Annotated in this window: 46 protein-coding genes and 2 tRNA genes; 39 read left to right on the top strand and 9 right to left on the bottom strand. The window is 56.9% G+C overall.

What is annotated here, in order from left to right; genetic code table 11:
- The first annotated feature begins 260 nt into the window (after window positions 1–260).
- From NTX71_07130 to NTX71_07085, 10 genes are all read left to right on the top strand, one after another.
- Entirely contained in the window at window positions 261–473 is a 213-nt protein-coding gene (locus NTX71_07130; GenBank protein ID MCX6339676.1) for a twin-arginine translocase TatA/TatE family subunit, read from the top strand.
- Window positions 448–1,278 (top strand): twin-arginine translocase subunit TatC, encoded by an 831-nt coding sequence (tatC, locus tag NTX71_07125; GenBank protein ID MCX6339675.1) that lies wholly within the window; start codon window positions 448–450, stop codon window positions 1,276–1,278. The genes NTX71_07130 and tatC overlap by 26 nt, the downstream gene beginning before the upstream one ends.
- A 139-nt stretch (window positions 1,279–1,417) precedes the next feature.
- Window positions 1,418–1,490 (top strand) — tRNA-Ala (locus NTX71_07120).
- Between the two features lie 181 nt (window positions 1,491–1,671).
- A complete protein-coding gene (locus NTX71_07115; GenBank protein MCX6339674.1) occupies window positions 1,672–2,538 on the top strand; it encodes a decaprenyl-phosphate phosphoribosyltransferase in 867 nt (288 codons plus the stop codon).
- Window positions 2,539–2,566: 28 nt separating this feature from the next.
- On the top strand, window positions 2,567–2,755 hold the full coding sequence (locus NTX71_07110; GenBank protein ID MCX6339673.1) for a hypothetical protein: 189 nt from the start codon (window positions 2,567–2,569) through the stop codon (window positions 2,753–2,755).
- A gap of 192 nt (window positions 2,756–2,947) precedes the next feature.
- Window positions 2,948–3,886, top strand: a complete 939-nt coding sequence (locus NTX71_07105; protein ID MCX6339672.1) for an SDR family oxidoreductase — start codon at window positions 2,948–2,950, stop codon at window positions 3,884–3,886.
- An 83-nt stretch (window positions 3,887–3,969) separates the two neighbouring features.
- A complete protein-coding gene (locus tag NTX71_07100) occupies window positions 3,970–5,658 on the top strand; it encodes a flippase-like domain-containing protein (GenBank protein MCX6339671.1) in 1,689 nt (562 codons plus the stop codon).
- A gap of 2 nt (window positions 5,659–5,660) precedes the next feature.
- Complete coding sequence (locus NTX71_07095) at window positions 5,661–6,635, top strand: lysylphosphatidylglycerol synthase transmembrane domain-containing protein (GenBank protein MCX6339670.1); 975 nt, start codon at window positions 5,661–5,663, stop codon at window positions 6,633–6,635.
- Window positions 6,632–7,921, top strand: coding sequence for an NAD(P)/FAD-dependent oxidoreductase (locus tag NTX71_07090; GenBank protein MCX6339669.1), 1,290 nt, complete (start codon window positions 6,632–6,634; stop codon window positions 7,919–7,921). The genes NTX71_07095 and NTX71_07090 overlap by 4 nt, the downstream gene beginning before the upstream one ends.
- 95 nt (window positions 7,922–8,016) lie before the next feature.
- Window positions 8,017–8,991, top strand: a complete 975-nt coding sequence (locus NTX71_07085) for a tRNA 4-thiouridine(8) synthase ThiI (GenBank protein MCX6339668.1) — start codon at window positions 8,017–8,019, stop codon at window positions 8,989–8,991.
- Window positions 8,992–9,453: 462 nt separating this feature from the next.
- On the opposite strand, the gene NTX71_07080 is transcribed toward NTX71_07085, so the two are convergent.
- Window positions 9,454–9,540: transfer RNA gene (locus tag NTX71_07080), tRNA-Leu, on the bottom strand.
- A 171-nt stretch (window positions 9,541–9,711) separates the two neighbouring features.
- Here NTX71_07080 and NTX71_07075 point away from each other — a divergent pair.
- The 8 genes from NTX71_07075 (at window position 9,712) to NTX71_07040 (ending at window position 23,404) form a co-directional block, all read left to right on the top strand.
- Window positions 9,712–12,453 carry an AsmA family protein gene (locus tag NTX71_07075; GenBank protein MCX6339667.1) on the top strand — a complete coding sequence of 914 codons (2,742 nt, stop codon included), beginning with the start codon at window positions 9,712–9,714 and terminating at the stop codon, window positions 12,451–12,453.
- A gap of 116 nt (window positions 12,454–12,569) precedes the next feature.
- A complete protein-coding gene (locus NTX71_07070) occupies window positions 12,570–14,252 on the top strand; it encodes an alkaline phosphatase family protein (GenBank protein ID MCX6339666.1) in 1,683 nt (560 codons plus the stop codon).
- 341 nt (window positions 14,253–14,593) lie between these two features.
- Window positions 14,594–15,469 (top strand): hypothetical protein, encoded by an 876-nt coding sequence (locus NTX71_07065; GenBank protein MCX6339665.1) that lies wholly within the window; start codon window positions 14,594–14,596, stop codon window positions 15,467–15,469.
- 265 nt (window positions 15,470–15,734) lie between these two features.
- Entirely contained in the window at window positions 15,735–17,318 is a 1,584-nt protein-coding gene (locus NTX71_07060) for a PAS domain S-box protein (protein ID MCX6339664.1), read from the top strand.
- Window positions 17,319–17,342: 24 nt separating this feature from the next.
- A complete protein-coding gene (locus tag NTX71_07055) occupies window positions 17,343–17,993 on the top strand; it encodes a response regulator transcription factor (GenBank protein ID MCX6339663.1) in 651 nt (216 codons plus the stop codon).
- A gap of 240 nt (window positions 17,994–18,233) precedes the next feature.
- Window positions 18,234–18,632: a response regulator transcription factor gene (locus tag NTX71_07050; protein ID MCX6339662.1), complete on the top strand. Its 399-nt coding sequence runs from the start codon at window positions 18,234–18,236 to the stop codon at window positions 18,630–18,632.
- 42 nt (window positions 18,633–18,674) lie between these two features.
- A complete protein-coding gene (locus NTX71_07045) occupies window positions 18,675–21,878 on the top strand; it encodes a VWA domain-containing protein (GenBank protein ID MCX6339661.1) in 3,204 nt (1,067 codons plus the stop codon).
- A gap of 452 nt (window positions 21,879–22,330) precedes the next feature.
- Window positions 22,331–23,404 carry a hypothetical protein gene (locus tag NTX71_07040; protein MCX6339660.1) on the top strand — a complete coding sequence of 358 codons (1,074 nt, stop codon included), beginning with the start codon at window positions 22,331–22,333 and terminating at the stop codon, window positions 23,402–23,404.
- Between the two features lie 111 nt (window positions 23,405–23,515).
- Here the strand turns inward: NTX71_07040 and NTX71_07035 are convergent, their stop codons facing one another.
- The 5 genes from NTX71_07035 to recJ form a co-directional block, all read right to left on the bottom strand.
- Window positions 23,516–23,770: a hypothetical protein gene (locus NTX71_07035; GenBank protein ID MCX6339659.1), complete on the bottom strand. Its 255-nt coding sequence runs from the start codon at window positions 23,768–23,770 to the stop codon at window positions 23,516–23,518.
- Window positions 23,758–24,156 carry a HEAT repeat domain-containing protein gene (locus NTX71_07030; GenBank protein ID MCX6339658.1) on the bottom strand — a complete coding sequence of 133 codons (399 nt, stop codon included), beginning with the start codon at window positions 24,154–24,156 and terminating at the stop codon, window positions 23,758–23,760. The genes NTX71_07035 and NTX71_07030 overlap by 13 nt, the downstream gene beginning before the upstream one ends.
- A 101-nt stretch (window positions 24,157–24,257) precedes the next feature.
- Window positions 24,258–25,436, bottom strand: a complete 1,179-nt coding sequence (locus NTX71_07025) for an MFS transporter (protein MCX6339657.1) — start codon at window positions 25,434–25,436, stop codon at window positions 24,258–24,260.
- A gap of 46 nt (window positions 25,437–25,482) precedes the next feature.
- Window positions 25,483–26,142: a transposase gene (locus tag NTX71_07020; protein ID MCX6339656.1), complete on the bottom strand. Its 660-nt coding sequence runs from the start codon at window positions 26,140–26,142 to the stop codon at window positions 25,483–25,485.
- A 56-nt stretch (window positions 26,143–26,198) separates the two neighbouring features.
- Window positions 26,199–27,908, bottom strand: coding sequence for a single-stranded-DNA-specific exonuclease RecJ (recJ, locus tag NTX71_07015; protein ID MCX6339655.1), 1,710 nt, complete (start codon window positions 27,906–27,908; stop codon window positions 26,199–26,201).
- An 86-nt stretch (window positions 27,909–27,994) separates the two neighbouring features.
- Here recJ and NTX71_07010 point away from each other — a divergent pair, with 86 nt between their 5' ends.
- The 7 genes from NTX71_07010 (at window position 27,995) to budA (ending at window position 34,694) form a co-directional block, all read left to right on the top strand.
- On the top strand, window positions 27,995–30,268 hold the full coding sequence (locus NTX71_07010) for a hypothetical protein (GenBank protein ID MCX6339654.1): 2,274 nt from the start codon (window positions 27,995–27,997) through the stop codon (window positions 30,266–30,268).
- A gap of 53 nt (window positions 30,269–30,321) precedes the next feature.
- Entirely contained in the window at window positions 30,322–30,849 is a 528-nt protein-coding gene (locus tag NTX71_07005) for a methyltransferase domain-containing protein (protein ID MCX6339653.1), read from the top strand.
- Between the two features lie 146 nt (window positions 30,850–30,995).
- Entirely contained in the window at window positions 30,996–31,808 is an 813-nt protein-coding gene (gene murI / locus NTX71_07000) for a glutamate racemase (GenBank protein ID MCX6339652.1), read from the top strand.
- A 20-nt stretch (window positions 31,809–31,828) separates the two neighbouring features.
- Complete coding sequence (locus NTX71_06995; protein ID MCX6339651.1) at window positions 31,829–32,923, top strand: DUF362 domain-containing protein; 1,095 nt, start codon at window positions 31,829–31,831, stop codon at window positions 32,921–32,923.
- Between the two features lie 12 nt (window positions 32,924–32,935).
- Window positions 32,936–33,355, top strand: coding sequence for a secondary thiamine-phosphate synthase enzyme YjbQ (locus NTX71_06990; protein MCX6339650.1), 420 nt, complete (start codon window positions 32,936–32,938; stop codon window positions 33,353–33,355).
- A gap of 13 nt (window positions 33,356–33,368) precedes the next feature.
- On the top strand, window positions 33,369–33,863 hold the full coding sequence (locus NTX71_06985) for an O-acetyl-ADP-ribose deacetylase (protein MCX6339649.1): 495 nt from the start codon (window positions 33,369–33,371) through the stop codon (window positions 33,861–33,863).
- Between the two features lie 33 nt (window positions 33,864–33,896).
- Complete coding sequence (gene budA, locus NTX71_06980; protein ID MCX6339648.1) at window positions 33,897–34,694, top strand: acetolactate decarboxylase; 798 nt, start codon at window positions 33,897–33,899, stop codon at window positions 34,692–34,694.
- Between the two features lie 42 nt (window positions 34,695–34,736).
- On the opposite strand, the gene NTX71_06975 is transcribed toward budA, so the two are convergent.
- On the bottom strand, window positions 34,737–34,913 hold the full coding sequence (locus NTX71_06975) for a hypothetical protein (GenBank protein MCX6339647.1): 177 nt from the start codon (window positions 34,911–34,913) through the stop codon (window positions 34,737–34,739).
- A gap of 258 nt (window positions 34,914–35,171) precedes the next feature.
- Entirely contained in the window at window positions 35,172–35,582 is a 411-nt protein-coding gene (locus NTX71_06970; GenBank protein ID MCX6339646.1) for a PilZ domain-containing protein, read from the bottom strand.
- Between the two features lie 149 nt (window positions 35,583–35,731).
- Between NTX71_06970 and NTX71_06965 the strand changes: the two genes are divergently transcribed.
- From NTX71_06965 to ligA, 6 genes are all read left to right on the top strand, one after another.
- Window positions 35,732–36,478, top strand: coding sequence for a glycosyltransferase family 2 protein (locus tag NTX71_06965; protein ID MCX6339645.1), 747 nt, complete (start codon window positions 35,732–35,734; stop codon window positions 36,476–36,478).
- A gap of 197 nt (window positions 36,479–36,675) precedes the next feature.
- The gene (locus NTX71_06960) at window positions 36,676–37,164 is read left to right on the top strand and encodes a hypothetical protein (protein ID MCX6339644.1); all 489 of its coding nucleotides are present in this window, start codon (window positions 36,676–36,678) and stop codon (window positions 37,162–37,164) included.
- Between the two features lie 20 nt (window positions 37,165–37,184).
- Entirely contained in the window at window positions 37,185–38,273 is a 1,089-nt protein-coding gene (locus NTX71_06955; GenBank protein MCX6339643.1) for a hypothetical protein, read from the top strand.
- Between the two features lie 74 nt (window positions 38,274–38,347).
- The gene (locus NTX71_06950; GenBank protein MCX6339642.1) at window positions 38,348–39,070 is read left to right on the top strand and encodes a metallophosphoesterase family protein; all 723 of its coding nucleotides are present in this window, start codon (window positions 38,348–38,350) and stop codon (window positions 39,068–39,070) included.
- Window position 39,071: 1 nt separating this feature from the next.
- A complete protein-coding gene (locus NTX71_06945) occupies window positions 39,072–39,446 on the top strand; it encodes a VanZ family protein (protein MCX6339641.1) in 375 nt (124 codons plus the stop codon).
- Window positions 39,421–41,439, top strand: a complete 2,019-nt coding sequence (gene ligA, locus NTX71_06940) for an NAD-dependent DNA ligase LigA (protein ID MCX6339640.1) — start codon at window positions 39,421–39,423, stop codon at window positions 41,437–41,439. Before NTX71_06945 ends, ligA begins: the two co-directional genes overlap by 26 nt.
- A 269-nt stretch (window positions 41,440–41,708) precedes the next feature.
- On the opposite strand, the gene NTX71_06935 is transcribed toward ligA, so the two are convergent.
- Window positions 41,709–44,093 carry a YfhO family protein gene (locus tag NTX71_06935; GenBank protein ID MCX6339639.1) on the bottom strand — a complete coding sequence of 795 codons (2,385 nt, stop codon included), beginning with the start codon at window positions 44,091–44,093 and terminating at the stop codon, window positions 41,709–41,711.
- Window positions 44,094–45,448: 1,355 nt separating this feature from the next.
- Here NTX71_06935 and NTX71_06930 point away from each other — a divergent pair.
- From NTX71_06930 to ruvB, 8 genes are all read left to right on the top strand, one after another.
- Entirely contained in the window at window positions 45,449–46,108 is a 660-nt protein-coding gene (locus NTX71_06930) for a hypothetical protein (GenBank protein ID MCX6339638.1), read from the top strand.
- 496 nt (window positions 46,109–46,604) lie between these two features.
- Entirely contained in the window at window positions 46,605–48,638 is a 2,034-nt protein-coding gene (gene fusA, locus NTX71_06925; GenBank protein ID MCX6339637.1) for an elongation factor G, read from the top strand.
- Window positions 48,639–48,729: 91 nt separating this feature from the next.
- The gene (locus NTX71_06920; GenBank protein ID MCX6339636.1) at window positions 48,730–49,695 is read left to right on the top strand and encodes a 4Fe-4S cluster-binding domain-containing protein; all 966 of its coding nucleotides are present in this window, start codon (window positions 48,730–48,732) and stop codon (window positions 49,693–49,695) included.
- 141 nt (window positions 49,696–49,836) lie between these two features.
- Window positions 49,837–50,592: a YebC/PmpR family DNA-binding transcriptional regulator gene (locus NTX71_06915; GenBank protein ID MCX6339635.1), complete on the top strand. Its 756-nt coding sequence runs from the start codon at window positions 49,837–49,839 to the stop codon at window positions 50,590–50,592.
- 22 nt (window positions 50,593–50,614) lie between these two features.
- Window positions 50,615–51,085, top strand: a complete 471-nt coding sequence (gene ruvC / locus NTX71_06910) for a crossover junction endodeoxyribonuclease RuvC (protein ID MCX6339634.1) — start codon at window positions 50,615–50,617, stop codon at window positions 51,083–51,085.
- A gap of 192 nt (window positions 51,086–51,277) precedes the next feature.
- On the top strand, window positions 51,278–51,868 hold the full coding sequence (gene ruvA, locus NTX71_06905; protein MCX6339633.1) for a Holliday junction branch migration protein RuvA: 591 nt from the start codon (window positions 51,278–51,280) through the stop codon (window positions 51,866–51,868).
- 243 nt (window positions 51,869–52,111) lie between these two features.
- Entirely contained in the window at window positions 52,112–52,414 is a 303-nt protein-coding gene (locus NTX71_06900) for a hypothetical protein (protein ID MCX6339632.1), read from the top strand.
- Window positions 52,407–53,429, top strand: coding sequence for a Holliday junction branch migration DNA helicase RuvB (gene ruvB, locus NTX71_06895; GenBank protein MCX6339631.1), 1,023 nt, complete (start codon window positions 52,407–52,409; stop codon window positions 53,427–53,429). Before NTX71_06900 ends, ruvB begins: the two co-directional genes overlap by 8 nt.
- Window positions 53,430–53,624: the final 195 nt, after the last annotated feature.

Genomic DNA, 53,624 nt, shown 5'->3' with positions numbered 1-53,624 from the left:
GGAAACGGGCTCGGGATGGAGCAGCAGGCAAGTCACGAGTGCTGGCGTGAACGGAGCAAGCAGTTGAACCCGCGCATGCGCGAGGGAGGGACCAGATCATGTCTATTGACTCCGCGCCTTTGATGGGTGACCCATTACGATCCTGGGACATCTTCTGTATGGCTTTCTGAGGCGCTGTGGTATTATAGCTGTGGTTGCCGGTTGCGGGTTTCTTGTTTCTCGAATTTTCGGCCGTACCATGGCGAAAGGAGGGATGGTCAATGACGCTCATGCCTCTGGCGTTTTTTCAGAATGTGGGGCTCCCCGAGCTCATCGTCATACTGTTTATCATTCTCCTCTTGTTCGGCGCCAAGCGACTCCCTGAGATGATGAAGAGTCTCGGGAAGGGAGTTAAGGAGTTCAAGAAGGGCATGGAGGAGGGCGAAGGGAAGAAAGAATCCACGCCGGATGAGAAAAAACCACCAACCCCCTGACGCGGCGCTCGCAGGGAAGCGTGATGGAATGCATGCCGCGGCTCAGGCTGAAAAGCCTGAGGAGAAACCTTTCCTCGATCATCTTGAAGACCTGAGGCGTACGATTATCAAGGCGCTGTGCGTATTCGGATGTGCTTTCCTGATAGCCCTCCCGCTTACGCTCAGGGGATATACCCTCGGGCTTTTAAAGCGCCCCCTCATGCTCGTCATCGACCGGGACGGGAGCAGCCCTGCGGCGGCAGCGATACTCCCGACGCTCTCTCCGGCCGGCGGAATCTCAGTCGCGATGAAGGTTTCGGCTGAGGCCGCGCTCGTTATTTCGCTCCCGATCCTCCTCTATCTCGTCGGCATTTTTGTCTTGCCGGCGCTCACGCAGAAGGAACGCCGCTATTTTGGCCCCGTCCTGTGCGGCGGCGCCCTCATGTTTTATGCGGGCATGGCCTTCTGTTACTTCACCACGCTGCCATGGACGATCCAGTTTTTCTGGGGTTTCAACAGGCTCATGGGGATAGGAAATCTGTGGACGATCAACGAGTATGTCACCTTCGTGAGCCGCATGCTGATTGCCTTTGGCCTTGTCTTTGAGTTCCCTCTCGTCATCCTTTTCCTTGTCAGGGCGGGCATCCTCAGCTACAGGGTATTGAGCGAGAAACGCAGATATGCTATAGTTCTCATATTCATTCTGGCGGCGGTTATGACTCCCGGCCCTGACGTGGTTTCGCAGATCGCGATGGCGCTGCCGCTGCTGCTGCTGTATGAGATCTGCGTGTGGGGAGCGAAATTGATAGAAAGACGTGAAGCGTGAAGCGTCGTTCGTGAATCGTCATTCATTGTACGAAATACGCTTCACGAGGCCCGCTTCACGGGAATAGAGATGGGGCAGTAGCTCAGCTGGGAGACCTGCCCGCTCGCCGGGTGAGCAAAGGGTTACATGTGAGCTGTGTGGGGACGTAGCTCAGTTGGGAGAGCGCGGCGTTCGCAACGCCGAGGTCGTGGGTTCAAATCCCATCGTCTCCACAGAGCTCATATGGTGCCATATGATATTTGCTCGCTTGGCAGGCGGGGCATCATCCCGCCGAATGGCGGGACAACGTGGGGGTCGCGGGTTCGAATCCCGTCTGCTCCACCATTACTACAGTGAAGAGTGAAAAGGGATAAGGGAGAAGCATAGGGCATTATCGGGAGAGGGAGGGTTCACATGGTTTTGATCTTGGAGGCGATGAGGCCGCGACAGTGGATGAAGAACCTGATCATCTTCGCCGGCCTCCTCTTTTCCAGAAGATTTTCAAACGTGCAGGACGTGGTGACCGTGTGCATGGCATTCGTGATCTTCTGCGCTCTTTCCGGCTCGATTTATCTCATTAACGATATCGTCGATATCGATGAAGACAGATGCCATGAGCTCAAGCGGGCGCGGCCGATCGCCTCAGGGAGGCTGAGGCCGGCAACCGCTGCCCTCGCGGCGGCGTCCATGACCATCGCGTCTATTATTGCCGCCTTTCTCATCGGGACAGCGCTCGGAGTGGTGTCCCTCGCGTACTTCCTGCTCCTGCTCTCCTATTCGCTTCTGCTGAAGCACGTGGTGATCGTCGATGTCCTCGTGATCGCCGTCGGTTTTGTCCTCAGGGCGGTTGCGGGCGGCGTGGCGATCGGCGTGGAGGTTTCTCCATGGCTCCTCATCTGCACCATCCTCCTCGCGCTCTTTCTCGCACTGAGCAAACGCAGGCACGAACTCGTCCTCCTTGAGGGGGATGCCCCGCAACACAGGCCCATTCTTGAGGAGTACTCAACCTATCTCCTCGACCAGATGATCGCGGTGGTGACCTCATCCACGCTGATGGCCTATGTGCTCTACACACTCTCCCCGCGCACCCTGCATGATGTGAGCGACAAATTGTACTTAACAATCCCTTTCGTGCTCTACGGTATTTTCAGGTACTTGTGGCTGGTGCACCATAAGGAGGGGGGCGGAAGCCCTGAACTCACGCTGCTCTCTGACAGGCCGCTGATGGTTGATCTCATACTCTGGGCGGTATCGGTGGGGTTGATACTCTTGATTAAGTAATGATCGTGAGGGTAGTGTTAAAAGTTCTATGAAAGAGCTGAATGCAACCACAGATTGCACAGATAGTTGTGAAGATTTTTGGGGGGGAGGAAGTCTGCGTCAATCTGTGGTGAATAAATCTGTGGTAGATGGAGAAAGAAAAGAATTTCTATACAGCGGCTTTTATATGGATGTTACCACAAATGAATCACCACTGATTTACTCGGAAAAGGCATAAATAATCAGAGAAATCTGTGGTTGCTTTACAATATCTTTTGACATTACCATCGTGAGACGAAAGAGGGAAGATGAAAGACGGAAGACGAGAGACGAAAGATGAGAGATGGGAGACGGAAGATGGAATAGGGAAAATCGTCTCACCTCTTACGTCTTACCTCTCACGTTTTACGTCTCACCTTACAGGAGCGAGATGGAAAAGACATGTGTGGTGACGGGCGGGGCGGGGTTCCTCGGTTCTCATTTGTGCGACCGTTTACTCGATGAAGGCCACGCCGTCGTGTGCCTCGATAACCTTTTGACGGGGAGCGTCAGGAACATAGAGCATCTCTCCGGAAACGAGAATTTTACCTTCATCAAGCAAAACGTGACGGACTATCTCTACATCGCCGGAGAAATTTTTTATATCTTTCACTTCGCCTCTCCCGCCAGCCCCATCGACTATCTTGAATTCCCGATCCCCACCCTCAAGGTGGGAGCGCTCGGCACGCACAAGACCCTCGGCCTCGCAAAATCGAAAGGGGCGAAGTTTCTCCTCGCGTCCACCTCGGAGGTATACGGCGATCCGCTCATTCACCCGCAACCCGAGAGCTACTGGGGTAACGTCAACCCGATCGGGCCGCGCGGGGTGTATGACGAGGCGAAGAGATTCGCCGAAGCGATGACGATGGCCTATCACCGGTACCACCACCTCGATACCAAGATCGCCCGAATATTCAATACCTATGGCCCGCGAATGAGAGCAAATGACGGGCGGGTGGTCCCCTCCCTTATCTGCCAGGCGCTCAGGGGCGAGCCGCTCACCGTTTTCGGCGACGGCTCGCAGACGCGCAGTTTTTGTTACGTTTCAGACCTGATCGAGGGAATTTATCGGCTTGCGATGTCGGACATGAACGAGCCGGTGAATATCGGCAACCCGCAGGAGATGACCGTTATGGATTTTGCCCGGGAGATCCTGCGCCTCACCGGGAGCAGGAGCGCGATCGTCCACAAACCCCTCCCCGTTGATGATCCCAGGGTGCGCCAGCCTGATATCAGCAAGGCCAGGAAGGAGCTCCGGTGGGAACCGGGGGTGGGCCTGGAGGAAGGGCTGCGGGAAACAATAGAGTATTTCAGGAAAGTTTTAAAATAAAATGAGCACCTGATTACTCTGATTTATCTGAATATCAGGGGAATGCATCAGGTTAATCAGGGAAATCAGGTGCAAGAATATTTATGAAACCATCCATCACCGTTTTCTTCCCATGCTACAATGAGGAGGAAAACGTAGAAAAACAGACCCTCGACGTCAATCGGGTCCTGAGCGAGATCGCCGATGATTATGAGGTCGTCATCGTTGACGATGGATCCACGGACCGCACCGCCGAAATTGCTGACCGCCTCGCTCGTGAGCACAGTCACGTACGGGTGATCCACCATCCGCATAATCTCGGCTACGGCATCGCTCTCAAAACGGGTTTTACGGGCGCACGGAAGGAGCTCGTCCTCTATACCGATGGCGATAACCAGTTTGACATTAACGATATCCGGAAGATGCTCCCCCTCATGAAAGAGGGGGTGGACATGGTGGTGGGCTACCGCGCGGACCGCAAGGACAAGCCGCTCAGGAAATTCGTTTCCCGCGTCTACAATTTTATTATCCGCCTCGTCTTCGGCCTCAGGGTGCGCGACATCGATTGCGCCTTCAAGCTCTTCAGGCGTTCGGTGTTTGATCGTATCGAGATCAAGTCGGAGCGGTTCCTCATCGACACGGAGATCCTCGTCAAGGCCAAGCGGGCCGGGTTGAATATTGTCGAGACCGGCGTGACGCACTTGCCCCGCATGGGGGGAAAATCCTCCGTCGCCCCGAGCGATGTCTTCCGCACCATCCACGAACTCTCTCACCTCTGGGTGCACATCTTCGCAGTCAACTGGAAGAAGCTGATCCTGAGTTCCCTCGTGAGCGCAGCTTTTATCGTGCTCATCGTCAGGAATATCGATTTCCGCAGCTTTGCCGCCGAAATCGGCAAGGCCGACCGGAGCTATATCTGGCTCGGCCTCCTCGCCTACGCCCTCAGCTTCTGGTTCAGGAGCATCCGCTGGCGCATGCTCCTCCTCCCCGAGAGAAAATTCAGGATCAGCGAGCTCTTCTCGGGGATTGTCATAGGATGGATGGCAAATAACGTGCTCCCGGTCCGGATGGGGGAGATAGTCAGGGCGTACGATTTCGGCCGCGTGCACCGCTTCTCAAAAAGCCTTTGCTTCGCCACGATCGTCGTGGAGAGGCTCATTGACGGCCTCACGCTCATCCTGTTCCTCGCCATCGTCCTCATGTTCGTGAGCTTCAAACCGATCATCAACCAGATTTTCGTTCTCGGCATATTCATCTTCTTTTCTCTCTTCATCATCCTCTTCTATCTCGTGGCCGGCAAGGCGCTCGGGAGGCAGATGGGTATATACCGCGTCATTGATAACCTCGGGCAGAAGTACCTCAAGGCGGAGGGGCAGTTCGTCATCAGCAATTTCATCAAGGGGCTTGAGGTGCTGCTCCATGAGAAGCTGATGTGCGTGGTGTTCGGCCTCTCGGTCCTTGTATGGTGTTCCGAAGCGGGCATGTACTCGTGCTTTATCAAGGCGTTTCACCTTGTCCTCCCGGCCTACGCCCCCGTCTTCATCCTCTGCATCGTCAATCTCGGCCTGATTGTCCCCTCAATAGGATACGTGGGAACATTCGAGTGGTTCTGCAAGGTTGCCCTCCTCCAGCTCTCTGCGCTCGACCCCGCCCTCGTCACGGGGTACGCGGTTGCGCTGCACGCGACCCAGTACATCCCCGTGACGATACTGGGAATCATCTTCTTCATCCGGCACAACTTCGATGTAGTGAGAGCGCGTGACGAGATCAAAGTGACCGCACTGGGAGATTGAGCGTGAGCAAGAGTAACTACATCGGCTACGCCGTCAGCATTGTGGTGGTGGTCGTAATTGTCTTCACCTTCGACTGGCGCACGGTCGCCGCCGAGCTCCGGAGCTTCGATTACCTGTACCTGGTGCCCGCGCTCGCCCTCTATCTCTCCGGTTTTGTGTTTCGCGGCTTCCGGTGGCAGTGCATGCTGGCCCCCCTGAAGAGGGTGGGCTTCAAAAACTCATTCAGCGTGGTCATGATCGGGTTCATGGCCAACAATATTCTCCCCCTGCGCATGGGTGAACTCGTGCGCGCATGGGCACTTAAGAGGAAAGAGGGAATAAGCGGCAGCGCGGGATTCGCCACCATCGTTGTTGAGAGGGTCTATGACGGTTTGACACTCGTCGGGCTCTTTGTCTTTGTGCTGCTTTTCAGCGCAACCACGCCGGAGGTGAAACGGTATGCCGCGTTGGGAGCGCCGATATTCTTATGCGCGCTCGGGATGCTGCTGTACGCCGCATTCAGGCAGGAGTCGGCAGGTGCGATGATCAAGCGCATGACCAGGATTCTCCCTCGCACGCTGCACAGCCGCGCAGACAGATTAGTGGACTCGTTTCTGCCGGGGCTCCATTTTCTCTCATCGGGGAAGCGGCAGGCGGTGGTGATTTTCTACTCGGTGCTCATATGGTGTATCGAGGGGTGCGTGTTCTGGTGCATCATGAGGGGCTTCCACTTCCATGCTCCCGCATACGCCGCGTTTTTCACACTCGTGATCGTCAACATCGCCATCATGGTTCCGGCGATGCCCGGGTACGTCGGCACATTTGATCTGCCTGCCGTCGTCGCCCTCGCGCCCTTCGGCGTGGGGAAGAACGCGGCAATCGGCTACATTATCGTCGTACATGCGCTCCAGTACATTTCCGTGACCGCCCTCGGCCTCTTTTTCATGAACGCGAGCGGCTGGAGCCTGAGGGAGATTGAAGAGGTCAAGGGGACATGAAAGCGGCTATTATTGGGGGGGGTATTACCGGTCTGAGCGTCGGCTACGAGCTTGCCAAGAAAGGCTACCGTGTAACGATTTTTGAGAAGGAAGCCCGGATAGGGGGTCTCGCGGGTTCATTCCGCGTCGGCGACGCCTGGCTGGAGCGATTCTACCACCACATCTTCAAGACCGACACGGCGATTCTTGGCTGGATTGACGAGCTGGGACTCAGCAGCAGGCTTATCTGGCGGCCTTCTTCTATCGGTTTTTTTCACAAGGGCGCGATACATCGCTTTGGCACTCCCCTTGAACTCCTCAGGTTCTCTCCGCTCTGTTTCACGGACAGGGTAAAGCTCGGCCTCTCCGTGCTCCATTTCCAACGCATGAAAGATTGGGAGGAATTGGATTCCGTCACCTGCAAGGACTGGTTCTCTGAACACGTGAGCCGCGCGGCCTACGAGACAGTATGGGAGCCCCTCCTTCGCCTCAAGTTCGGCGGCGCGCACGACCGCATCCCCGCATCGTGGATCTGGGGGCGGATCCATCCCCGCGCGCGTTCCAGGAGCAAGGGCGGCATGAGAGAGGAGCTCGGCTATCTGGAGGGCGGATTTGAGCTCATGCTCGAGAAGATGCGGGAGGAGATTGCGTCGCTCGGGGGCGAGGTGGTGGAGGGGGCTCCGGTTGAATACATCATACAGGAACGGAATACGGCAAAGGGAGTTATCGTGAGCGGTCACGAGCAATTTTCAGGCCTCGTCGTGTCCACCGTTTCGATTCCGGCGCTCCTCAAGATTGTCCCGCCACTGCCGGATGATTACCGCGCTCGACTCGAGGGGATCCGCTATCAGGCAGTGGTGTGCCTCGTGATGGAGTGCGGGGAGTCCATAAGCCCGATCTATTGGCTCAACATCAGTGATCCGGCGGTGACATTCGGCGGACTTATCGAGCACACAAACTTCATTGCCCCCGAACAGTATGGGGGCAGGAGGATAGTGTACGTGTTCAATTACGTGAGCGAGGATGACCCGTACTATCGTATGGGCGCTGAAGAATATTTCGCCGCGCATCAGGCGTCCCTGAGACTCGTCAATCCGGGATTCCGCAGGGAGTGGGTCAAGGAGATGCACCTCTTCCGCGCGAGCCACGCCACGGTGGTCTATACCCTCGGCTACCGCGCGAAAATGCCCCCCTTCGCGTCGCCCCTGAACCGGCTCTATGTGGTGAATACGAGCCAGATCTATCCGTATGACCGGAACATGAATAACTGCGCCGCGCTCGGGCAGAAATTCGTCCAAACCCTTTAACCAATTATCTTCACCGCGCGGCCGTTGGCCGCAACCAAATTTTACAACTGAACCTGCCTGCCGGCGGGCAGGGACACTGAATTCAAGGTTCCATTATGGTAAAAGCTCTTGGTTTGTTGTCAGGCGGGTTGGATAGTATTCTGGCTGCGTGCGTGCTCAAGGAGCAGGGGATTTATGTGAGCGGCATTGTCTTCGAGTCCCCGTTTTTTGGTTCGGAGAGGGCGAAGCGAGCCGCAGAAGCGCTCCATATTCCGCTGGCGGTACACGATATTACCGTCCCCCACCTTGCGATGCTGAAGAAGCCGAAACACGGATTTGGATCGAACATGAATCCGTGCATAGATTGCCACACGCTCATGGTACAGACCGCCGGCGCGGTAATGAGAGGGGAGGGATTCGACTTCTTATTCACCGGTGAGGTGCTCAACGAGAGGCCGATGTCGCAAAACAAGCGCGCCCTCAAAGTGGTCGAGAAAGGATCCGGTTGCGAGGGCTATCTGCTCAGGCCGTTGAGCGCGAAACTGCTCGAGGAAACAGTGCCCGAGCGGGAGGGGAAGGTAATGCGGGATAAGCTGCTTGATTTATGCGGCCGTTCTCGCAAGCCGCAGATGGCTCTGGCCAAGACGTACGGGATCACGGAATATCCCTCGCCCGCGGGGGGATGCCTTCTGACCGACCCCGCTTTTTCAAGGCGGCTTCGCGACCTGCGCGATCACGAGGGGCTTGGCGAGATAAGGAATATCCATTTCCTGAAGGTCGGCCGTCATTTCCGCCTCCCCAGCGGGCGCAAGGTCATCGTCGGCAGAAATGAAATGGAAAATAAAAAGTTGGAAGAGCTGGCAGGAAAGGGAGACGCACTCCTGGATCCACGCGGCATACCCGGGCCAACGGTCATTATCCCGGGCGGAGGGAGCGACACCGAACTCATGGAGGCGTCCCGGCTATGCGCCCGCTACAGCGACGCGAAGCCGGAGGACATGGTCGTCGTGGAGTACGAGCAGAGAGGGGAGAGGAAGATAGTTCGTGTCCCGTGCCCCTCACCTGATGAATTGAAGGTAGGGGGTATTTGATCAATAGGCGTTGTAGGGGCAGGTTTAAAACCTGCCCCTACGTGATAAATACATTCTCCATATGAAAGGCGTGGCAATCCGCTACAACCGCAGAAGCATCCGATTGCGGAATTACAACTATTCAAAGGCAGGAGCCTATTGTATCACTATTTGCACGCATGACCGCGAGTGTGTGCGGGGAGCAGTTGAAGGGAAGGGGGTGAATCTAAATAGGTATGGTGAGGTTGTTAAAGACTGCTGGTGTGATCTGCCCGCCCCTACAGGATGATATCGAACGCCGCCGGGGTCATCGAGAATAGGCCTATAGGATTATCGCACACGCGATTATCAGCAGCACGCCGTTTAGCATTATCCCCGCCGCGCACAACAGCAGGGGCAGTGCATAAAGGCAGTTTCTTAAGATTTGCTTTATGGAAACCGTTGTTCTTTGAACTTTCACCTTTACACTTTCGACCGTAGTTATGGTGCCGCGGGAGAGAATCGAACTCTCATGACCTCACGGTCACACGATTTTGAGTCGTGCGCGTCTGCCTGTTCCGCCACCGCGGCGTGATCGACCCTCTGATTGCGCATTCGTTCGATTGAGCGCCGTGCATCTGCGGGCGGGTGACACCACTCATGAGATAACACGACCTCTCGCATCCACGCCCTTCTCATCAGCGCTTCTTTTGTGCTATGATGTGCGTCCTCTATTATACCTTTTTCATGCGGGGGTTCAAGGTGAGACTACCACCAAAACGGGTTTTACTGAGGATTGTCGTCTGGCTCTTCGCCCTCTGTATCGTCGCGGTGATCGCACTGCACCTTATTGTCCGGTCTGAATGGTTTTTGCGGCAGGCGAGGATGGAGCTTGAGCGCGGGCTGAACCGGAAGGTGACATTCTCATCGCTGTCTCCATCGCTCCTGTACGGCGCCGGCATCTGCGTCCGCGATTTAGTCCTCTTCGAGAAGGATGGCCATACCCCATGCCTCCAAGCAGAGACCATCCTGATCAAGGTGCGGATTCTCCCGCTCTTGTGGAGGTCTTTGAGCCTGAGCTCGATCTCGATGGCGCGGCCCAGGCTCAGCCTCGTGCGCGGCAAAGACGGCACGTGGAATGTGGAAGGACTGCTGCAAAAAGAAAAGCCAGCCGCTGGGGAGACCCCTGCTGGAAGAGCCGGCGCCGCAAAGAAAAGGGCAACGGGACGTTTCTTTCTCTCTCGCCTTCGCATCAGCAACGGTGCAGTCACTATCTCTGATCCCGCGTGGAGCCGGCCCGTGGTTATGAAAGACGTGGATCTGAGAGCGGCCGACATGGCACAGGGGGCGCTCCCCTACATCGACGGGAGGGGGAGGATTGAGGGGATCCCGCTCGCCGATCTGGCGCGTGTAGTGAAAGAGCTCAGGTGCATGAATCTGAAGGGCGGTTCGGTATCCGGCCCCGTGGCGGTCACGGGGTGGCTTGGGGAAAAGGTGCAGTTCCAGTCAACGCTCGCCGCCGAGGGTGTTCGCCTTGAATATAGCGGGCGCTACAAGACACCCGAATCGGGACTGACGATGAATCTCGAAGTTCAGGGAGACGGCTCGTGCGCGGAAAAGGTATGGGACATCAGGAAAATCAGCGCCGGATTTTTCGGCGGGCGCCTCAGGGCGAGCGGATCGCTCCTCGGGCTCGGGAGGAATCCGGAGGCGCGGCTGGAAATTTCCGCTCGGAATCTGCCATGGGAGAGCATCGGAACGCTGAGCATACCCAACCTCTCGCTCGACGGCAGCTCGGCGTTCAGCGCTGCGATAGAGGGGACAAAAGAAGATATGAGTATGAAACTCGACCTTGACCTGCGTGGGAGCAGTCTGGCGTATGGCACGCATATCAGGAAGCCCGCGGGCGGCATGGCAGAATTGAAAATCCCTCTCCGCCGTGAGGGCACGAGCATCCGATGGGCGGATGCGGTCGTGCGGCTTGGCGGTCTGAAGCTGACATCGGAGGGTTCTCTTGAAACGGCGGGGGGGCGCGCGCTCAAAGCCCGTTTCAAGGCGGATGGATGTGATTTGAAGAGCCTGGGCGGTATGCTCAAACCAGGGGTGGCGGCTGCCGGGAGAGGAGCTGCGGACATCTCCCTGGAGCGATCGCTCGCGCAGCCGCTCACTTCCACGATCATCTCGGGGAGCGCAAAGGTAGCGGGCGGTGAGTTTCGCTTCGCCGGTCTCAGGCAGCCGGTCATGTATGATGCCGCATGCACGTGCGCCGCGGGGAACGTGCGGCTCGGATTGAGCACGGTGCGCGTGGGTTCGAGCTGCGGCGAGGGGTATCTGAGCTTCGATCTGAAGAGGTGGCCCGCGTTCGACTGTGAATTCAATTTCCCCATCATGGACACCGCTGACTTTGCCGCTGCCTCCCGGGCGCAGGGAGAGGCATCGCTGCCCCGTGGCGCCCTTTTTATCGCCGGGGCGGAAGCGGCGCCCGCGGAATCCCGCGAGGAAGGACCTTTTCTCCCGCCCCTCATCATGGGACTGGAGGGGAGGGGGAGAGTGGCGATTGGCGAATTGCGGATGGGGAAGCTGAAGGCACGCGATGGGCGTGGGAAGATCGTGTTGTCGAAAGGCGTCTTGAGTGTGGAAGAGTTTTCGCTGCCTCTCTACGGGGGGGAGAGCGGGTGCAAGCTGGCCGCCGCCATGAGCGGGCCTGAGCCGCGCTACGCCCTCGAGGGCACGGCTGCCCGGGTAGATCTCGCGGCGCTGCTCTCCGACCTCTACGGCTATTCAGATGCGCTCTCGGGATGGCTTTCGCTGGAGTGCGCCGCCTCGGGGGAGGGGAAGAGATGGTCTTCGATACAGAAGGCTCTCCGCGCGAAGGGCCGTTTCTCTGTCCACGAGGGCAGGCTGCGCACCGTCGGTCTCCTCAAAGAGATTGCGCCACTTTTTCTCGTCCTCGGCCAGGAAGCTAAATGCAAGGAGTTCCTCGCGCTGGGAGAGCTTTTGAAAAAGGCTCCGTCGGAAACGCGCTTCTCCCGGTGCGAGGGTGATTTCATCTTCGAGGGGGAACGCTGGGGCACGGGGAATATGCTGCTGGAGATCGCTGAAAAGCCCAACCCCATGCGGCTTCTGCTCAAGGGGGAAATGGGACTTTCCGGGACACTCAATCTCAGCGGCCGGGCGTCGTTCGCACGGGGCACTGAATGCTACCAGCAACTCGAGCCTTATTTCCCGGATGATGTTGGATGGATAACCGTGCCATTCCCGATACCGATCGGAGGGACATTGAACCACCCACGGGTGGATCTGGAAGCGGCCCGCACGGGCATCCTGAGCTTTGCCGCCGAGATCGGCGCATTGCGCCTCCGGAAGGAGATCGAGAAGAAAATTGAGCGGACCCTCGAACCCAAACCGAAGAAGAAAGGCGAAAGTCCTGCAGCGGATGATGTTGGCCGCGAGATGCTTAAAGGAGCGTCAAAAGAGCTGCTCAAACAGATGATGAAACAATAAAAGGGAAGGTCGTTCAAGTCGTTGGAATCGTTCAAATCGCGGTACGTTTAAGAACACCTAGCGACTTAAACGACTTCAACTATTTTGCCGATTTGAACAAGTCGGGCATGAGGAATTTGAGATTTAAACAGTTGGCTGACATCCTCTGGCTCGCCGGTCTTGCAATGGTGATAACCGGCTGCGGCATGGGGTCCGGCCGCGTGCGGTCGAGCGACTACCCGTTTGATTTCCGGGTCAACTGCCTCGTGGATGGAGGGCACGTTGTCCTTGTGCTCATTGACGGGTGCAGGGCCGACCTGTTCGACGAGATGGTCCGCGCCGGTGACCTGCCCGCGATCAAGAAATATTTTGTCGACCGCGGCAGCTCCGCGGCATGCGCCCTCAGCACTGTCCCATCGATCACCACCGCATCGGTTGCCGCGATTATCTGCGGCGCCTACCCTGGGCATGTCGATGTCATAGGAAACCGCTGGTTCGACCAGGCGGGCCTGCGGCGGAACGAGGTCTTTTCCGTCAGCGATTTTTACACCCCGAATGAGTACATGCGGCGAAAGACGATCTTTGAAATTCTCGGGGACGAAATGACCGTCAGCGTGTGCAACCGATCGAGCAGGGGGAGCACGTATAATATCTCCATGTACTATAACCTGGTCGCCATGCGCAACTACCTCTTCGGGGACTGGGGGAAGGTTGACGAGAGTTTTTTGGAGCAGTTCGGCGATGTCGTGGAGTGCGCGAACAGGGAGGGGGTTTTCCCGCGCCTGACGTTTATTCACCTGCCTGGTCTCGATCATGTCTCTCACTGCCATGGCTCGTTCTCCAGAGAGGCGAGGGCGCATTTGAAGAAGATAGACAAAGCCATTGGTGAGCTGATGGAAGCGCTTGATCGAAACGGCATTCTGGACAGCGTATGCCGAATTATCGTCGCTGACCACGGGCACATGCTTCTTAAGAAAGAGAATTATCTTCTGCTGGAAGAATACTTCGCTCGCGAGCTCGGCCTCTCCGCGCTCGATCACGCCTCCCGAGTGGATCGATCGAAGTCGCGGGCGGAGCGGGAGCGCTACTATAAGCAATTCTCCGTCATCGTGGCGAATAACGGCCGGAACTCATCCCTGTATGTCAGGCACAATCCTGAGGGGCGGTGGATCCCGCCCGAGCGCATGCCATCCTGGGAAGAAAAACCAACGTGGGAGGAGCTGAGAAATTACCAGACTCCTTCGGGCGCGGTTGACCTGGTGGAAAAATTAAGGCGCGCAAAGGGCATCAGGTTCGTGATAGGGCAGCCGCGGGAAGGGGAGGTTGCCATTTTTTCTGCTGCAGGCGCGAGCCTCATCAGGACACAGGGCCCCGGCGGCGGATCACTATTCGCGTATGGAGTCGTAAGCGGTGAGGATCCGCTGGGATATCGGAGTGATCCGCGAGCGGCGAAACTCATGGACGGGGATTATCACCCGTCGCGCGGATGGCTGAACGCGACTTGCGACCTCTCGCAGGCGGATGTGGTCGCACAGCTCCCCTCGCTTTTTGAGAGCCCGTGCGCAGGCGATCTGTTCGTCGTTGCCGCGGACGAATGGGATTTCGAAGAGGTCAACATGAGCAGCCACGGAGGATTTCTCAAGGGGGAGATGCAGGTGCCCCTCGTCATCGCCGGGCCGCGCATCAGGAAGGGGAGAATCGGGACGGTCCGCATTGTGGACATCATGCCGACGATTCTGGACTACCTCGGCTGCGGCGACCGCATCAGCGGGCTGAACCTGGACGGCGTGTCGTTCTGGAAAGAGATAGAAGAAAAATAATATTTCTTACCACGGAGGCACGGAGATCACGGAGGAAAAAATTAGGAATGATAAGCGGGGGGGTTTTTCACCTACTTTGGCTGGCTTGAGCGGAGCCCTCGAAGGCTCAAGCCCAAGCCAGCCAACAAGATGCAGCGTGTCTGGCAGATGTTATGCAGACTGTTTCCGTATATTTCTTTCACAAAATTCCGTCATGAGCCATAAATAGAAGGGATTGTTTGGTATTATCCGCACAAAGTGGAGGAGAGCCATTTTTAGGCTGTATTTATTTCTTCATCACAATGTCTCCGTGCTCTCCGTGTCCCTGCCTGCCGGCGGGCAGGTCCGTGGTGGAAAATAAAATGAAGAGATATTTTCCTTTTTTCGTTGTGAGTTTTTTTGCCCTCGTTGGGTGTGGGACCCTCATACCCGGGCCGCGTTACAAGGTGAATGTAGATGATTTTGCATTCACCAGCGATGGTATGGGGGTGGTCTACCAGGAGGATCGGCTGCGCTACTATCCGTTTCTGCTCGGGTTTCGAGAGGGGCATGACCTCTACCTCTACGACAGGGAACGCAGGACGCACCGGCGCCTCGCGAGGGCCGACGCGTTCTCCGTCTCGCCGTTCGGCCCGCTCATCCTCTATTCCCCTCCGTGGGGGAAGCGTTTTAAAAATAAAGATAGAGTGCCTGATTTCTATCTGCTCAACTACAAGAGTGGAGAAAAACGGGGATTCTCGATGCCCCCCGGTTTCGATCATGGCTACCTCTCCTACGGATTCCCCTGTGTTATATGGGAAAGAGAGGGTCCTCTCACGGCCTATGCCGGATTCGTGTACTGCCCCGGCGAACGACCACGATCATGGAAGAGGCAGGGATCTCCGCCTCCTGACTGGTACGCAAAAATGTGGAAGGTCAGGATTGATCCCTCTTTCCCCGGTGACAGGGTAGCCGAGGCAGTGGCCTGGGATGGGAAGAGTCTCCCCGGTGTCCCATGGCGTGAGATCCATCGGCAGAAGTTTGTCTCTCCCGATGGCAAGGAGAAACTCGCCTATTCGAAATATAATGGTCGCTACACGTTCAACACCACGTTGTCGGTCAGGAGTGGGGAGGCAGCGGGGGAGGAATACATCGCGAGAGAGAACAGGCTCATCAATATTGTTCAGATGGGAAAGTCTATCCTGTATTATGTCGGCGCGGCGCCAATCCTTGGTCTGAACAGCATGCTGCAACAATGAAGAGCGGTGCATATGGTCAGGGATGTTATGCATAAGGCTACTTTCATAATCATGTCATTGCGAGGAGTCCCGGTGAGCCGGGAAAGCAATCTATTGTATTACAACGAGTTGAGATTGCTTCGCACCGCCCGCAATGACAGCAGCGTGCGTATCAGTGCTTCACTGAGGCATTACCCGGGCCAAGATACCGGACTATTTGTGAAAAGGGCTGTCAAGTGTACAGGCCTTATAGTATATTTACGTGCAGTTGACAAAGAGACAAACTATGGGCGTGAAGGAGAGCATACTGACCATTGGCAATAATGAGAGCGCCCGGAGAAAGAGGATGAAAGATAGCGGCAAAGCAAAGACGCAACTGATGCGTGAGGTGAGAGCTCTCCGCCGGCGATTAGTTAAGCTGGAAGCCTCTGAGAGAGAACTGAGGTTAGACGAGGAGCTATTCAGGAGACTCATTCAGACAATCCCCGACATAATCTACATGCTTGATTCGCATGGAAGATTTGTTTTTGTCAATGAAGCTATACGGCAATTGGGATATGAGCCGAATAGGCTTATCGGGAAATGCTTCGGATATGTGCTGCACCCTGATGATGTTAAGGTGTTAAGCCGGCTGAAGGTATTACCGAAATACAAAGGGAGGATGACCGGTGATGCAGGCTCACCAAAGCTGTTTGACGAGCGGAGGACAGGAAAAAGGTGCACGAGAAACCTAGAAGCCAGGATACTGGTGAGGGGCAAGGGCAGAACGTTGGCGGACTATCATCCTGCGGAAATACATTCATGCGGAGAGTGGCTCAGGAATGTTAAAGATGAGAACAAGAAACTGCTCGGCTCTATAGGGATTATCCGCGACATCACGGAGCGCAAGAAGGCGGAGGAGGAAATCGCCAGGTTGGCATCTTTTCCGGAACAGAATCCGAATCCCGTATGTGAAGCAGATCTGGACGGGCGCATCCTTTATGCGAATCCCGCGGCCCGGCGGTTTTTTCCTGAACTTCGTGCGGCGGGGGTGAAGCATCCGTGGCTCGTGGATTTTTGTTCGGTGGTCATCCCTAACGTCACGCGCGCGGAAAGACACTTCTTTGTTCGAGAGATAAAGATTGACGATACCTGCTATGAACAGACAATACACTATATCACCGATCCGCCGCGGATACGCATTTATGGCAGGGATATCACCCATCGCAAGCGCGTGGAGGAGGCCGAACAACTCGAGAGGCTCTCCAATAGGTTGCTCGAATTTCAAGAAGAAGAGAGAAAAAGGGTTGCGCGAGGACTCCACGACGGGATCGGGCAAGTATTGACCGCTATCAAGTTGAGCCTGGGGATGATCAAAAAAGACCACCCCGAGTTTGACGGGGCGGTGCATCGTGAATTGGGAGAGGTGGTCCAGCTTCTTGATGCGGCCATGGACGATGTCCGCAGAATATCGAATAGGCTGCGGCCGGCGACGCTGGATAGTTTTGGATTGATACCCTGTATTGAGCACGAGATAAACTTCATCGCCAGCCGGAGCGGAATAGCGATCAAATTCACATGGGAAGACCTGAAATGCAAGCTGACGCATCAAAAAGAAATTGCCCTGTACCGTGTCACGCAGGAAGCTTTGACCAATATCATCAGGCACGCAAACGTCACCCACGCGGAGGTGAGTTTCAACCAGAAGGGCGATAAGGTGTGTTTGAAGATTCGGGACAAAGGAAGAGGGTTTGATATGTCTCAGGTAAAAAAACCCCAGCGGTTAGGACTCCTGGGGATGAAAGAAAGGATTGTCTCGGTGGGTGGAACCCTGAGAATAAGTTCCCATCCTGGCCAGGGGACTGTTCTGGAGGCAGAGGTTCCCTCTTGAAACAGCAACACTCGGGATTAATGTGTGAAAACAATATTATTGGCTGACGACCACGCGGTAGTCAGGGCGGGGCTCGCGGCAATTATTAAGAAATACACCCCCCATGCCGTCGTCACCGAGGTGGGGGATGGGATTCAAGCGATCGAGCACGCACGGCAACACAAGCCTGACCTTATCATAATGGACATCAGTATGCCGGGTCTGAACGGCCTGGAAGCCATATCCCAGATCTTGAAGTTCCTCCCTCAAGTTAGAATCCTCGTCCTCTCCATTCACAAGGATAAGCGTTTTGTCACTTCAGCCATCCGCCTGGGGGCATCGGGTTATCTTCTCAAGGACGGAGCAGTCGAAGAGCTTATCATTGCCATTGAAAAGATCATGACCGGGAGGCGGTATCTCAGTCCGGCGCTTTCAGATATCGTGGCGGACGAGCTTGCCACCCCTCGATCTGGGAAGATTAAAAGTGAGATAAATAGTCTCTCGGGGCGGGAGAGGCAGATCGTGAGCTTGATCGTCAGAGGAGCAAGAAGGGCTGAAATTGCAAAGAGGCTCCACATCAGCGCGCTCACGGTGAAAACCCACCGGAAAAATATAATGACGAAGCTCAAACTGCACAAGCACTCCGACCTGGTGGAATTTGCTTTCAGGCATCATCTTGGCCCTGTACCTGAGTAAGGATGCTTTGCATTACGGGGAATGACCGATCTGTTCCTGTCGTAATGCCACACGTACCTCTTGTGTAAGGCAAAGCGCCGCAGGCAGTAACAGAATGGAACAGCCCCTCGCTGAAACTGCTGTAGATTCCTGCCCTCATGTACGGCATATTGTTTTGAAAAATACCCCCCTCATTCCGTCAAAATTACCCCTCCGGGCAGTATTTACATTTATCAGGATAGGTTTATAATTCCCCCCGCTATGCATAGACTGCGCACACTTGTGCTGGATGATCATCCGACATTCCGCAAGTCTCTCCGGAATATGATATCGCACTATGATTTCATTCAGGTGACCAGCGAAGCGGATTCAGCGGAGGAGGCTCTGAAGGTCGTGGAGAAGCAGCCTCCTCACCTGGCGATCGTGGATATTCACCTGAAGGGGATGAACGGTTTTGATTTCGCCCGGATACTGAAGGAGCGCTTCCCGCAGACGCAGGTCGTGTTTATCACTTTGTACGACAATTCATCAAACATGAGCGAGGCTGCGAGACTTGGGTTCCCATACGTTCCCAAGGAATCGCTCCTGGAAGAGTTGCCCCCGGTTCTGGAGGAAGTCAGGAAGAAGGTGGAAGCAATCTTACGCGAGCATAACAAGTAGGAATTAAGGGAGGAACATATGTACTTCAATAAGGGAGGGATTGTGAAAAATACAATGTGGTTTCAAAGGTGCTCTACAATACCGCGGATCCGTGTGGGGTATATCGCCGCCATACTATTTGCGATCATCCTCATCGCGGCATTTGTGCTGCCAGTTAGAACCCCACTCTTAGGAACCATTGGTCTGGTGCCGCCAGCGGCTGCCGGGGAATTTGATGAGGAGTCCGCAATCAACGCTCTCATCGCCCACCAGTTTGAAGACATAAACTTCAACGGTATTCAGGATAGCGATGAACCCAACCTGTCTGGCTGGGAGTTTGCACTGACACTTCCGGACGGAAGTCAGTACACCGCGGTGACTGATGGAGATGGCAATGCCTCCTTCCCTGACGTTGTCTCAGCCAATGGGCTCTACACACTAACCGCAACCGACAATAATGACTGGGGAAACTGGGAGAGCAGTACCCCACGCAGCCAGAGCTGTGAGCGAACGGACAGCTACCCGTGGACAAACTGGTCTGTTGATTTTGGCAGTGCTCCCTACTCTCTCATCGAAGGGGTCGGCTTCGAGGATCTAAACGGTAATGGCATCAGGGATGAGGGGGAACCAGCGATTCCCGGCAGAAGATATGAACTATACGACAAGACAGGGGGCGATAAAATACTTGTGGACGAAGGAACAACAGGTCCAAACGGCCGGGTTGTGTTCACCGATTTGCCCGCAGGTGATTACTCGGTTGTGGACAGCGCAAACCCGACCATTGAGAAGCAAGTCGGGGTGAATTATCAGGATTATGCAGCGCTGGAACTCGTGGCCCTTAGTGGAACCCCTACCCCAACCCCAGTGCCGCCACACCTGACTACATCAAAACAGGCGGCACCGGGCGATCTCTGCGAAACTGCGGTGATAACACTCACCGTGAACGGGGCGGGAGATCCCCTGACCGAGCGCAAGAAACTTGATGTGATGATGGTGATCGACACATCGGGGAGCATGGAAGGAACTCCTCTCGCGAACTGCAAAACTGCAGCGAAGCTTTTCATCGACCAGCTGAATAATACGTATGATCAGGTGGGGATGGTCCCCTACAGTACCGATGCAGGTACGCTTCGCACGTTAAGCACAACTTTCAATACGATTAAGACTTATATAGACGGCCTCTCCTCAGGGGGAACCACAAACATCGGAGACGGTGTGTTCGATGCGCAGGCTGAGCTGACCTCAAGTCGTCATCGCGCCGACGCCCTTCCGGTGATGATAGTGCTTTCGGACGGCGTGGCGAACGAAAAGCACTCTGGATCCGGCTGTACCACATGGCCCACGGTCGCCACGGCCTGCACGGACGACGCCATCGCCCAGGCAGCGACAGCGAAGGCCGCAGGAGCAATTATATTCACAATTTTCCTTAATAATCTTTCAGGGCAAGGCCACCCGGAGTGCGTCACTCTTGCGGTAAGCACGATGCAGACAATGGCATCAGGGATCGGGGACTATTACCCGGCTCCCACTCCCGCCGATCTCGCAGCGATCTACCAGGCGATCGCGTTCAGCATCATGAATATCGCCGGTCAGAACGTGGTGGTGACGGATATATTACCGGCGTGCGTTCAATATGTGGCAAATTCAGCCACTCCGGTGCCGAGCATCAACGGGCAAACGCTGACCTGGCAACTTGGCCTGTTGAGTATCAACAGCGTGAGCACTATTACATTTACTATCACCGGCGATCCGGATACTTGTCTTAATCAGCCGGTCGATGTCAACCCGGGATCAGAGGTCACGTATACAAATTATCTTGGAGCTTCCAGCCAGGCCGAATTCCCTGTGACATACGTCAATCCACCAGTGGTGCATTGTCCGACGAAGACACCCACGCCTACGCGGACTCCGACGCGGACCCCTACGCCGACGATCACACCGACCCCAACCAAGACCCCGACGATAACGCCGACACCGACTAACACGCCGACCAAGACCCCGACGATAACGCCGACGCCGACCAACACCCCGACAATCACGCCGACGCCGACTAACACTCCGACCAAGACCCCGACGATAACGCCGACGCCGACTAAAACGCCGACCATTACTCCTACACCGACAGATACACCGACTATTACACCCACGCCGACAGATACCCCAACAGTAACCCCGACGCCAACTGATACACCCACGATAACGCCGACGCCGACCAAGACTCCGACGATCACGCCCACGCCTACAAAGACTCCGACGATAACTCCAACACCGACGAATACGCCAACGATAACGCCCACTCCCACAAGAACACCTACGATCACGCCGACGCCGACCAAGACTCCTACGATCACACCGACCCCAACTAAGACACCGACGATAACGCCCACGCCGACTGAGACGCCGACTCAGACTCCGACCGAAACGCCTACTCAGACACCGACAGAGACGCCGACGATAACGCCGACACCCACAGAGACGCCGACTCAGACTCCGACCGAAACGCCTACTCAGACACCGACAGAGACACCAACCATTACGCCCACGCCGACTGAGACACCGACAGAGACTCCGACTGAAACGCCCACTCAGACACCGACAGAGACACCAACCATTACGCCCACGCCGACTGAGACCCCGACAGAGACTCCGACTGAAACGCCGACTCAGACACCGACCGAGACGCCGACTCAGACACCGACAGAAACACCGACCCAGACTCCAACTGAGACACCTACTCAGACGCCGACGGAGACACCGACCAAGACTCCTACGATAACCCCGACCCCGACCAAAACCCCGACGCTGACTGAGACGCCTACAGTAACACCAACCCCGACGCCGACACGCCCTGATGGAACAGTGACACCACTGATAGTAACTACACCTACTCCTACCCCCTGTTTCTGCGAGACACTTCAGGTCGAGCTGAGCGACGAAAAGGCATCGTCCGGAGAATATGTCACCATATCCGCATGCATTCCTCCTGTCACCGCGCCACCCGCTGACGTCTATCTGCTCGTGCGCACACCGATTGGGGATTTCTACTCAGTGAGGTATGACGGAGTTGTACTGAAAGGGGCATCCCCCTATGTCAGAGGGTACGCCAATCCCAATCACTCTTGCCGAGTGCTATACGTCCACAGAGTCTGCAAAGTGCCAAGAACGGGTGACTATACCGTCGCACTGATTCTCATGCCGGCAGGTATGCCGCTTCAGCTTAAGGGCGCGGTGGATTTTGATTGGAAGCCGATCAGTATAATCAGATAATGTTGAGGTGTATTCCCTCCCCCCTTTGCGGACAGTGGATAAATTCCATTCACCGCATAAAAGAAGCGGACTGCCGACTGGAGAGTCCCGACATGTCGGGAGAGAACTGCCTGCACGGTTCGGAGGGAGGGGGGATCGGGCAACTGATTCTCCCTACCCCTATCAGAAAGGCTGGATTCCTGTGTTCGCAGGAATGACGACAGAACGAGCGAAGCTCGTTCCAACAAGTACCACGCCTGTAAAGGCGTGGGTATTTATAAGCCCTGTAGCGCACTACGGCATCTTGGAAAGCTCACACTTATATCGGCACCGTCGAGATGCGCGATGGGGCGAGTAACCGTTTTTCTCATTCTTAATCCATCCGGCAATGCCCTTGATTATTAAGTTTTATCTAATCAATTTGCATCCTTAGTACCAGAAAAATCTGATACAATGCTCGCCGCGATCATTTCATGAAACTATACACTACTTACCGCAACACGATTATCTCACTGTCCATATTGTGTGCCATCGTGATTCCCGCGATCGCGCACGCCCGGATAGAGATCTTCCTCATGGGGCAGACGGTCGGTCTGAAACCACCGCCCATCGAGGGGGATATCTGGTTTCGCGGCACGCCGTTCGGGCATATGGCGCTCTATATTGAGAGTGCAACTCGTGATGACGAGCGGATAATCCGACAATGCAGGGAAAGGGAGCCCGGAGGATTAGTGCTCACAGTTGACCGGCAGCTCACACACCAGTTTTTTATCGCCACGACCCGCGACGAGTTTTTGTACGGGGGGCTTGATCCAAAAAATCTCCCACGGGCTGTCGGGAGGGAAGATATTGAGAGAGATCTCGCCCGTTTCAATCAGAAATACGCTCATCTCTATAACAAAGGACTCAACATGTCCGGCCTCGGCCAGGATTACGGGACACTCTATATCAGGAATATCTGGGGGATGGTATATCCCACGACGAAGGAGGAAGAGGCGAAGATCATTGAGTACTGGCAGCAGCACCGCAACGATTCATTTTACCGCATGGAAATCAACTGCGTCACCACCATCATCGGGTCGCTGAGGCACGCCGGCCTCGAGCGCCGCTCCTTTTTTATCAGGGGCCTGGCCCCCTACAATGCGTGGACCTACCTGGTTAAGAATTTCCTCTGGAGCAGGCCCCGCTCGCGGGCGCCGAATGGAAACTACTTTCTCCGCGATGGGGCATACCTCACGCGCTACGATCAGATTCCCTCCGATGCGGTGTACGAGTCGGGGAGACCGTTCAACGTCTACTGTCTCAAGAACCTGAGCTATGTGCTGTGGGCGGGGCCGCGCGCCGCACTGCCTCTGCCGAGCGATGAGCCCGTCAGCTATGAGCACTATCCTGCCGGGAGGGAGATGGCGGCGGGAAAATTTGTCTACGATTCGCGCGCGCACCGCAGGGTGGGTTTCTGGTTCTGGTGGTACGTCACACAGTCAGAGGAATTCGCGCGGCTCTGGCTCCAATCCTTCAAGGGGCTGTGGTTCCTCGCAGCAGGATAGGGGAGGCAGGGGACGCCGGGCGGATGAGCGGTGAGGTTTGTTCTACTATGCCTTGATGGTGCAGGCGCCCACAGTGAAAGGCCTCTCTCCCCGAACACAATCGTCAAGTTACTACGGTGTTTTCGCCGATGTCAACTGGCTGAGGCTCTTGGTGAGCCTATTTCGCGTATCCTCGGGAAGCCCCCGGTAAAATTCAGCAATCTTGCCTGATGTGTCGATTTTGTAGTGGAAGTAGTAGATGAGCGTCGTCCCGCCCAGCAGGTCGGCGAGCTTCGCCTCGGTTCCGTCCAGCTTTTTCATCGGCACGTCCGCGATGAGAGGTTCGCCTTTTTTTATTCTTTCGCGGCCCTTCATCATTTCGTCCATTGCGGTTTGCAGCTCCTTCTCGTCGAGAGCGCCATGCCTCGACCCATTTTGGTGACGGTAAATGTATCCTGGTTCTTCGTCCACCACTCCTGCCATGCCCGGTGCGCCTCATCTTTTGAGGCATTCTGCGCGTCGTACAGATCACGCTGTCCTGTCAGCCCATGGAGGCTTCGTGCCGACGCTTTCCGTACCTCATCATCGGGATCGAGCAGCGCCGCGATAAGGGGCTCGATCGCCTTCTTGTCGTCGGCTCTGCCCAGGGCGGGCGCGGCGTTCTTTCTTACTGGCGTCAAATCGCTTGTTAGACATGGAATGACTGTTTTATCACGGAGCCTGCATGCGCGAAGCAGCTCCGGCGGAGGCATGCGGGTCCGTGGTGAAGACATTATGGCTGGTTTCCATACATTCCAGTTCTCAGTTTTCGTATTGTGCTGATGATTGAAATGTTCCGGATTCATCCTATGATTTTTTAGGGAAAGTCCTGGGACTAAGGTCCATTATTTCGCGCTGAGGAACTTCCATCATGCCCGAATTGATAGTGGCGGCGGGCAAGGAGAATCAGGGGGATGGCGCTCAGGCTGCAGAGGCCGGCGATGACATAGGGGAGCACATAGCCGTATTCTCCGCCCATCCAGCTGAATAGCCATGAGCCTGCCGATTGTGCGCTGATCATCACCACGTACATGGAGCCGCTCGTCCCCCCGATGCGTTCCCGCGGGAAAAGTTGAGCGATTCCCACGTAGGTGAAGATGACGAACGCGGCATCTCCCGTTTCGTGGACGAGGCGGAAGAGAAATGAGACGATCGTATAACGTGAGATCCCGAAGAAAATGAGGCCGGTGCCGGATAGGAGGATTGCGACAACCGCGAGGCGGATGCTCGATTCACCCCGGTCGCGCCTGAGGCCGAAATAATATGTGAAGCAGGCGAGGAAGAAGATGGGCAGCCCCATGAAGAGCCCCGCCCCCGAGGTGCTGAGGCCGAGATTCTTCTTGAGGAACGGCGAGTAGCAGGCGATCTCTGCCCCCCAGTGGAGATAGAAGAGGAGGAGCGCGGTGGAGAAGAGGAGCACGCGCTTCTGCGCGAGATCGCGCACATAGTGAGAGAGCGGGGAGACGTGAATGGATGATGGGCGCAGCGAAAGGGCAAATCCGATGAGGAGAAGCACGAGGGCTGATGACATGGCAAACAGGGGTGTGAACTCTATCCGCACGAGCAGAAGACTGCCCGCGATGATGCCGCACCCCATGAAGATTTGATAGACAAAATTGAAGCAGCCGATCTCACGCCCCTGCCGGTCGCTGTCATGAGACTTGAGGAAGAGCGCGTTCATCGTGATGCGGACGATGTTGCTCCCCAAGCCGCCGAGGATAAAAGCCGGGATCAGTACAAGAATCCCCCTGCCCGCAGCAAGGGCCGCGTAAAAAATCGCCATCAGGAGGAGCCCGCAGGCAGTGTTCCCCCTCGCGCCGAATCTGTCTTCGAGGAGGCCGATCGCGAAAGAGCTCAGGAGGGCGGTGGCGGTGAACACCATGAGGAGCAGCCCGATGCGGCTGCCGCTCAGTCCGAGCCCCATGAGATAAATAGGAAGAAAGAATGCGGTGAGGCTATAAATGCAGGTGAAGGACGCATAGATGAAATAATTGAGAAATTTGTTCCTTTCCATGTGGGGGACACTCTTTATAACATATTTATTCGCAGTGCATTAATAGCTAATTATTTCGTTTTCTTCCCCGCCTATGTTGTATTAAGCGGCCGTGCTTCCGCAGTAGCTCATTTTGAAATCTATGCGAACCAATTACTTCCTTGCTACTTCTCAATATTTCTTCCTCTGAATAGCACTCTTGGCTTAGCCACTCAATATATTGCTCTGGCGATTTTTCTTTTAAACCGGGATTTGGCGAGGTGACAGAATCTAACTTGGCCATGGCATAGAATCTTGCACTTGACCAAGGCCATTCGCATGCATTCTGGCATAAACCTGCCCTTAGCGGATTCCGTTCAACATACCTGCCGCAAGCAAGTAAATACAATTCTTTGTCAATTGCCTGGCTTTTGAATCTGCTCTGGAAAAGACGTCCTGCTGTTTTGTATCGTCGGTGATATTTCATTGCATACGATTGCTGAATGCCGCCAATGAATTTAGATATCACCTCCGGCGTTACCATCTCCATAACGATATGATAATGATTGGGCATCAGACACCAGTGGTATACTTTGGTATTAAATTTGCTGATGTAGCGTTTTAATACCCTTAGAAATGCTGAATAATCATGTTCATCGTGGAAAATAGGTTGTTTCAGTACGCCACGATTGAGCACATGGAATGTAATGGATTTTCGAAGCTGAAAACTTCGTGCTACTCGAGGCATAATTAACTCCAGCAGAGCGAATTAAATTATATAACAACTTTCACGATAGCAGTGAGTTATGAAGAGTGTCCCTCATGGATGTCCTTGAGGACGAGCTGGATGCGCTGAAGGTTGTTCCACTCGTTGATCTGGGGGACAAAGGCGACATCGAAGAGATCCGTCCCCGCTGCGGGCAGGCGCCCCGCCATTCCCCATCCGACACATTCGAACGTCGAACCGCTCCCCCCCGCGGGGCCGAGGGTCAGTTTGATATGGTTCTTGGCGCGGCCGATGATTCTTGGTTGGCCGAGCAGGCGAACCCCTTTGGAGGCGAGCACCGGGCGGGGATTGCCCGCCCCGAAGGGCTCGAGTTTTTCAAACAAGCGCAGGAGGTCGAAAGTGATATCTTCGAGGCGCACCATCCCATCCACCCTGAGCTTCGGCACGAGATCCTCCTCGGAGAGGACTCCGTCGGCCACCGCGTTGATTCGTTCACGGAAGGGATCGATCATCGCTTCGGGAAGCGAGAGGCCAGCCGCGTGGGTGTGGCCGCCGAATGAGGAAAAGAGATCCTGGCACTGCGAGAGTCCGCGGAAAAGGTCAAACTCCGGAACGCTGCGGGCTGAGCCATGCCCCATCCCGTTCTCGATTGCGATGACCACCGCAGGGCGGTAGTAGCGCTCAAGGATGCGCGCCGCGACGATGCCCACGACGCCCCGGTGCCACTTATGCCCTGCCACCACCAGCACCGTGCGCCCCCCGATTTCCTCCCGTCCCTCGATCTGAGCGACCGCCTCTTCAACGATAGATTTTTCCATGGCCTGGCGCTCGCCGTTGAGGCGATTCAGCTCGCGGGCGATCGCGTGACATGTGCCCTCATCCGATTCGAGCAGGAGCTGCGTCGCGAGCTGCGGCGTGCCGATGCGGCCGGCGGCGTTCACGCGGGGCCCGAGCTGAAACGCGAGATGGCCGGCGCCGATTTTCCCCGCCCCGATGCCCGCCGCGCGCGCGAGCGCGCGGATGCCCGGCAGCGGAGAGCGGTTGATCGCGGCAAGGCCGAGGAGGGTGATGATGCGGTTCTCCTCCCTGAGCGCTGCCACATCGGCGACGGTCCCCAGGGCGGCGAGCTGGAGGAGCTCACTCCATGGGATCTTGAGCGGGACCTTTTCAACGAGCGCGCGGGCGAACTTGAGGACGACCGCCGCGCTGACGAGCCCCTCGAACGGGTAGGGGCAGCACTCTTTCTTCGGGTTCACGACCGCGGTTGCCGGCGGGAGGTCCCCACGCTGCAGGTGGTGGTCAATCACGATGCAATCAATGCCAATGGCGCGCGCCTCTGCGATCGGCCCGGCGCTCTCGGTGCCGCAGTCGAGGGTGATGATGAGCGATGAGCCGCTCTGTTTTGCGAGGCGTACCCCGCGGCGGTTGAAACCGTACCCCTCCGCGAACCTGTCGGGGTGGCAGAAGGCATAGCGGAGGCCAAGGCATTCCAGTATTTTTCCCATCGACGCCGTCGCGGTAACCCCGTCCACGTCGTAGTCTCCGAAGAGGAGGATCCGCTCGCTCCTCTCGCGCGCGGTCCGGAGGCGCTCGGTCGCCTTGTCCATCTCGTCCATAAGGAAAGGGTCGTGGAGGTCGGAGATGCGCGGATCGAGGAACACGCGTGCCATGGAGGGGGTGGTGATCCCCCGCCGCACGAGTATGGCCGCGAGCGGCGCCGGCAGTGACATGTCGCGCGCGAGCAGCGAGACCGCGCCCTCATCCGCATCCGAGATTTTCCACAGCATGATTGTGCTCCCCCGCTCATGATTGTACAGGATTGCGGAGAGAGGGTCACGGGCCATTTTCCGCCCACGCGCAAAATTGGAGCCCGATGTGGAAACCGTTGTGCTATAATTCAAAAATCGTGAAGATGAATAATCTCCTGGCGCTCGCGCTGGCGCTGCTCTTGACGGGGTGCGCCTCAGCGGGCAGGCGCGCCCAGCCTGATGCCGCCGATCGGCTGCGCGTCCTCGACCACAGCCTCTCGGAGGCTGAGCGGGTATGGGCCGAGGCGATCGATGACCCGTGGACGGAGCCCGAGCTCCAGCGCCGCTATTTTGAGATACAGGACCTTTGCCGCGAGTGCGCCCGCCGGAAGAGCGGCTTCGCGACTGTTGAGGAGAAGCAGTTGTGCGATAGAGTGCGCGACCCCTTCAAGATCTATTTCAACCGCTTGTGCGTCAGAGTGAACGGCCTCGAGGAGCAGATTGAGGTCAAGGAAAAACAGGGGACCGGGGAGCAGGCGACTGTCGCGTATGATTACAAACGGCGCCCCTCGATTGAAAATCTTGAAAAGCTCCGCAGCATATTCCAGCAGGTCCACCGCTACTATGTGGGGTGGCCGTATACCTGGACCCGCTACATCAACAAGTATCCATTCCAGAAATCCCGTTCGGATCGTTTTCGAAAAGACTTTCTGGAACGCGACCGCGAGTACCTGGAGCTCATGGCGCGCCCCGGGGCTGAAGCGCGCGAGCGAAGGCTCGCCCGCAGGCGCGCAGAGTTCGCCTTTGGACGCCTCAAAGAGGAGTATGTCACGAACGATCTTCCCCCCGCGGGGGAGGTGAATGCCTTCTACAGGGCCAGGAATCTTGACGAGTACCACCGCCTCGTTGAGGAAGAAAGCGCGCTGGACCGGAAGAGGGGAGCGGATGGGCGGGTCAAGGAGGTGGTGGTGTTCGTGCACGGGCTGAGTGAGACGAGAGGCTCATGGGGAAAATTCCCGGAACTGCTCGCCCGTGAGGATACGGTCAATCCCGACCTCGGGGGCAAGTACTTCAAGGTGTACGTCTTCTCATATGACACGGTGGAGGATTCCAAGAGTGTGGAGGGTTTTAAAAAGGAGCTCGACGGTTTTATAAAAGATGTCCTCAAAAACGAGCATGTCGAGAGCGTCCATCTGATCGGTCACAGCTTCGGCGCGGTGCTCGGCCTCAAGTACATGAATTACGCGGTGGATCAGCTTCTGGAGGGCGTTGACCGTGCGGTTCCGCAGGAGGTGGCAGCCGCGCTCGTGAAATCCTACGCGGGTGGAAAGTTCCGCCAGGCGGTGAAGAGCTTCACCTCGGTGGCGGGCTCCCTTTCAGGGAGCGAGATCGCGAACATTGCGGGCGACCGGTTTATCCCCGGAGAGCATCTCTTCCGCAAAAAGCTCCCCCTGTTCCGCGGCGGTGTTCCCGGCTATGGCGATATCCAGGTGAGGGAAAATCAAATCGGGAGCGCCGTGAACCTCAATTCATTCTGGAGGCTCGATACGGAGTGTCCGTTTGATCCCCCCGCGCTCGTCCGTTTCCTCCCCGATGCCTCCCGGCCTGATGAGGGGGTCGTGGAGCGGCTCCGCGCAGGGGAAATCCCCGTGCTCTGCATCATCGGAGATCCGGCCAAGATCCGGTCGCTCGCTCATAAAGAGGGTTTTGTCAAGCTCGGAGAGGTATGGAAAATTATTTTGGTTGACGGCCTTGCAAGAATTTTCGGCTCGCTCCAGAGTGAGGAGGATGACGGCCTGGTCAAGAGCTACAGCGCCAATCTCAACCACATCTACCTGATACAATCGGGAGAAGATATCGGTTATAAAGGGGCCCGCGCGAGATATACCGACTACGCGCATTTCAGTATATGCCGCGTTGATACGCGGGATCATCCCACATATCGCTACGTGGTCTCATTTCTCAATGGAGCGCTTAATCCGCAGATGCAGCCGGACCATTACCGGATACGGCGCTTTGGAACGCTCATGAGAGTTTTCGCGGGCGGAGTTAATCCGCACGAAAATCCGGACGCATATTTCGCGCCCGGGGAAAAGGTGGTGTATCTGAAAGACGGCAAATTGATCATGCCGCCGCTCAGGATCGAGGAGGCAACCGGAAGGAGGGGGGCGGATGGCGCGGCATCCTGGAACGTGTCGCCCGGCAGGCCGCAATGGAACGGTATGACCGGAGTCTATTTCAGCGAGGGCAGGGTAGTAGACCCCGCGCTGCCAGCCCGGGTGGCCTATCGTTTGAGCGCGGAGGGTTACGCGGAGAAGCTGGTAACCATCCCGGTCAGGCCGGGCGAGGTGAGCTATGCGGTGAATGTTGTTCTTGAAAAGGAGGGCGAGCACCGTTGAGCCCCGCGCACTTTCTGTGGAATTTTATCAGGCACCCGCGCCAGGTGGGATCAGTGACTCCCAGCAGCCGCTGGCTCTGCCGGCGTCTCGTGGGCGCGGCGGTTCTGTCCCGCTGCAACTGCGTGGTTGAATTCGGGCCGGGGACCGCGTGTCTTACGAGAAAGATCCTCGAGGAGCTTCCCCCGGAGGCGACCCTGTTCGCGTTTGAGATAAACGAGGAGTTCTACGAATTGCTGGAGAGGGATCACGCTCACCCGCGCCTTGTGCTCATCAACGACAGCGCGGAAAAAGTCAGGGTGTATCTCAATAAACACGGGTTTGAGGACGCGGATTATATCTTCTCCGGGCTCCCGTTTACCACATTGCCCGCCCCGGTGCGCGAGCGCATTCTCAAGGAAACCCTCAGCGCCCTCAGGCCGGGGGGAAAATTTATCGCGTATCAATACTCTCTCTACCTGCTGAAGACGCTCCGCAGAATTTTCGATAAGGTGAAGGTAGGTTTCGAACCCCGAAATATCCCTCCGGCGTTTTGCTTCGTCTGCACGAAGAACACGGCTGAACCGCCGCGCGCACCTAAGTGATTTTTAACCGCAGAGGGCACTGAATACACTGGAACAATTAATGACAAATGACAAAATTCTAATGACAAAACTTGATATTTGTCATTTGTGCTTTGGTAGTTGTCATTTCTGTAACATCTCAGTGTCTTCAGTGGTTGAAACGAAAAATGAAACAACCGATCGGCGTTTTTGATTCAGGGCTGGGAGGCCTCACGGTGGCGAGGCAGCTTCGCAGGCTCCTCCCCGGGGAGAATATCGTCTATTTCGGCGACACCGCGCGGGTGCCCTACGGCAGCAAGTCTCCGGAAGCGGTCATACGTTTTTCGATGGAGAATTGCCGCTTCCTCATCTCTCAGAACGTCAAGATGATCATCGTGGCGTGCAATACCTCCTCAGCGCTCGCGCTCGGCACGCTCAGGCGCGAGCACCGCGTGCGCATCTATGATGTCATCACCCCCGGGGCGCGGAAGGCGGTCTCGCTCACCCGCGTGGGGAAGATAGGGGTCATCGGCACGCATGCCACCGTCAGGAGCGGGGCCTATGAGCGAGAGATACGTGAGCTCGCCGATGCCGTGAGGGTGTACAGCAGACCATGCCCGCTCTTCGTGCCTCTGGCAGAGGAGGGCTGGCTGGACAGGCCGGCAACGGTTGAGATCGCGAGGGAATACCTCCTCCCGCTCAAGAAGGAAGGGATCGACGTGCTCATCCTCGGCTGCACGCACTATCCCGTGCTCCGGGAGACGATACGGCTCGTGATGGGAGACAGGGTGTCGCTCGTTGACTCGGGCAGGTGCTGCGCGGAGGCCGTGCGCGATGAGATGGCCCCGCGGGGCCGAGGCCTGGCGGGTGGACGGGTGAGCTATTATGTGAGCGACATGCCGGAGCGGTTCAAGGAGATCGGTCGGCTCTTCATGAGAGAGGAAATAGATGAGGTGACGGTGGTACCCGCTGAAGAGACAGGCGAGGCGCCCTCGCGCTGATACCGGTCGGCGCTGAGGGCGTGGCGCTGGGGGCCAACGGATATGCCCGGTCGGCGGGGCAGGCACGGAACGCAGTGATGAAATCGGTTGCGCTGGTGAGAGGCGATGACAGGCGTGAGAATGTGCGGCGCGCGCTCCACCTGATCAGGGATGACCTTGCCCCCCTCAGGTCAAAAAAGAACATACTCATCAAGCCGAATCTCACGGCGACGAGGGTGTGGCACGCGAACACCCACGCCGACTCCGTCCGCGGGCTCCTCGATTTCTGCGCAGCCTACATGGATGATTTTCCAGAGAAGACATTCACTATCCTGGAGGGGAGCGGGAGCGCCTACTACGAGCACTGTTCAACGCATGATGTGTTTGCGGCGTTCGGCTACCGGGAGCTGGCGCGGGAGTATCCCAATCTCAAGCTCATCGCGCTTGAGGATTGCCCTGAGTTCATTGAGATTGAGGTCCGTTCAATCGCCGGCAGGGAGCGGGTGGGGCTCGCGGCCATCGTGCGCGATTTCGATTACAAGATTTCGATCAACCTCCCGAAGACGCACAACTATGCGATCGCCACGCTCGGAATAAAAAATATGATGGGGCTGCTGTGGCAGCGTGACAAATCTATGATTCACGGCCTCCGAACGCCGAGCGCTCCGCGTGCGCCCTCGCTCTTCAGCCTGATCCCCACCGCGTGGATCGCCCGGACGAGGCGCAGGGCCCCATGGGTCGTGAACGCGCTCCTCAGGCACTCGGTCGCGTACCTGGAGGCGGTGCGGGTGATCCATCATAACGTCGTGAGCGTCACGAGGCACACGTGGCCGGACCTCGTGGTGATTGACGCGTGGGAGGGGATGGAGGGAGACGGTCCCGTTGACGGGGAGCGGGTTGAGCTGAGGGCCGCCGTGGCTTCGGCGGACGCCCTGAAAGCGGACGGCGTCGGCGCGCGGCTCATGGGATTCGATCCCAGGGAGATCGGGTACCTGTATTATCTGCATAGGGAAGGGTGGGGCGATTACAGCCTGGAAGGGCTGAGGGGCGAGCCGGTCTCCGGTGTCGCGAGACAGTTCAAGCGCCATCCTACCTACGCGGTCCAGAAGCTGTGGGGACAGGACACGCGTGCATGATGGGGCAGAGGTATGAAATATTTCACCGAACACCTATGGTTCAATACAAAAAACAAGAGGGAATTTATCAATATCACCACGCGAGTTGAGGAGTGTCTTGAGAGGAGCGGCATCAGGGAAGGGCTATGCCTTGTGAACGCAATGCACATCACCTCGAGTGTATTCATCAATGATGACGAGGATGGTCTCCACAGAGATTTTGAGAGGTGGCTCGAAAAAATCGCGCCGCACGAGCCTGTGTCCCACTACCGCCACAATATGACCGGGGAAGACAATGCCTCCGCTCACCTGAAGAGGACCATCATGGGTCGTGAGGTCGTGGTGGCGGTGAGCGGAGGGAAACTCGATTTCGGCCCCTGGGAGCAGATTCTCTATGGGGAGTTCGACGGCCAGCGCAGAAAGAGGGTGCTGGTGAAGATCATAGGGGAGTAGGGAGGATTCAGCGATGATCACGATAAAGCTGGGGGATATTACGAGCGAGGAAGTTGATGTTATTGTGAACGCGGCGAACTCAGGCCTGTGCGGCGGCGGCGGGGTTGACGGGGCGATCCATCGGGCTGCGGGGCCGACGGTGCTGGAGGAGTGCCGCCGGATAGGCGGATGCCCCACGGGGCGCGCGGTGGTGACGAATGCGGGGAGGCTGAAGGCGAAGAAGATCATTCACGCGGTCGGGCCGGTGTGGCGCGGCGGCGGCGCGGGCGAGCCCGCCCTTTTAAGGTCTGCATATGAAAACAGCTTTTCCCTCGCGAGGGAAAATGGTTTGAGAACCATAGCCTTCCCCGCCATCAGCACAGGCGTTTACAGCTATCCCATAGAAGAGGCGACGAGGATCGCCCTCGCCGCGGGGAGGAAACATGAAAAGGACTTTGACGAAATCCGATACCTCTGTTTTTCTGAACGCGATCTCCAGGTATATCAGCGGCTGCGGAAGGAACTATAGTAGAAAGTTGAACGTGCAAAGTTTAAAGTGAACATGAAACGCTATTTCATCCTCTATGTACTAATGGTTTCGGAGGCGCTCTGCGGTTGCGCCCGCCCTCCGCGTCGCACGGATGTCGTGTACCAGGTGTCCACAATTGATGCATTGCTTCAGGGGCTCTACGATGGTGAGATCACCTGCGGGGAGTTGAAGGAGCACGGTGATTTCGGCATAGGGACCTTCGATCGCCTCGACGGGGAGATGGTAGTTACCGATGGCACCGTCTACCAGGTATGCGCGGATGGGAGTGTCCACATTCCTGATGACAACGCGAAGGTGCCATTTGCTGCCATGATATTCTTCAGACCCGACAGAACGGCCGTCCTGAAGGGCAGACTGGATCTCAACGGGCTGGAGCGGGCCCTGGACGCTCTTCTGCCAACCGAGAATATTTTCTATGCGGTCAGGGCAGAGGGGAGCTTTACGTATGTCAAAACGAGGAGCGTTCCCGCCCAGGATAAGCCGTATCCACCGCTCGACGAGGCGGTCAAGAAGCAGCGCACGTTTGAGTTCAACAACGCGGAAGGCACGCTGGTGGGGTTGCGCTGCCCTGGGTATATGAAGGGGATCAATGTTCCCGCCTACCATTTCCATTTTATCACTAGGGACAGGAGGGCGGGCGGGCACGTGCTCGAGTGCCGGCTGGAGGATGCGCGGGTCGCGATTGACGGTGCTTCAGAGTTCCACATGGTGTTGCCGCACAGCGGCGAGTTCTATCGTGCGCGGCTTGGGAGGGATGCGCAATCGCCGGCGGAGCGCGCGGGAAAAGCGAAAGATAAAAAAGCGAGGTGATGGGATCCATCACCTCGCTTGCATACCCAACGGCTTCGCGTATTAAAGATCCTGCGCCTTCACGGTCTTGCGGCCATTCGCGCCCGTGCGCTTGATCGCCATGTCGAGAATCATCTGGACGCGCTTGCTGAGCTCCTCGATGCTCTCCGCGGATGTGTTGCATCCCTTCTGTTTGATGTACGCCTTCACCTTACTTGCCACTACGAGCACATCAGCCATGGTACCCTCCCTTCATATGTGTGTTGCTCGTGACTGCCCCGCTCGAGATTCTCTCACGCAAGAGATTCTCCGGGTTCTTCTGAAGGCCATTCTACGACAGGGCCTTTGTAAAATCCAGAGAATAATTTAATTTTCATTACGTACAGTTGCCGGGAGGATGATGTATCCGAATGTGATAAACGCGATCCCCAGAGAACATCCATATCATGCAAGTTGCGAGGGGGCAGTATTGAGAGGATGAGGTGAGTGAGTGTCAGATCAGGAAGAGGCTTCTTCGAGTTCTTTTTTGATATATGATGCGAGCCATGCCGAGTGCCGGGGTGAGACCTTCAGGATTTTAACGCCGAAACGCAGTGTGGTCATCTGCTTCATCGGATCAGCGATTTCCGTGCTCCACACCGCCTCGCCGCTAAACCTGAGCGGTTCCGAATGAGCCGGGAGCGCGATCTCGACGGTGACGCGCTGCGTGCCGCGGAGGAACTCGCTCTCCTGAGAGCGGTAGGTCTCGATGCTCGCCCCGTCCATGCTCAGGTTGAGGACCCTCCCCTCAAGAGATATCACACCGCCCCCGGCGGCATCCCCCCCAACGACGGTGAGCGTTGCGGGGAGATCGGTCGTGAGCCGCTCGAACTTCCTCCGAGCCTGCCCCTCAACTTCGTTCGCCCCCATTGCCTGATCTCCTTCTCTGCGCGGAATCGCGAACGCCTGGGTATAGTCTACCAACATTTGACCGAAAAAACATATAAAATTAAAGAAGCGAGCAGACTCCGTGTGATCCATTCTCAGGTTGAACGGGAGCATGGTTATGATATAAATGAATGGACCAATCATGCCGGATGGATCATGGCGACGCGATGAATGGGAAAAGCTTGGTGCTGTGCCCGGTATATAACGAGCGCGAGTTTCTGGAGAAGTTTTATGCGCGATTGAGAGCGCATTATGACGGGGCCGTGCTCTTTGTCGATGACGGCTCAACCGACGGTTCGGGGCGGATCCTTCGCCGGATGTGCGATTACCGGACGCTCCTGCTCAGGCATCCCGAGAGAATTGGCTACGGGTCGGCGCTGCGCAGCGGCTTTGCGTGCGCGCTCAAGAATGATTACGAGAACATAGTCACCCTCGATGCGGACCTGCAACATGATCCCAGGGAGATCGCGGTTTTCTTGAGCATGCTGGTGGAACATGAGGTGGTGCTCGGCTCCCGCTACATGAGAGGGGCGGCGCGCGCGGATGCGCCCCCCGAGAGGTTCATCATCAACAGGTACGTCGCGGGGTTGATGAGGGAACTATTTTCGGTGATGTGCACTGATCCATTCTGCGGCTTCAGGGGATACAGGGATTCATTTTTGAAGAAGGTGCGCCTGGGGGAGCGCGGCTACGGGCTGGGACTGGAGATTCTCATCGAGCTGGTGAGGACCAAAACGCCCTTCAGGGAGATACCCGTTGAGGCAATCTATGTGAATCCCCAGCGAGCCTTTCTCGACGGCCTGGATGATCCACGGCGGAGACTCCTCTACTATCTTGATGTCATATCCCGGAAAAGGGGACAGGCTACTTTATTATGAAAGGATAATCCGATGCCACGTATTGCCAGAGGGTTAGGTGAAGGCATTGTGTATCGTGTCTTGAACCGTGGAAATGCGGGACAGGAGATTTTTCACAAGGAACAAGATTACAAAGCATTCATCAATCTAATGAAGGAGGCTAAAAAAAGTTTCCGATCAAGCTCTTTGCCTATTGCGTGATGCCGACGCACTTTCATATGGTTGTGAGGCAGTCGGTGCGCGAGGCCTTGAGCAAATTCATGCAATGGCTCATGACCAGCCACGTGAGACGGTATCACAAGCACTATGGATCCAGCGGCCACATATGGCAGGGACGGTTCAAAAGCTTTTTAATTGAAGAAGACAATCATCTCATTGTAGTACTTAGATATGTCGAAGGCAACCCCGTGCGCGCGGGCCTTGTGCGATCAGCGAGGGAATGGCCGTGGTCTTCTCATCAGGAGACAATCGGAGAGCAGCCACGCTGTCTTACGGACGAACCGCCTGTCAAATTGCCTGGCGAGTGGGGGAGATTTGTTGATACGCCGATGACAGGAGGCGAACTGAACAAACTCCGCGGCAGCGTGAATCGCCAGGCGCCGTTTGGAGCGCCGTTGTGGCAAAAGCAGATGGCCAGGCGATTCAGATTGCAATCCACGCTTAGGCCGCTCGGAAGACCTTGTAAGGGAAAGTGTTGCAAAGTATAAAGTAGCCTGTCCCCTTTTTAATGAAAAAGAGACTGCTCAAACCACCGTATAACAATGGCGAGATTATTTTTCTGCCTGAGCCGGAGGGATTTTTCGGACGGGTCTCGGAATCACACAGAATTGGAGTGGCCCACCAGCCTTATTTTTTTCACCCCGGGATAGCCGTTAAATTCCTCGCCCTTGAAGCTGCGCCCCGCGGCAAAAAGGAGATCGTCTTTCTGGATACGGAGCGGGTGCGTATAGGGGCGAAGGTCCCGGGTTGTGTTTCGCCGCGCCCCCCCGGCCGCGATTGGCGCGCCCCTCGTGATGCGGCGCGCCCGTGGAGCGGCGAAGCCGCGCCCGGGGTTGTGGAGTTCATCACGACGGATCGGCTGCTGTACGATTACCCAGCGCCCTCGGAAGACTCATGTGGTGAGTTCCTCGGCAGGATTGAGGCGGCGCTCCGGAAGGTATCGCAGGGGGGATTTGAAAAATGCCTTCCCAACTTTTTGACGTTCAAAGAAATTATCATGGCCAAGACCGGCAGGAAACTTCTCAGGGAGATACTCGCGGAGAGCTTCATCGAGTATTACGGGCTGCGGATGCCGTGCCATTTTCTCTCGGACATCCTCGGGGGGAAGGAGTTTCGCGATCTTTTCTCGCGGATCTACGTGGATCAAAAAAGATTCAGGGATGTTTTTAACAGCGCGCTTGATGAATACAGGGAGGAGTTCAGGTTCCGCTACAGGAATTTCCCGTTCCCCAAGCTCCGGGAAGAAGAGCTCCCCTTCTGGGTTGTTCACGAGGGCGTGCGGGCGAGGTGCTTCAAAAAAGACGTGGGTGCGTCGGGTGCGGAAAATCTCGGCATACTCCCCCGCGCGGCGGCGCTCACGCTCTTCCTGCGATTGTACAGGTTTGACTTCTTCATCCATGGCGTGGGCGGCTGGAACTACGAGTGGATCCAGGACAGGATCATCGAGCGGTTTTTCAAAGAGAGCCCGCCCCCCTATGCTGCGGCGAGCGGGACATTCCTCCTGGATCACCTGGCCGAGCGGGAATTTCCCTATTTCTTATTTAGCCCCGGGGAGATCAGCCAGCGAGTGCGGGAGTTCATGTCTCACGTTCCATAGCGCGTGCGCATTTGATATAACTAATGCGTGGCACATTCCTGGCTGCAGAGCGATAGAAAGAATAGGTCAGTGCGATGCGCTACGCCATATTTGGCGATATCCACGGCAATACCGACGCGCTGAGCGCGGTCTTCGCCGACATTGAGCGCGCGGGCGCGGACCGCTATCTTTGCCTGGGGGATGTAGTGGGCTATGGGGCGGAGCCGGAGAAGTGTATCGCGGAGCTGCGGTCTCGCGGGATCGAGACTGTTCTGGGGAACCATGATTCTGCCGCAGTGGGCGACACGCCCCTGGACTACTTTAACGAATACGCGAAAGAGGCCGTCACCTGGACCGCGAGGAGACTGAGCGGGGATGACACGGCCTACCTCAAACATCTTCCGGTTACGAGGGGTTATGACGGTTTCGCGATCGTACATTCTTCGCTCTCCAGTCCAAAAGAGTGGGGGTACGTTATTGATCTCATGTCTGCCCAACGATGCTTTGAACTCCTCACGGCCAAACTGTGCTTTATCGGCCATTCACACGTGCCCGTCATCTTTCAGGAGAGAGGCTCAATCAGCTGTTATCGCGCGCGCGACATGGCCGTGGAGAAGGACGCCCGGTACATTATCAATGTGGGGAGCGTGGGACAGCCGAGGGACGGGGACCAACGGGCGAGCTATGGAATATACGATGCGGCGAAAATGAGGTTTGAGATCAGGCGGGTGGCCTATGATGTGAAAAAGGCCCAGGATAAGATCATTTCGGCAGGCCTGCCGAGATTCCTGGCGCTCCGCCTGGGGGTAGGACGCTGACATGGCACGACCCTACGCACTGCTCGCGTTCTTGTGGGCGCTGGCGATCCTCATCGCGTCATCCGCGCCGCTCCAGCCCCGGGTGTGCGCGTTGTTCCCACACGAGGACAAGCTGCTGCATTTTCTCGAGTTCGCCCTTCTGGCGGCCATGGTGTACAAGGCGTTCATACACTCGTCGAAGATGCGCATCGCCTGGCAGGCTGCCGTATTGACGCTCCTGATCGTGGTGCCCTATGGCGCGGCGCTTGAGCTGTACCAGTGGTGTATTCCATACCGCGAGTGCAGCCTTCTCGATTTTCTCGCAAACTGCGCGGGTGCTGTGTGTGCGGTGTTTCTCGCGAAAGGATCCGATGGACAGAGAAAACGCCAAGCGTGAGATAGAAAAACTGAGGGCGGCGATCGAGCACCACAACTGGCGCTACTACGTGCTCGACGACCCCGAGATATCCGACGCGCAGTACGACGACCTCATGCGCCTTCTGACGGATCTGGAGGAGCAATTCCCTGAGTTCAGGACGCCCACCTCGCCCACGCAGCGGGTGGGAGCGGCGCCGCTCGATGAGTTCGCCCAGGTGCGGCACAGTACCCCGATGCTCAGCCTCAGTAATTCGACGGGCGAGAACGAGACGAGGGAATTCGACAGAAAGGTCAAGCGTTTTCTCAGGCGTGCGGAGGATGAGCGCGTTGAGTATGTGGCTGAGCCGAAATTCGACGGATTGGGGATCGAGCTCGTCTATGAAAAGGGGATGTTTGTGGTGGGATCGACAAGGGGCGATGGCGTCACCGGCGAGGATGTGACGACCAACCTGAAGACTATCCGCGCGTTGCCGCTCAGGCTCAGGGGGAAGGGTGCGGATCTGCCCCGCCGGCTCGAGGTGCGCGGCGAGGTCTACATGGATATCAAAAACTTTGAGGCGTTGAACAGAAAGAGGGAGAAGCGGGGCGAGCCGCTTTTCGCGAATCCCCGCAACGCTGCCGCCGGCTCGCTCCGGCAGCTCGACCCGTCAATCACCGCGGGGCGCCCCCTCAATGTTTTCATCTACGCGCTCGGGAAGGTAGAGGGGTGGAGGTTCGAGAGCCAGTGGGATTTCCTCCAGCAGCTGCCGAAGTGGGGCCTGAGGGTGAATGGCCACGTCCGGAAGTGCTGTGGCATAGAGGAGGCGATCGACTACTGCGCCGAGATGCTGCCCGTCAGGGAAAAACTCCCCTACGAGATTGACGGCGTGGTGGTCAAGGTGAACAGTTTCGCCCTGCAGGAGAGGCTCGGCATCATCAGCCGCAGCCCGCGCTGGGCGGTCGCCTATAAGTTCCCCCCCAAGCAGGAGACGACGCTGATCCTGGATATCGTCGCGCAGGTGGGACGGACGGGCGCGCTGACGCCCGTGGCGATCATGGAGCCCGTGCGCATCGGCGGCGTCGAGGTGAAACGGGCGACGCTCCACAACCAGGATGAGGTGGACCGAAAGGACGTGCGGGTGGGTGACACGGTCGTCGTGCAGCGCGCCGGGGACGTGATCCCCGAGGTGGTCAAGATGATCGCGGGCAAACGGCCTGCCGGCGCGAAACGGTATACGCTGCCGAAGAAGTGCCCCGTGTGCGGCGCGGATGTGGTGAGGCTTGAGGGGGAGGCGGTAGCGCGCTGCACGGGCATCTCATGCCCGGCGCAGCTCAAGGAGAATATCCGGCACTTCGCCTCACGCCGGGCGATGGATATTGACGGTCTCGGGGAAAAGCTGATCGAGCAGCTTGTGGACACGGGCACGGTGAAGAGCGTCGCGGACCTGTACTATCTCACGAAGGAGGACATCCTCTCGCTCGAGCGCATGGCGGAGAAGTCGGCAACCAATCTCCTCGAGGCTATTGACACGAGCCGCGACACGACGCTCGAGCGGCTCATCTTCGGCCTTGGCATCAGGCACGTCGGCGAGCACGTCGCGAAAGTTCTGGCAAAGACATTCGGCTCCCTGGATAAGCTTGAGAAGGCTGGCGAGGAAGATCTCATGGCCACCAGGGAAATAGGCCCGCAGATCGCCCAGAGCATCGCGACCTTCTTCCGCCAGAAGGAGAACACAGCGGCCATCGAAAGGCTTATGAAGGGCGGCGTGCGCTACGCTACGGTAAAGAAGCCGGCGACGGGTGCACTGGACGGGAAGACGTTTGTGTTCACGGGAACCCTGGAGAAATTCAGCAGGGAGGAAGCCGAAAAGCTCGTCGAGGACGCCGGCGGCCGCGCCTCGGGAAGCATCAGCGCAAAGACAGGCTACGTCGTCGCCGGCGCCGATCCCGGTTCCAAGTACGAGAAGGCGAAGGGGCTCGGCGTGGCCATACTGACTGAGGGAGAGTTCGCCAAATTGCTGAAGAAGAAGTAAAAGCCAAACGAGGATGTACTGGGTCACTTATGGGGGAAAGTGCAGTATGTTGTGGTGTAGGGGCGCGATTCCCGTCTGGAGCCGGGCAGGTATCGCGCTTGCCCGTAAGGGCCCGAATTCGATAAAACTTGTCCTGAGCGCAGCCGAAGGATCGAACCCCTACAAATATGCACCCCGCATAACCAACTCATTACGCGGGGATGTACTATGGTGAACTATTGCTGCTCGGGGACAACCCGCGCCAATCGGCAATAATCCGCGGCTTATTTTTATACTGAACCTAACCTCCTCTTTTTTGCACTCAGAGCAACTGCGATAAGTACGACCGCAGTCGTGGCGGATACCACAAGCCCCACGCCAATCCCCGGCGGCCGATAGTTCAGGCGCACGGAGTGCTTCCCCGGCTCCAGGTAGATGCCCCGGAAAGTCGTATTGATCCTTGCCACTTCCACGCTCGCCCCATTGTCTGTCGCCCTCCATCCGGGAGCCCAGATCTCGCTCAGGCACAGGTAGGAGGGTCGGCGCGTTTCCATCTCCATGCTGATCAGGTCAGGCCCGTGGCGAGAAATCGGAACAGCGCGGTACGGTTCCCCCCCGTTGAGTGGTCGCGAACCGCGCGGGAGAAGGACCTCCTGGCGGAAATCGAGAGTGGTCATCCGTCGGTCTTCTTCCGGAGATTCGCAGACCTCGGCATCGGGGACGAGCCATGCATTGGGAAAGGAATCGGTGTTGCGGTACAGGAAAAGGCGGGGAAGGACTCCGGCTCCGAGAAACTGCCTGTACACCGGCACATCCCTGAACTCCTCGACGAGCGTGAGCGACGTCAGCGCACGCGGTGATTCAGAAATTAAGAAGTCCGTATTCAGAAGAGAGAGGAGCGATGGATGCTGGATGGAGGGGACCGTGATGCCCCACCTCGGCCAGGCTGTCTTTGATCGGCCGCGCAGCAGATCAATATAACGCACATACGACGTGAGATTGACGGGCGTATATCCGTCGACACGGGACACGCCAAGGCCTGTGCTCTGGAAGAACGGGAGGGCTGTCCAGAAGGGCGCTACGGGCCGCGCGGACATATCGAGAAGCCGGGACGTATGCCCTGCCCGTTCGAGAGACCGGTAAAGCATGGAAGGGGGGTAGATTTCCTCCATGGGGTGGACCTCGAGATACTGTTGCCCGAAGTAAAAAAGATCGGCGTATGCAGCCGCGAGCAGGAAAATGCTGAATATATGGAGTGGTATCCTCCGGTTATCCCTGAGGATGAAGAGGGCAGAAAGCACCGTCATAATCATAGATTGGAACACCAGCGAGCTGAGCATGGCCGTTTTGAAAGAAGATGCCTCTCGCCGCAGCGTGTGCATATCGAGGATGCCGAGCTGCCCGCTCCCGAAGAAGCTGGAGAATCGTTGGCAATAGTTGTGCATGAGGGTGCCTATGTCTTCTCGGGAGAGCCGCGCAAATGCACTGCACAGCATAATAATGGCGATGAGTAAAACGCAGAGCCAGAATCGGGCGGCACGGCTCCCTTCACCCGGTGAATGGGAGAAGGAGAAAACGTGCAGCCCCCGCCCCGCGAGCAGTGCGGCAAAAAAGGGGAAGAAGAAGAGCATGCGCCCGGGGTTGCGGAACGGTGTGATCGCGGGGAAGATCATGTTCAAGAGGAGGTGGAGTGGTTTCAGCTCCCGGAGGGAAAAGAGCAGCGTGACGACGGTGAGCGAGCCCCAGAGGCGGAGGTCGCGGCGTGATGATTTTTGGAAAAGCATCCATGCAATGACCATGAGCGGCGCGAGGCCGACGTAGAGAGCGGATTCCCACGGGAGCTCAGTGGAAGGGGTGAAATCGCTGAGAAGGTACGGATTGAGCAGAAGACTCAGGTTTGACAGGGCCGGCATCAGGGAGAACTGGGCTTTGCCGAGAGGCAGTGATCGCGTGAGCAGTGGGTAGAGATGGCATGCGGGGATGATATAGAATGCGGAGAGCGGGAGAGAGAGGATCATTCCGACAAGAACGGAGCGAAGTGCCTTCCCGGGTGAAGTGACTGCCCTCATCTGATCGGGGGTGCAACGGCATCTTAGCAGCGAAAAGAGAATTACCAATAGTACTGAGTAGATATACATCTGTATTTCGCCCGTCAGCAGTGCGAGCGTCATGCATGCCGCCATGGTCAATGACGCGCGCCGGTCGGGGCTGGTGATGCATCGTTCGGCGCAAATAAAAAAGAGCGGAATGTAAGCAAGATAGACCACATTGGGATATGCCCCCGCCTGAACCTGGGAGAGGCTCCTTGCGCCGAGTGAAAAAACGAGTGCGGCGAAGAGCGACGCGGTGCGGGCGCAGCCGATCTGCCGCGCGAACGCATAAGTCAATGCGCCGGCAAGAAAGATATGTAGAAAGAATCCAACATTCATTGCCAGGGGGGGAGTAAGCCAGATCAGCAGCAGGTGCGGAAAGGCGAATGTGAGATAGAGCGGGTTCGGAAAGGCGGGAGTCCCCGCGCATTCATGGGGATTCCAGAGAGGGAGGCGCTTATCCTGAAAGAGCGATTGCCTGATGAAGAGCTGGTGGGGGAGATGCTGCGTGATTACGTCGCTGTATTTTGAAACCAGCAGGTTCGAGGAGGTGAAGGTGGCGGGCGGGAAGAGGAGTGCCTGCAAGATCAGCAGTGCCCCTAGAGAAAATAAATCGGTTCGGCAAATTTTCATTGGTGATAGTGTGATATGAAATTAGGATAACACGAGAGGCATCTCTGTCAATGCGAATGTATTAGGGGCGGATAGAGCGCTCTGCATATCATGTTGTGATTGACGTGCTCATTTCGCTGTGGAATATAATCGTAATGTCTGGGAATTGTTAACTATACTCGGTATAATGATTGTGTATAGCGATAATATAACCTCACAAGAGAGGAGGAACGGCTATGAAGATGCAAGGGTTTTTATTGGCAGCTGTTGCGATGATTATCCTCACAGGCAGCGGAATGTGTCAGGTCTGGGAAGGCGCCCAGCCTATTGATCCAGGGTCGGGTGATCCTTTTAATTTACCGCAGATCTCGATGGGACCGAACGGTAGCGCCATAGCAATCTTTCGTGATTGGAACGGAGCGGGGAATCGTATCTACGTGAATCACTATGTTCCCGGCTCAGGCTGGAGTACGCCTGTGGCGGTAGATAGCAACCTGGGAGGATCTACAAACACCCCCGGGATATCGATAGGTCAGAACGGCAATGCCATGGCCGTGTTTGTAGAGAGCACAGCATTGGGTAATTACCACGCCTGTGCGAATTACTATGTGTCCGGATGGACATGGACCAGAGCGAGCATTATTGATGCGAATGCCGGTGGTACGGAGGCATTGTCCCCGCATGCCGCCCTTGATGCGAGCGGTAATGCGCTTGCAGTATTCTCCTATGGTCCAATTTCTGCAGATCGTATGTACGGGAGGCGCTATGATGCGGGAAGTTCGAGCTGGCCTGCTCCTCAGGTCCAGATAGACAATTCCACCTGGGGTTTAGCATATAAGCCTCAACTGGCAATGAATTCAAGCGGTAATGCTGTCGCAGTATTTGAACAGCTTCACGGAGCGGTACAGCAAATCAATGCGACACGTTATGTTGCTGGAGGGGGTTGGATAACGCCCCCTGCACAGCTAAGTGACGGAAGCAAGGGTTATGCGTTTGATCCCCAGATAGCGGCTGGTCCGAACGATGAGTTTATCGCAGTTTTCTGGCAAAGAGATAGCGATACCCTCCCCTATGCATACCACGTATACGCGAGCCGCTTTGACAGCTCGAGTTGGGGGGGATTTGAAAGGATAGACGATCCCTCGGCAGGATATTCATCTTATCCTCAAATTGCATACAGTGCGGATGGAAGCGCAATCGCGGTTTTTATACAGATTGTTGGCGCGGCCAATCGTATTTACGCCAACCGCTTTCAAAGCTCAAGCTGGACAGGGGCGGTGGTGATAGATGCGGGGACAGGAGCAAATGCAGATGTCCCGCAGGTGGCCATGGATGCGTATGGCAACGCCCTGGCTGTATTCAAACAGAGCGACGGATCATATTCTCGAGTCTATGCGGCATACTACACGCCTGGTTCCGGCTGGGGCACCGCCGCGATAATAGATGCGGCGACGGGTAAAGAAGCAGCGAATCCGCATATCGCCTCTGATGCAGAGGGCAACGCCATCGCGGTATTTACACAGAGAGATCCGTCGAATAACGGCCGCGTCTATGCGAACCGTTTCATTCCCCCCACGCCGACGCCGACCATGACCCCGACGCCAACAGCCACGCCGACCCCCGTAATCGATCTCACTCCGAACAAGAATGTCTTCTCGACAAAAGACCGGATCGAGGTGAGGGCGAATGTGCAGCCGATCTCGATAAAATGCTATCCGTTCATCAGGGTCATCCTGCCGAACGGGAGGACGCTCTACTACGTGCGTGGGAAGGGATTTGTGAGAGGCCCCGCCGGGTATCTCGGGAACAAGCCGCTCACAGTCGGCAAGGCGATTTACAATTACCTGGCCCTCGCGGCGAACTTCTCAGCCCTTGCCAAAGGCACATACTACCTCGAGGGAGGCGCGGTGGACGCGACGCAGACGACCTCTGTCAACAATCTTGTCTATGTGGATGGGGTTGATCGAGAAACGCTCACGGTGCAATAAGACACCGCTCATCGCTCGGGGTCCGTCGTTCCTAGCCCTACGTTTATATAAGGCCAGCGTAGATTTACAGCCGCGGATTTGCGCGGATTGCTCTTTTAACATACCCGCGTCCACTCTGTATTACAAGTGTGTAAAACTTTTTTATTTGAGAAAGTTTTTCAAACTGCATGATGATCTTTTTACCACTGAATAATCTGTGTTCATCTGTGTCTATCTGTGTGAATCTGTGTCACACGTCAATCTCTGTGTCCTCTGTGCTCTCTGTGGTTCCTGGTTTCTGGTGAGTAATCTGCGTTTATCTGCGTGCATCCTGTTCCAGAAGTTCTCCTCCCTTCATTAGCTGCCGCTCCGTTTCCTCTTGTCCATCCACTTTTTTCCTGATATAGTACGGCTTTCTCGCGCTGGAGACTGCAGCACCTCTGTAGCCGACAAGTTATGTGTCGGCTATGGCATTGTTGCGCTATTCCAGGACAGAAGCAAAGAAAGGACATTACTCATGAAGGGAGTTCCAGTAGAAAAGGTCAGGACGATCACGCTCATCGGCCACGGGGGGTGCGGAAAAACGAGCCTCCTGGATGCGATGATGTTTCTCAGCGGGGCGCATGATCGCCATGGCAGGGTTGACGCTGGATCATCCATTGGGGACACGAGCGACGAGGAGCGGTCGCGCAAGATCAGCATCCAGTCGCACCCGCTCCACTGCACGTGGAAGGAACACAGTATCTTCATCATCGACACGCCCGGGTACGCGGATTTTATCGGGGACGTGGCGTGCAGCCTGCGCGTCGCCGACGCGGCGCTGGTGGTGGTTGACGCGGTGTCCGGCGTCGATGTCGGCACCATGCGCGTCTGGAAATTCGCCGATGTGCACCGCCTGCCGCGGATGATCGTGATCAGCAGGCTTGATAAGGAAAACGCGGACTACGGGAGATGCCTGGAATTCATCAGGCACAATTTTGGAGAGAAGTGCGTCCCCCTCTTCTTCCCCGTCGGGAAGCAGAGCGCCCTCAGCGGCGTCGCGGATTTGCTTTCAGGAAAAGGCGCGGAGGCGCTCGATGCCGACGCGAAGGCAATGGCAGCCAAGATCAAGGAAAAACTGGTGGAGGCGGCGGCGGAAACAGACGACTCGCTCCTCGAGAAGTACCTCGAGGCGGGCAGCCTCTCGCCGGAGGAACTGGCCCCTGCTCTGCGGAGGGCGGTACAGGCCGGCTCCCTTGTCCCCGTGCTCTGCGTTTCTGCTGAAAAAGAAACCGGGATTCGGGAGCTCCTCGACACCATCTGCACGCTGCTCCCCTCGCCCGCTGACAGTGGGGAGATCAAGGTCGGTGAGGCCGTCATCAAACCAGCGCCGCAGGAACCCTTCAGCGCCCTGGTGTTCAAGAGCGTCACGGACCCGTTCGTGGGACAATTGACCTATTTCAGGATCTATTCCGGCACGATCCAGTCGAACACATCCTTCTATAACGCCTCCGTCCAGAAGAGCGAGCGCTTCGGGCACCTCTACCTGATCAAGGGGAAGGAACAGATCTCCGTCGAAGAGGGCGGCCCCGGGGATATCATCGCCGTCGCGAAACTCAAGAATACATTGGTGGGCAACAGCCTCACGGCGGAGGGCCGACCGGTCGAGTTCCCTCCGCTCTGGCTGCCGAAGCCGGTGATTTCATTCGCGGTCTACTCGAAGAAGCGCGGAGAGGAGGAGAAAATTGCCACCGGCCTCCACCGGATCACGCAGGACGATCCGACGCTCAAGGCAGTCCGGAACAGCGAGACGAAGGAGTTTATCCTGACGGGGATGGGCGACCTGCACATCGAGACGGCGGTCCAGAGGCTGAAGAACAAGTTCGGGGTGGAGGTTGACCTGCGCACGCCCGCCGTCCCCTACAAGGAAACCATTATGATACCCGCCGAGGGGCACGAGCGGCACAAGAAGCAGACCGGCGGCCGCGGCCAGTACGCCGAGGTGTTCCTCAAGGTCGAGCCGATGGGGAGGGGGAGCGGGTTCGAGTTCGTGGACGACATCGTCGGCGGAACGATCCCGAAGAGTTTCCTCCCCGCGATCGAGAAGGGGGTGCGGGGGGCGACGGGGGCCGGGGTCGTCGCGGGCTTCCCGGTCGTGGACTTCCGCGTCAGCTGCTACGACGGGTCCTTTCACGACGTCGACTCGTCCAACATGGCGTTCGAGCTCGCGGGGTCGAAGGCGTTCAAGGACGGGATGGCCAAGGCGCGGCCTATCCTCCTCGAGCCGATCTATAATCTCGAGGTGACCGTCCCCGCTGAGTACATGGGCGCGATTACCGGGGACCTGAACAGCAAGCGCGGGCGCATCATGGGGATGGAGCAGATCGGTGAACTTCAGAAGATCAAGGCGCAGGTCCCCCTCGCCGAGATGCTCCGCTACTGCACGGAGCTCCGGTCGCTCACCGGCGGGCGCGGCACGTTTGAAATGGAGTTCTCCTCCTATGAGGAGCTTCCCTCCGCGCTGATCCCCAGAATTGTCGCCCAGTTCCAGGCGAAGAAGGAAGAGAAGTAACGGCATCCTTCGGATGCCGAATTGTAAATTGTAAATTGGAAAGTGCAAATTTGAAATTTCCAATCTGCAATCTGCAATGGAGCGAAGCAACGTGATCCCTTCCTACCTGAATCTCCATCGCTCGGGTGAACTCGCGCACCGTCTCGAACACGCCCGCGAGCTCCAGTCTCCCTGCCGCCTCTGCCCTCGCGGGTGCGGAGCGGTGCGGGCGAGGGGGGAGAAGGGGTTCTGCCGGTCTGGCGTGGCCGCGAAGGTCTTCCGGTACGGGCCGCATTTCGGCGAAGAGCCGCCCCTCACGGGATCGGGCGGTTCGGGTACGGTATTTTTGAGCGGCTGCACGATGCGCTGCGCCTATTGCCAAAATTATAAATTCAGCCAGGAGGGAGAAGGCGCCGAGGTGTCGTCAGAGGAGCTCGCCCTGATGTTCCTCGCGCTGAAACAGCAGGGGTGCCACAACGTCAACTGGGTCACCCCGTCGCATTTTTTGCCGCAGATCCTCTCCGCCCTCGCCCTCGCGGCGGGTGAGGGTTTTGATCTCCCCATCGTTTACAATACGAGCGGGTACGAGTCACTCGAAACACTCCGCATCCTCGACGGCTGCGTGGATATCTACCTTGCCGATATGCGGTATAATTCACCTGATAGAGCGGCCAGATATTCCGGCGCCCGTGACTACCCCGTGATCAACCGAGCCGCCATCCGTGAGATGTGGGAGCAGGTTGGCGGGCTCGCGACTGATGAGTCTGGTATTGCCAGGAAGGGATTGATCATCAGGCATCTCGTCCTCCCCAATGACCTGAGCGGCACGCCCGAGATCTTTCGGTTCATAGCTCAGGAGATTTCTCCCCGGGCGGCGGTGAGCCTGATGAGCCAGTACACACCGTGCCATCGTGCCTCCCGCGATGCCTTGCTGGGGCGGCCGGTGACCGAGGATGAGTTTTCCGAGGGGGTCGACGCCCTCGCGATGTACGGGTTGGAAAACGGATGGATTCAGGAGTGGTCCCATGCAGAGGGGGAGGAGCAGTTTGTAGGAGCGGCGATGGAGGGCAATGTGTGACAAAAGCAGTTTTGGGTTACTGGTTTCTGGTGATAGAGAGCAGCACAGAGCTGATGCGTAATTCTGCTTCTGTGGGCGCGTGAAATGGGCTAAAATTCTGGAGGATCAAGAGATCTTTCACCAAACTGGAGGAAGGCGATTATGAGCGGACATTCAAAATGGGCGAGCATCAAACACAAGAAGGGCGCGCTCGACGCGAAGCGGGGGCAGATATTCTCAAAGATCGTGCGCGAGATCTCCGTGGCGGCGCGGGCCGGCGGCGGCGACCCCGACAGCAATCCCCGCCTGCGCGCGGTCATCCTCAATGCGAAGGCGGTCAATATGCCTTCCGACAATGTCGAGAAGGCGATCAAAAAAGGGACCGGCGAGCTGCCTGGCGTGAGCTACGAGGAGGTCGCCTACGAGGGGTACGGTCCGGGTGGAGTGGCGATCATGGTAAATTGCCTCTCTGACAATAAAAACCGCACCGCCTCGGAAATCCGCAATATCTTTGACAAGAAGAACGGGCATATGGGAGGGGCGGGTTCCGTCGCCTGGAACTTTATTAAGAAGGGGATGATCACGGTGGACAAAAAGGTGATCGATGAGGAAAAGCTCTTCTCGATCGCCCTTGAAGCGGGCGCGGAGGATTTCAGCGCTGAGGAGAAGGATGTCTTCGAGATCTACACGGTTCCCGACAAGCTCGAGGGGGTGAAGCGCGCGCTCGATGGGAAAGGGATTAAATACTCCGTCGCCGAGATCTCGCTCGTGCCCAAGAGCACCATCCGGGTGGCCGGGAAAGAGGCGCACCAGCTCCTCGAGCTGATGGGGGAGCTCGAAGATCACGATGACGTGCAGAGCGTCTCTTCGAATTTTGATATTCCCGATGAGATACTCGAGGAGGTGGAGAAGCAGTAGGACTGCAATGGAGCGAAGCGACGTGAGAATTATCGGCGTGGATCCCGGAACACTGGTGACAGGCTACGGGATCATAGAGAGGAAGGGATCCCGGCTCTCCTACGTGGGAGGGGGCTGCATCCACAACCGCAGCGGCACTCCCCTCCCCGATAGATTTTTAAAGATATATCGTGAGCTTAAAAAAGTATTCGAGTCGTACACACCTGACCAGATGGCGGTGGAGGGGCTCTTTTTCTGCAAGAATGTGAAGGCCGCACTCAAGCTGGGAGAGGCGCGGGGGATCGCCATCCTGGTCGCCGCGGAGAAGGGCGTTGAGGTGTTTGAGTACGCCCCCCGCCGGGTGAAGCAGGCAGTGCTCGGCAGGGGCGGCGCCCAGAAGCAGCAGGTCCAATTCATGGTGAAGCAGATCCTGAACATGCGCGAGGAACCGCGTCCCGCTGATGCCGCCGATGCCCTCGCGCTCGCCGTCTGCCATGCGCATACCACGCGGTAAGGAATAAGCAATTTTAACCACAGATGAACACAGATACACACAGATACTTACGACGGTTGAAAGTGTAAAGTTGGAAGTGCAAAGGAGACAATGTGCCGTACGCCTTATTAGACCTTAAGGATGTAGTTGTTTTTCGATCTGTGTTCATCAGTGTTCATCCGTGTTTATCTGTGGTTACACGTTAAAGGTGACATGATAACGTTTTTGCATGGGGAACTCCTCGGGGCTCAGCCGACCGGCATCGTCGTCGGAGTGAACGGCGTCGGTTATGAGCTGGTGATACCGCTGAGCAGCTTCGACCGCTTGCCGAAGAAGGGTGAGCGCATCACGATACTCACGCACCTCCACGTCAGGGAAGACGGGATGGTGCTCTATGGCTTCATGACGGAGGAGGAGCGGAGCCTCTTCCGGCTGCTGCTGGGGGTTTCGGGGATCGGCCCGAAGATTGCGATGAGCATTTTGAGCGGCATCTCTCCCCAGAATTTTTGCGCGGCGGTGAGCCAGGGCAGCGCTCACATGCTCGCCGTGGTGCCCGGGATAGGGAGGAAGAAGGCCGAGCGCCTCATCGTCGAGCTGAAGGATAAGATCGGAAGACTGGAGGCCGTCGCGGGAAGACCTGGGGTGTCTCCCCATGACCGGGTGATAGACGACGCCGTGCGCGCCCTCATTTCGCTCGGCTACACGCACTCAGAAGCGCAGAAGGCGATCCACGCGGCGCTGCAGAGGATAGGCACGCCGGGGGACGTGGAGAAGCTCATCCGCGAGGCGCTGAAACCGGCGTGAGGCAGAGCACTGAGCAGATGTATGATATGCAATATAACTCAAGAAGCATTACAGGAAATCAAAACCGCAAACTTCAAAATCCGAAACAAAACCCAAATCCAAAATCAGAAAGGACATATTCATGCGCAGCCGATGATCAGGTTATGCTGGATTGGGATTTTGATGTTGGAAGTTGGAATTTGTTTTGAAGTTTGAGGTTTGGATTTGGAAGTTCGTGCCTATCTGGCGAGTGAGGGAGCACTGATGGAACCGGTGGTGGTGTACACTCATAAATACCTCTCCATGGCGGAGATGGTGCGAAATATACTGTCGGCCGAAGGGCTGACGGCGATCGTGCGCGCGCGCGATCCGTTCGGGGCATTTGCGTCAGGGCCGCACCTGGCCATGTACCAGCCCACGCCCTGTTCCCTCTACCACGTGCTGGTCCCTGATGCGCAGGCGGGCGAGGCGCGGGAACTGATCGAGGGCATTGCGCAGGATGCGCGCGGCGCGGATATGGATAATGGTCGTGCGATCACACCCGGGGAGCACGGAGACAATGGCTGAGCAGTTCATTCAGAAGGCGCTGCACGAAAAAGACGTCCAGCTTGACCTCACCTTGCGGCCTGCCGACTTCAACGATTTCATCGGCCAGGAGAAAATCAAGGAGCGCCTTGGGATTTTTATACGTGCCGCGCGCGAGCGTGGCGAGGCGCTCGAGCACACGCTCTTTTCCGGGCCGCCGGGGCTGGGGAAGACGACGCTCGCCTATATCATCGCGAAAGCGATGGGAGCGAATATCAAGGCGACCTCGGGGCCGGTGATCGAGAAGGCGGGCGACCTCGCGGGCCTCCTCACCAATCTTGAGCAGGGCGATATCATCTTCATCGACGAGATACACCGCTTGAGTAAAGTAATTGAGGAATACCTCTACCCCGCGATGGAGGACTTCACGCTGGATATCATCATCGACCAGGGGCCGAACGCGCGGAGCGTCCGCCTCAACCTGGCCCGCTTCACGCTCATCGGCGCCACGACGAGGAGCGGCCTGCTCAGCGCCCCCCTCCGCTCGCGCTTTGGGATGGCGGTCCGGCTGGACTACTATTCGGTGACGGACCTGGAGCAGATCATTCTCAGGAGCGCCCGAATCCTGAACGTCGAGATCACGAAGGAGGGCGCGGCGGAGGTCGCCCGCCGCTCGCGCGGGACTCCCCGCATCGGTAACAATCTCCTGCGCCGCGTCCGTGACTACGCCCAGGTGAAGGCGGGGAACAGGATCACGCCCGAGGTGGCTGATGCGGCGCTCGCGATGCTCGATGTGGACGAGCATGGTCTGGATGAGATGGATAAGCGGCTCATCAGAACGATCATCCATCATTTCAGCGGCGGCCCCGTGGGGATCGGGAGCCTTGCGGTTGCCGTGGGGGAGGAGGCGGGTACGCTCGAGGAGGTGTATGAGCCCTACCTGATCCAGCAGGGATACCTCAAGCGGACGTCTCAGGGGCGCATGGCGACAGATAAGGCATACGCGCAGTTCGGCGTGAAGGGGAAAGACCGCCCATCCCAGGGCGAGATGTTCTGAGGCACATTCCACCGACGGGGTGGAATATCATGGATCAATTATGGGGGTTATATTATTAAACCCGAAATCGGCGAGTAAGGTTGCAAAAAACATTTTAGCAGCCGAAAACAAGCCTCCATCCTTGTAGCAGATGTGATGGAAAGGATCTGTAGTCCGAAAAGGCACGCAGATGGCGTATATACACAGACTGCTCCC

It is taken from the genome of Candidatus Auribacterota bacterium, from assembly GCA_026392035.1.
Taxonomy (GTDB): domain Bacteria; phylum Auribacterota; class Tritonobacteria; order UBA1439; family UBA1439; genus JAPLCX01.
Note: the sequence above shows the minus strand (reverse complement) of the source record. Positions and strands in the feature narration are given on the sequence as shown.

Excerpts from the sequence above, each read along its gene's own strand:
- NTX71_07130 (MCX6339676.1), top strand. The coding sequence starts at position 261 with ATGACGCTCATGCCTCTGGCGTTTTTTCAGAATGTGGGGCTCCCCGAG.
- tatC (MCX6339675.1), top strand. The coding sequence starts at position 448 with ATGAGAAAAAACCACCAACCCCCTGACGCGGCGCTCGCAGGGAAGCGT.
- NTX71_07115 (MCX6339674.1), top strand. The coding sequence starts at position 1,672 with ATGGTTTTGATCTTGGAGGCGATGAGGCCGCGACAGTGGATGAAGAAC.
- NTX71_07110 (MCX6339673.1), top strand. The coding sequence starts at position 2,567 with ATGAAAGAGCTGAATGCAACCACAGATTGCACAGATAGTTGTGAAGAT.
- NTX71_07105 (MCX6339672.1), top strand. The coding sequence starts at position 2,948 with ATGGAAAAGACATGTGTGGTGACGGGCGGGGCGGGGTTCCTCGGTTCT.
- NTX71_07100 (MCX6339671.1), top strand. The coding sequence starts at position 3,970 with ATGAAACCATCCATCACCGTTTTCTTCCCATGCTACAATGAGGAGGAA.
- NTX71_07090 (MCX6339669.1), top strand. The coding sequence starts at position 6,632 with ATGAAAGCGGCTATTATTGGGGGGGGTATTACCGGTCTGAGCGTCGGC.
- NTX71_07085 (MCX6339668.1), top strand. The coding sequence starts at position 8,017 with ATGGTAAAAGCTCTTGGTTTGTTGTCAGGCGGGTTGGATAGTATTCTG.
- NTX71_07065 (MCX6339665.1), top strand. The coding sequence starts at position 14,594 with ATGAAGAGATATTTTCCTTTTTTCGTTGTGAGTTTTTTTGCCCTCGTT.
- NTX71_07060 (MCX6339664.1), top strand. The coding sequence starts at position 15,735 with ATGGGCGTGAAGGAGAGCATACTGACCATTGGCAATAATGAGAGCGCC.
- NTX71_07050 (MCX6339662.1), top strand. The coding sequence starts at position 18,234 with ATGCATAGACTGCGCACACTTGTGCTGGATGATCATCCGACATTCCGC.
- NTX71_07040 (MCX6339660.1), top strand. The coding sequence starts at position 22,331 with ATGAAACTATACACTACTTACCGCAACACGATTATCTCACTGTCCATA.
- NTX71_07035 (MCX6339659.1), bottom strand. The coding sequence starts at position 23,770 with ATGGACGAAATGATGAAGGGCCGCGAAAGAATAAAAAAAGGCGAACCT.
- NTX71_07030 (MCX6339658.1), bottom strand. The coding sequence starts at position 24,156 with ATGTCTTCACCACGGACCCGCATGCCTCCGCCGGAGCTGCTTCGCGCA.
- NTX71_07025 (MCX6339657.1), bottom strand. The coding sequence starts at position 25,436 with ATGGAAAGGAACAAATTTCTCAATTATTTCATCTATGCGTCCTTCACC.
- NTX71_07020 (MCX6339656.1), bottom strand. The coding sequence starts at position 26,142 with ATGCCTCGAGTAGCACGAAGTTTTCAGCTTCGAAAATCCATTACATTC.
- recJ (MCX6339655.1), bottom strand. The coding sequence starts at position 27,908 with ATGCTGTGGAAAATCTCGGATGCGGATGAGGGCGCGGTCTCGCTGCTC.
- NTX71_07010 (MCX6339654.1), top strand. The coding sequence starts at position 27,995 with ATGTGGAAACCGTTGTGCTATAATTCAAAAATCGTGAAGATGAATAAT.
- murI (MCX6339652.1), top strand. The coding sequence starts at position 30,996 with ATGAAACAACCGATCGGCGTTTTTGATTCAGGGCTGGGAGGCCTCACG.
- NTX71_06990 (MCX6339650.1), top strand. The coding sequence starts at position 32,936 with ATGAAATATTTCACCGAACACCTATGGTTCAATACAAAAAACAAGAGG.
- NTX71_06985 (MCX6339649.1), top strand. The coding sequence starts at position 33,369 with ATGATCACGATAAAGCTGGGGGATATTACGAGCGAGGAAGTTGATGTT.
- budA (MCX6339648.1), top strand. The coding sequence starts at position 33,897 with ATGAAACGCTATTTCATCCTCTATGTACTAATGGTTTCGGAGGCGCTC.
- NTX71_06975 (MCX6339647.1), bottom strand. The coding sequence starts at position 34,913 with ATGGCTGATGTGCTCGTAGTGGCAAGTAAGGTGAAGGCGTACATCAAA.
- NTX71_06970 (MCX6339646.1), bottom strand. The coding sequence starts at position 35,582 with ATGGGGGCGAACGAAGTTGAGGGGCAGGCTCGGAGGAAGTTCGAGCGG.
- NTX71_06965 (MCX6339645.1), top strand. The coding sequence starts at position 35,732 with ATGGACCAATCATGCCGGATGGATCATGGCGACGCGATGAATGGGAAA.
- NTX71_06960 (MCX6339644.1), top strand. The coding sequence starts at position 36,676 with ATGGTTGTGAGGCAGTCGGTGCGCGAGGCCTTGAGCAAATTCATGCAA.
- NTX71_06955 (MCX6339643.1), top strand. The coding sequence starts at position 37,185 with ATGAAAAAGAGACTGCTCAAACCACCGTATAACAATGGCGAGATTATT.
- NTX71_06950 (MCX6339642.1), top strand. The coding sequence starts at position 38,348 with ATGCGCTACGCCATATTTGGCGATATCCACGGCAATACCGACGCGCTG.
- NTX71_06945 (MCX6339641.1), top strand. The coding sequence starts at position 39,072 with ATGGCACGACCCTACGCACTGCTCGCGTTCTTGTGGGCGCTGGCGATC.
- ligA (MCX6339640.1), top strand. The coding sequence starts at position 39,421 with ATGGACAGAGAAAACGCCAAGCGTGAGATAGAAAAACTGAGGGCGGCG.
- NTX71_06930 (MCX6339638.1), top strand. The coding sequence starts at position 45,449 with ATGGATGCGTATGGCAACGCCCTGGCTGTATTCAAACAGAGCGACGGA.
- fusA (MCX6339637.1), top strand. The coding sequence starts at position 46,605 with ATGAAGGGAGTTCCAGTAGAAAAGGTCAGGACGATCACGCTCATCGGC.
- NTX71_06915 (MCX6339635.1), top strand. The coding sequence starts at position 49,837 with ATGAGCGGACATTCAAAATGGGCGAGCATCAAACACAAGAAGGGCGCG.
- ruvA (MCX6339633.1), top strand. The coding sequence starts at position 51,278 with ATGATAACGTTTTTGCATGGGGAACTCCTCGGGGCTCAGCCGACCGGC.
- NTX71_06900 (MCX6339632.1), top strand. The coding sequence starts at position 52,112 with ATGGAACCGGTGGTGGTGTACACTCATAAATACCTCTCCATGGCGGAG.
- ruvB (MCX6339631.1), top strand. The coding sequence starts at position 52,407 with ATGGCTGAGCAGTTCATTCAGAAGGCGCTGCACGAAAAAGACGTCCAG.